Genomic DNA, 46,569 nt, shown 5'->3' on the forward strand with positions numbered 1-46,569 from the left:
GCACTGGAAAAGATGCTGTATCTTGCCAGCGAAAACGTAGTCAGGAAATGGACACAGAGATATCGGAACTGGGATCAGGTATTGAATCAGCTGATAGTCCTTTACGGAGAACGGCTCACTGCTTATCTGTAAGAGAAAAGAAAAGCAGGAATGGGGAAGCTCTTTTAAGCCCCTCATTCCTGCTCTCTGTCTATTCCTTCGGCATTTATATTATTGCCAGAAATTTCCGATCCTATTCCAGAGGTCGGGTGTGGGCAGAGCCCACAAAAGGCAATAATCATGATGCCTTACTTGTCATGCAAAAAAATCGAAAATGATGTATATAATTTTCCTACATGGCAATACTGTAAGTACAAAGATATATTCGACAGCCGCATAATCATTAATTCGACAGCAAAATTTTACATATCTATTTCTTATCATAAAGATTTACTTTCCATAGACACAAGAATTTTTACACCCTCTTTTTAAGTTTTGCTAAGTTTCACTAAGTTCTGCATTTGCAGATCGCCATTGTCTTTTCGGCTCATATTTCCCACACCCATCACAGGTCTGTGGCCAGTTAATTTTCCACTCAAAATACTCATCTCTGGTAATTTTACCGGATTTCAATTCTTCTTTTCTGAGAACCCATTCTTTCATAAAATCATTGAGAACTCCATAATTGAACCACATACCAACAGGTGGATGAGCCGGCCAGTTATCAGAATCATGATAACGGACAGCGGTATCCTCACTGGAATTGCATTTTTCACCCGGATAGGTTTCTAACTGAAAGAGATTAATAGCTGCTGGGTTAAATTCATCAATCCAGAATAGGATTTCTATAAGTTCAGATGCATCCATAGTAGTCGGTTCGTGTAGTGCCAGTGGATTTACATCCAGAATCTTAGCCATTTCAGTTACAAGATCTTTACGGGGAACCCTGTAATTTGTTTCGTATTGGGCTAGGCGGTTTGCACCTTTATCACCCCAACCGAGGGCAGCACCAAGTTCTGCCTGCGTCATATGCCGGAATGTCCGGATTTTTTTTATTTTATCACCGATTGTCATACCAAATTTCCAACTTTCTTTTTGATAAATCCATTTTACTACCAAAAACAAGGAATGTAAACAGAAAGATTCGCATTGAAGCGAATAAAGCACTTGACATTCGCATGAAAGCGAATTAAAATGGCAGTATAATAAAGGTTCGCATGAAAGCGAATGTGCAGATGAGGATAAATATATTTTGCAAATTATTGCAAAATTAGGTTGGTAAAATCATTCTGTCAGGCTTTATTAGTGAGAGGATTTTTTTGAAGAGAACAACATTTTGGTGTTTCTAGGCTGTAATAAGTGAAAGGATATTCAAAAAACTCTCTTTTGTACCTTGAAAATTACATGAGCTGTATAATCTGATTCCACAGATGCCATAACCCTGTAAAGGATTTTACGGGCGAGCGTCAAAGATACTCCGGAAACGGCTGGTAAGTTTGCGAAGAAGCTACCAGCATTCAGAAATATTCTGATAGAGGTTGGCAGTAACGCTGACAGCAGATTATACGAATGGAAGCCAACACGCCGAACGGAATATGCAATGCTATAACAATAGATAAACTGTGAGAACAAAATACGAAAAGGTAAGGTGATGCAATTGAGAAAATTGCAGGTATAGGACAACTGATACAAAGAATATGTTGGAAAAGAGGTGAGCATCATGGTGAATCAGTCAGTAATAGATTCCAGTGTTAATCTGGAGCAGTTAAAGGACATTGAAGATTTAATTCCTGATATGGATAAAGCTATTTCTGAAAAAGTGGAAACTTTTCTGGATAAATCTGGCGATCAGCCGTATGCTCACATGAATGAAGGGTATGTGGTAGTCGTGGAAATGACAGGAGAAATGGATGCTACAGATGCGATCAGTGATTATCTAAGAAAAAGAACGGAGTTGATGTATTAGATGCAAGTCTTGAAAAAATATCTTGCGAAGCTACAGATGTTATGTTAATGTGAAGTCAGGGAAAATGAACGTGATACATGGTTTCTGACTTCAAATTCAATGGAATAAGTAAGTTGGGAGCGATGTAAAATGGAACAAATGCAAATGAATATGCCAGATATGTACGATGCTGCATTGTATCTTCGGTTATCGAAAGATGATATGGAAGAGGGAGGTGCGAAGTCAGAGAGCAACAGCATTGCAAATCAGAGAGAGTTACTTCGGAGCTTTGTAAAAAGCCAGCCGGATATTCAGATCTTTGATATATATGTGGATGACGGATACTCAGGAGGAAATTTTGACCGACCTGAGTTTAAACGAATGACAACTGATATAGAAGCTGGAAAAGTAAACTGTGTGATTGTAAAAGACTTATCCAGATTCGGAAGAGAGTATATAGAAGCCGGGCGATGGATCGAAAAGACCTACCCGGCTTTAAATGTGCGTTTTATTTCAGTTACAGACCAGTTCGACAGTAAAACAGCAGATTTTTCAGAGAAGTCATTTGTAGTTCCAATCAAAAATTTTGTAAATGAAAGCTATTGCCGGGACATTTCCGGTAAAGTGCGAAGCCATCAGAAAATCAAACGTGAAAAAGGTGAATTTATTGGAGCATTTGCCCCGTATGGTTACTGCAAAGATCCGGAGAATAAGAACTGTCTGGTGATTGATTCTTATGCAGCAGATATTGTAAGAAAAATATTTTCATGGAAAATTGATGGGTTCAGTCTTGGAGCAATCGCAGAAAAACTGAATGTACGTCATGTGCAGTCGCCAAAAGAATATAAAAAGGCAAATGGCGAGAATTATAATTCTGGATTTCACAGCTCAGACACACCGAAATGGTCGGCAGTGCAGATCAAAAGGATTCTGACAAATGAAGTCTATATTGGAAACATGGTACAGGGCAAGCAGGAACGAATCAGCTACAAGGTAAAACAACGTTTGGATAAGCCAGAAGCAGAGTGGGTGAAAGTAGAAAATACGCATCCGGCAATTATCAGGCAAAATGATTTTGACGTAGTGCAGAAGCTGCTTCAATATGATGGCAGAGCATCAAAAACATCAGACAGTGCAAACTTTTTTTCGGGATTTGTGTTTTGTGGAGATTGCAAGACACCGATGATACGCAGGGTAAATCAGTATAAGGGGAAGAAAAAAGCTTTTTATATCTGCCAGACAAAGAATAAAGGTGGAGATTGTACCAGACACAGTATTCCGGAAGAGGTGCTGAAAAGAATTGTGTTGAAAGAGATTCAGGCATATACGGCACTTTTTATAGACTATCAGATGATTATGGAAGAACTTTGTGAGATGCAAGTCAGTTACGATCAGGTAATTGGTTATGATACACAGATTAGTAAGTTACAGGAAGAATATAACCGCTATTACAGTCTGAAAGCATCTTTGGGTGATGACTTGAAAGAGGGACTGATCAGTAAAGAGGAGTTTGATGATTTTCGGGAAAGTTACGGAAGAAAATGTGAAGAACTGGAGCAGATGATTGAAAATCAGAAAAAGCTGGTAAAGCAAATGTTTGAGGGTGGAGTGTCTGCAACTGTTCAGTTGGAGGACTGGAAGAAATCACTGGAAATCAAAGAACTGGATCGCACATTGCTGGCACTGACCGTAGATAAAATCTATATTTATGAAAATAAGCAAATTAAAATTCACATCCGTTATCAGGATATGATTGAGAAAATGAAAGTCATAAGACGGTTTTATGCGGAACACCGGACAGAGTGCAGGAAAGAGGTGGGATAAATGGCAAGGACAGCAAAAAGATATAAGAAAAACACAGAGAAGAAAGTTCTTGGGATTCCGGTATGTATGGCTGCAATTTATGCCAGATTATCCGTAGACAGTGATGAAAAAAAGTCGGAATCTATTGAAACACAGGTTACGCTGATAAAAGAATTCATTCAGAAGCACAATGAAAATCCAGACAGAGAGTATGAGATTGCTGTATATGACATTTATTCTGATCTGGGAAAAACTGGAACAAATTTTGACAGACCGGGATTTGAACGGATGATGAATGATGTCAGGGCAGGTAAAATAAACTGTATTCTGGTAAAGGATTTCTCACGATTTGGAAGAAATTACATCGAAACTGGTAACTATCTGGAAAAGATTCTTCCTTTTATGAAAGTACGGTTTATTTCTGTATGTGACAACTATGATTCATTTGCACCTGGTGCTAAGAATCAGGAATTATCCATGAATATCAAAAATCTTGTGAATGATGCTTATGCGAAAGACATTTCTGCAAAAGAACGGGCTGCGAAACGTATTGCACAGAAAAATGGTGAATATGTGGGATCTACAGCTCCATACGGATATCGTGTGGAAAAGGTAAATGGGATTTATAAGTTGATTGTGGAACCGGAATCTGCAAAGATTGTCCGTAGGATTTTTGAAGAATATGCTTCTGGAGATGGTATACAGAGTATTATTGACAGGCTGTTTGAGGATGGAGTACATCGTATTTCAGACTATAACCAATATCATCATGTGTACTGTAAGGACGGAGAAAAGCTTCATCAGTGGGGAAATTCTTCGATACGTGCGGTGTTGAACCGAAATAATTATTATGGTGATCTGGTTCAGAGAAAATATGAATCCAGATTTCAAAGAGGTGAAAAATGGTGTGATATACTGGATGAAAGCCAGTGGATTATTACGCCAAATGCCCATGAGCCGATTATCAGCCGAGAACTGTTTGACAAAGCACAAGTCAGGTTAAAAGCAGCACAACAGAAAACAACAAAAACTACGGCAGGATGGGAAGAGGATGAAAGAGCATTTTATAATGTATTCTATTGTGGAGACTGCAAGCGGAAAATGTGTACACGCAGATACAGAGGCAATGTGTATTATTTTTGCAACGCTGCTCAGTATCGGGATGAAAGGAAATGTAGTCATAAATCTATCTCTGAAGAAAAATTGCAGAAAATTGTCCGCTCGGAGCTGACCAGACAGTTTCAGTTATCTGGCTTACGGAAAAAGGATATGTCTGCTATAAGCAGTGTGGTATTTCTTTCCAAAATCAAAGAAGTTCAAACAGAAATCAGAAAACTGGATGTAGATATGGAAAAACGTTCAGAAAAACTGGCACAGGCATTTATGCAATATAAAGAGGGGGAACTTTCCAAAGAAGCCTATATAGAAATGAAAGATGACCGTAATAGCTGGAAAGAGTTCTGCGAAGAGAGAAAGAAGTCTTTAGAGCAGACCATACGAAAGCTGGAAAAACAGCAGAAAGAAGAAGCCAGATTTTTACGAAGCCTGCTGGAGCTGGATGGGACAACCAGAATCAATGCGGAATTTGCAGAAGGCTTGATTGAAAGTATGTATCTATATGGTGATGGCAAACTGGAAATCAACTTCGGGTTTAAGGGGGCGGTAGAACATGAGTGATCAGAAACTGATTATTGGATATTACCGCCTTTCCATGGAAGATGACTCAGAGGGAGAAAGTAACAGCATTATTAATCAGAGAAAACTGGTAAAAGATTATATTTCCAATATTCCTGAACTGGTGGCTATGCCCTTTCAGGAGTTCTACGACGATGGATATTCTGGTTCCAGTATGGAACGTCCGGCAATTAAGCAGGTTCTGGAACTTGCCAGGGAGAATAAAGTGCAGTGTATTGTAGTAAAAGATTTTTCACGTTTTGCCAGAAACTATATTGAGATGGGAACTTATCTGGAACAGATTTTTCCATTCCTGGGAGTACGATTCATTTCTATCTCAGACCGATATGATTCTAAAGATTATAAGGGAAAGAGTTCGGATATTGAAGTACAGTTTAAAGGACTGATAGCAGATTTTTATGTGAAAGACCAGTCCGTAAAGGTAAAAGCGGCAGTCAGTACCAGACGAGGAAAAGGTGAGTATTGCTGTGGCTCTGCACCGTATGGGTATCGAATCAATCCTGAAAATAAGAAAGAACTGGTGATTGTAGAGGACGAAGCGGAAGTGATTCGCAGAGTATTTGAACTGACCAATCAGCGATATTCCAAGATGGAGATTTGTAAGTTATTCAATGAAGAGGGTGTATTGACTCCCTTGCAGTCTATGAGCAGACGACAGAAATCAGACAGCAAGAAAGCTGCATCAAGAGGATTGCAGTGGACGAGTGATATGATACGGAAGATTGTGGATGATAAGACTTATATAGGCTGTATGGTCTATGGAAAGACAAAGATTCCAGATCCCGGAACAGGGAAAGAAGTACCAGTGCCGAGAAATCAGTGGAAAGTGATGGAAAACCATCACGAGCCGATCGTATCAAAAGAGGTCTTTGAGAAAGCACAGTCTCTGCAGATCAGATACACCAAGAAAAGCAAATTTGACAGGGAAACAACACTATTAGGTGGCTATGTAAAATGCGGGAATTGTCGCAGAAGTCTGACTTCAAGCAGTCCTGTTCATGGTCATATCCTTTATAGCTGTGCTTACAGTAAAGGAAAAGAAGATACAGCGTGTTTTGCCGGGAAAGCGGATAACAAAATGCTGGAGCATATCGTGCTGGCAGAAATAAAGGCTTACTTACGTCAGAATATCAGCCAAGAACAGATGCAGCAATCCATGAGAAAACAGCATGAGGACAGTATAGAAGCCTATAAGACGGAAAGTGCAGATTGTGAAAAGTGTCAAGAACAAATAAAAATCCAGAACCGCCAGAACTACGAGAAGTATCACGAGGGACAGATGAACCAGAACCAGTTTATGGAAGCCAAGAAGCAGTTGGAAGAAGAAAGAGAACGACTGCAGAAACGTGTACAGGAACTGGATGAGTTGATAAACGACGAGAAAGAAATCCTGATGAAAAAGAATATTCCGGTGGAGCAAATGTTGAAGTATTTAGGCTATGAGAAGCTGACACGAGAGATGCTGGAAGAATATGTGCAGGGAATATATGTGTATGATGACGGGAGAGTGGAGGTGGAGTGGAAATCACTGACTTGATTTGTAGCAATAATGTAACGTCCACTACTACTGAACTTGTAGCAATGACGTTACATCCTCCCTGCTGATTTTGTGACAACAATATAACGTCCTCTGTTCCCAAACAACGGTTTTATTGGAAAAATCGAGGAAAAAAGGTCAAAAAGTTTGTAGCAATGGCTTGACATCCTCGGGGGCATTGTGCGTAGCGGAGAGTATTTTATGATATCGTTATCAGTCTGAAAGAGGAAACGCTCGTAAGGATTTGTTGAAGCTATGGGATGGGTTGGAGATGTTTGGAGTATGGAACAGGTGGAAGAAGCAAAAGAACATCATACTCTTGTTTACATCACAAGAATGTGCTAAAATAAACCAGAATTATAGAAGATATGCAAAACAGAAACTGCTTCAGTATTTTTACCGGTACTGCTTATACAGCACGCATCCTAGAATGTGGTATTGTTCCGGGATACGGAGATTGCAGCCAATTTCCTGATTCTTGGATTTTCAGGTAAGTTAAAAATAGAATTACAGTAAATGATCAAAAGAAAAGATGGCATGAAAAATATGCTGTCTTTTCTTTTTTAGGATAGCAGGGGCAAAAGCCTGAAACCAAATTGTGGGAGTAAGAAACAATTTGCATGTTATCTTTTCGTTTTCATATTGACAAAACCAGAAAACTAGTGTACTATATAGCTATGACAGTGATACAAGAAAGAAGGAAGAGCTTATGGAATACAATTCATCGCTGCCAATCTATCTGCAGGTAGCTAATTTGATCAAACGTGATATTGTCACAGGGAAACGAGAACTTGGGGAAAAGCTTCCTTCCGTACGGGAACTGGCGGTGTCTTACACCATCAATCCGAATACGGTCAGCCGTGTATACAAAGAGCTTGAGACGGAAGGTGTCTGTTTTACCAGACGTGGCATGGGAACTTTTGTGACAGAAGATTCAGAGAAGGTGAAAAATATGAAAGAAGAGATGGCGGGGACGCTGATCCATGAATTTTTAGAAGGAATGCAGCAGCTTGGATTTACCAAAACGGATGTGATCCGGATTCTGAAAAAAAAGGAAGAAAGTGGTGAATGATATGGAAAATGTACTGGAAAGTATTGGAGTAACCAAAAACTATGCCGGTAAGGCAGCGGTTGAAAATGTATCGTTAAAACTGGAGACAGGGCTTGTCTATGCGATGCTCGGGCCGAACGGAAGCGGCAAGACTACCTGGATGAAGATGGTGGCAGGCCTTGTCAAACCTGGAAAAGGGGAGATTTTATATAAAGGCAAAGCCATCGGAAAAGAGAGCAAGAAAGAGATTGCCTATATGTCCACGGAGCCATATTTTTATAGCTGGATGACGGTTGCAGATGTCGGCAGATATTATCAGGACTTTTTTGAGGATTTTTCAATGGAAAAATATCATCAGATGCTCAAAAGAATGGAGCTGACAGAAGAGCTGAAAACCAAAAAACTTTCCACCGGTATGATGGCAAAGTTAAAGATCGCAGTCACAATGGCAAGAAATGCAAAACTGTATCTGCTGGATGAGCCATTAAACGGCATTGATCTTCTGGCAAGGGATGAGATCATGAAAAGTATTCTGGAAGTCATTGATCCGGATGTCACACTTGTGATCTCCAGCCATCTGGTAGATGAACTGGAGCGAGTGGCAGATGCGGCCATCTTTATGAAAGAAGGAAAAATGGTCAGACAGTGCATGGTTGAGGAACTGAGAAGCAGCGAAAAGAAATCCGTTGTTGATCTGTATCGTGAAATTTACGGACATGGGGGAGAGGAACTATGTTAAAATTAATGAAGTATGAATTTCGGAAGAGTGCATCTTCCAAGCTTATTCTGCTGGTGCTTACAGCAGTTTTTGAACTGGCATTTCTGGGGGGCGTATTTTTTAAAGGATATAATCTGATGGGGACAGGTATGATGTTCCTGATCTTGTGTGCATTTTTCGGTGTGTTTTACATTGGACTGGAAGGTATCATGACACTGTATCGGGATCTGAACAGCAAACAAAGTTATATGCTGTTTCTGACACCAAAGAGCAGTTATGAGATTTTAGGTGCCAAAATCCTGGAAAATGGCATTTCAATCCTTATGGCAGGAGCATTTTTTATCGTACTTGCCGTGTTTGACCTGACTGTGGCAACGCTCTGTATCGGCGGGGCAAAAGAACTTATGGATAGCATAAGACAGATTATGGATATAAGACTGAACATCAAGATAGTATCAGATGCAGTGATCCTGTCCGTCTTTGCATCCCTGGTCAGCTGGATCAGTATTGTTGTGATCGCCGATATGGCAGTGATTCTTTCGGCGAGCGTGCTTGCAGGCAAAAAGGGAAGCGGGATCGCGGCATTTGCACTGTTTCTGATCCTTTCCTGGCTGTTCAGTCAGATGCTGAACCTGGTGCCTGCATTTGACAATATGAACCTGACCATGATTCTGGAAATCGCAGTATCTCTGGTACTGAGTGTGATTTTCTACTTTATCAGCGGATGGATCATGGAAAAGAAACTGAGCGTCTGAAACAGAAAAATGATAGGTTGACCTTTATCTCCTGGCATCGTAGAATAGTGACAGAGCAAAAAGATTTCTATTGATATTGAGAATCTGACAGGAGAAAAAGATATGTTATCATTTGAAAATGATTATTCTGAAGGAGCACATGAAAAGATCCTTCAGAGATTTATGGAAACAAATCTGGAGAAAGTATCCGGATACGGATCTGATCCATACTGTGAAAGTGCAAAACAGAAAATCCGGGAGGCGTGCGAATGTCCACAGGCAGATGTTTATTTCCTGACGGGCGGTACGCAGACAAATGCCGTTGTGATCAGCTCCATGCTGGAATCTTATGAGGGCGTGGTCGCAGCACAGACCGGCCATGTAGCCTGCCATGAGGCGGGAGCCATTGAGTACAGCGGCCATAAAGTGATCACAGTTCCGCAGTACAAAGGCAAAATAAAAGCAGAAGATCTGAAGAACTGCCTGAAAACATTCTGGGATGATGAAAGCCACGAACATATGGTATTTCCGGGGATGGTTTATATTTCCCATCCTACGGAGTACGGTACTTTGTATACAAAGGCGGAGCTGGAAGAGATCAGCAGCGTGTGCCGCAGTTATAATATCCCACTGTTTCTCGACGGAGCAAGACTGGGCTATGGTCTGATGAGTGAAGAAACAGATGTAACTCTTCCGATGATTGCAAAATACTGCGATGTTTTCTATATCGGCGGGACAAAAGTCGGAGCACTGTGTGGAGAAGCCGTCGTATTTTCGGGCAACAGAACACCGAAACATTTCCTGACGCTGATCAAACAGCGGGGAGCACTGCTTGCAAAAGGCAGATTGCTCGGAATCCAGTTTGACACACTGTTCACAGATAACCTGTATTTTGAAATCAGCAGACATGCGATAGCAATGGCAGATTATTTAAAGAAAGGACTGGCAGAAAAAGGCTGCCGTTTCTATCTGGATTCACCGACCAATCAGCAGTTTGTCATTCTCGAAAACCGGAAAATGACAGAACTAAAAAAAGAAGTAAAGTTCAGTTTCTGGGAAAAATACGATGAAAACCACACCGTAGTACGCTTTGCGACAAGCTGGGCAACGAAAAAAGAAGAGATCGATCAGCTGCTGGATCTGTTCTGAGATTTTAGCAGCACACAAAGGCAGGGTAAGCGATTACCCTGCTTTTTCACAACTCTTTCACAAAATCGGCTGTTTTCTTTCAGCTTGTTTTAAACTTTACGGGATATACTTCTCTTAAATCAAAGAGAAAAGGAAGTGTATTCATATGAAGAAAAAATATATCGCAATCTTACTTGGCATAACTCTTGGAATGACAACACTGGTTGGATGTTCCGGAACAAATACATCAGAAAGCAGCACCATACAGGAATCGCAGAGTGTAACCGGTGCAACCGAAAACTCAGACAAAAGAGTCAGCGAAGCAGAAACAGCAGATGTATACGGTGAAGTTACAGCCGTAAGCGAAGATAGCATTACCATAAAAGTAGGAACCATGAAGCAGAGGGAGAAACCGGATGATGCAGGAGTACCGGGGGACTCTTCCAATGCACAGAGTTCCGATGACAAGACAGATTCTGACAGTACAGAAAAAGGATCTGAAAACACAGACAGCAGTGAAAATAAATCAGATAATAGTTCTGACAGTCGAAATGCACAGCTGCCGGAAAATATAGAAAAACCGGACGGAGACGGACAGGGTGCACCATCCATGCTGGATCTGACGGATGAAGAAAAAGAAATCAAGATCACAGATGACACCGTGATCGTCCGCAGCAGCAGGGGCGGCATGGCAGGCGGACCGCAGGGAAATGGCGGAGCACCGGATATGCAGCAGAAGACAGAGGAAAGCTCACTTTCTGATATTTCCGAAGGTGATACAGTAGCGATCACTTATGACGAGGATGGAAATGCAGCCAAAATCACCGTGATCAGCATGGAAATGGGAGGCGGCATGGGACAACCAGGCGGCGGTTCTGGAAGCAGCCAGGGCGTGGACAGCTACGATGCAGTCAATGCCTATACTTCCGATACCGAAGTAGATGGAGAGACGATTGCTTCCACCGGAACTGATGAAAATGCAGTCAATGTTTCAGAAGGCGCATCGGTTACACTGAAAGATGTGACCATAACCAGAGATTCTTCCGAAAGCACCGGCGGTGATAACTCCAGTTTCTATGGTGTCGGAGCAGCCGTTCTGGCAACAGACGGAAATGCTTATGTAAAAGGCGGAACCGTTACGACAGACACAGCCGGCGGAGCAGGACTTTTTGCATATAATAACGGTACTGTTTATGCGGCAGATACCAAAATCACGACCAAACAGGATACATCAGGCGGTATCCATGCAGCCGGCGGCGGAACGTTCTATGCATGGGATCTTGATGTTGAGACAAACGGTGAGTCTTCCGCAGCGATCCGAAGTGACCGCGGAGGCGGAAAAATGGTAGTAGACGGCGGAACCTATACTTCAAACGGAACCGGTTCCCCGGCAATCTACAGTACCGCAGATATCGCAGTAAACGAGGCAACTCTGGCAGCCAACGGCTCCGAAGCAATCTGCATCGAAGGTTTGAATTCCATTCATTTATATGACAGTGATCTGACCGGAAACATGAGCGATGACAGCCGCAATGACTGTACCTGGAATGTCATTCTCTACCAGAGCATGTCCGGAGATTCCGAAGTCGGAAACAGCATTTTTGAGATGGACGGTGGAAGCCTGACCGCAAAAAACGGCGGCATGTTCTATACCACAAACACAGAGTCTACGATCACACTGGATGATGTGGATATTACAAATGCAGAAGACAGTGAATTTTTCCTGAAATGTACCGGAAATGCGAACCAGAGAGGATGGGGAACAACAGGAGCAAATGGTGCGGACTGTCTGTTCACAGCCATTGATCAGACAATGGAAGGAAATGTGATCTGGGACAGCATCAGCGACCTTGATTTCTATATGACAGGCGAAAGCACACTGACTGGTGCAGTCGTGCAGGATGAGAGTAATGCCGGTGGCGGCGGAGACGGCTACTGCAATCTCTATATCGGAGAAGATGCAACCTGGATCGTGACAGGCGACAGCACCGTAAGTGCACTGCACTGTGCCGGAACGATCGAAGATAACGAAGGCAAAACCGTGACCGTCAAAGGAACAGACGGAACTGTATATGTCAAAGGAGATGGCAGCTACACGATTACTGTAACCTCCTACGAAGACAGTGCAGACCTCTCCGGAGCATCCACGACCACATCCTGGAGTGCTTATGAAACAGAGAAACCAGCTGAGTTAGAATAACATGATGCCAGGGTCAAAAGACTTTTTCCAAAAAAATAACAAAAGAATGAGCGGCTATGATCCTTTCGGGAAGGAGAATAGCCGCTTTGTGCGGAAGGAAAGTGCATGCCAAGTCTCACGTGCGTTTTATCTATATCTCACCCGGTATATCCACGACACTGTCTCTGACAGCCAGTGTCGGCGGCAGTACGATCTTATAAGGCAGATGCTGCGGATCATCCAGGCGGTCAAGCAGCATTTTCACTGCCATTTCTCCCATGACTTCCAGATGTGCGGTGACACTGGTCAGCGGTGGCTCGGTCAGGATAGACAGCGGTGTGTCATTGAAACTGATGACAGATACATCCTCCGGAACGCGGAGTCCGACTTCACGCAGGTTGCTGACAGCGGTGATCGCAGATTCTTCATTATAGGCAAGGAGAGCTGTCGGGATATGATCTTTTTGTTCCAGCCATTTGCGGATCTGAGCAGAACCGTCTTTGGCAGAAAGGCCGGTATCAATGATCAGATGCTCGTCGTAAAGACCGGCATTTTTCATATAATCAATAAAATACTGACGTCTTGCCTCCAGGGCAGGGCGTTTTTTCTGGTCTAATTTATAGGCAGGACCTAAGAAACCAATCTTGCGGTGTCCCTTGTAAAGCAGATAATCCAGTGCCTGCTCTACGCCGAGACGGAAGTTTAAGACAACCGAATCAAAGCGGCGTTCATCCGGGGAAGAATCCACAAATACGATGTTCGGGCTGATCTCCAGCAACTGTGCAATCTGCTGGTCTGAAAAAATGCCGATCGCCAGGATACCGTCAAGCGGGGTCTTTTCCAGTGTCTGATATTTGCCAGACTGCTCAAAAAGATAAGATACATTGCAGTCATGCTCCATACAGTTGCGTACCACATAATTCTTCAGATAAAGATAGTACGGATCAGCCAGCTGCTCTTTTAAGGACATCATCTCAACGATGGCGATATGGACGAGGCGGTTTTTATGGGAACGTCTTGTTTTCGGAAGCGTGTAGTGAAGTTCATCTGCCGCTTCAAGAATTGAGACTCTGGTGTTGTCGGTTACGTTCAAAGTCGGATCATTGTTCAGTACACGGGAAATCGTGGTTACTGAGAATCCGGTGTGTTTTGCTAAATCTCGGATAGTTGCCATGCTATTTTCTCCAATACATTTGTTGTTTGCACATAACTGCAGAAAAACGGACCAGAATCGCACACAGGGTCTTATGTGTGTCTGGATTGAATGTTACAGTTATGTTCACTCATTTGTTTATTTTAATACTTTGATTATAAACACACTTTTTTACTTTAGCAAGAAAAATTTAAAGAGACTTCCGGTATTTGCTTGGAGATATTCCCTGCGTTTTTTTGAAAACTTTTGTGAAATAAAAGTAATCGTGGTAGCCGACTGCGTTTGCAATCTCCTCGATGGAGCGGCTGTCGTCTTTTAAAAGTTCTTTCGCCTTCTGCATACGTCTTGCCGTGATATATTCTGAAAAAGACAGTCCCAGTTCTTTTTTGATCAGGGTGCTTAAGCGGCTGGAGCTGATATTGTACATTTCTGCCAGGGAAGTTAAAGAGAGTTCTTCCGTATAGTGTTCCTGGATATAAGCCAGAATTTTTTTGAACAGAGAGGTTCCGGCAGTCGAAAGGTCTGTGATCGTTGCATTTTCCATCGTGTCTTCAGAAGTTTCAGAAGCGGCAGGCTCAAGTTCATTTCGAAGGCGTGACAGGGTTTTGTTCAGAGTTTCCTGCTGAATCGGTTTCAGAAGATAATCAAAAGCACCGCACAGCATTGCCTGTCGTGCATACTCAAATTCGGCATAGCCGGAGATCAGCACGACTTTGGTTGCAAATTGATGTTCTGAAATATAGGACATGACTTCCAGACCGGAAAGCCCCGGCATACGGATATCGGTAAACAGGACATCCGGTTTTAAGGTTTTGATATCTTCAAGTGTAGTCACGCCGTTATGTGCTTCTCCGATCACCTCAAAAGGAAGTCCGGATTTCTGGATCAGTTTTTTCAGACCGATGGTGATCCAGACTTCATCATCTGCAATATAGACACTTATCATAAAATACTCCCTTCTGGTTCTGCTGTCGATTCTCTTGGAATCGAAATCGTAATGCAGGTTCCTTTTTTCAAACTGCTTTTTATATCAAAAGAAAACTTATCATCATAATAAAGTTTCAGACGTTGATAAATATTAAAGACGCCGATTTTTGTTGTATTTTTTTCAATTTCCAAAGATGCGAGGATCTGTTTTAAACGTTCCGGTTCAATGCCGCATCCGTCATCCTCCACAACAAAGCAAAGTGTTGCATGATCGGGGGAAAATACATGCACCCACACCGTACCGTTTTCAATTTTTTGTTCCAGTCCGTGAAAGACTGCATTTTCCACAAGCGGCTGGAGCAGAAGTTTAAATACTTTGCAGTTTAGTATAGCATTTTCTGCATCGATTTCGATGCGGATTTTGCCCATAAAACGGTAATTTATGATCTTTGCATATTCACGGATATGATCCAGCTCATTTTCTACGGTAACCATATCAGTTCCCTTGACGGCAAAACGAAAGACATTGGAGAGAGCCATCGTAAGTTCTGCGATGTCATCCACATCGTAGAACAGAGCCATATCCCGGATACACTCAAACGTATTATAAAGAAAGTGCGGATTGATCTGGCTTCGATAGGCAAGGATTTCTGCCTGCTTTTTGGAAAGTTCCGTTTCATAGGCAAGATATTTTACCTGCTCGATTTCCAGCTGCATTTTTTGCTTTTCATCAAGCATCTGATTCAGGCTTTTTGCAACCGTGCCGATCTCATCCGGGCGGTCGAGGGAAAGCCGGGAGTCTGGATTCTGATTGATCTTACGGATAAAAGCAGAAATTCCGGTGACCGGTTTTATGATGCTGTAATTGCAGTACAGAAGCAGAAAGAGTAAAAGACACAGGGAAATGCAATAAACCAGGATTTGTGTTTCTTTCAGGTTCTGGTCCGGTTTCCGAAGATCTGATTCCGGAAGGAAACCGGCAATTTTCCAGGCATTGCAGGAAAGTGTCTGAGTGAAAAAATATTTTTCGGAAGTGCTGTGCAGAATCTCGGATGCCAGCGTGCTTCCGCAGGATTGCACTGAACCGGCAGAAGCAAGAATGCAGTCCGAGGAATCCAGAAGAAAAACAACGGCATCTTCCGTTGACTGTGCATTTTGAAGGGTATCATCAAAACTTTCCGGTTCCAGGACAAAAACGCAGGTACCAAGCAGCTTCTGGTACTGGATGCTGTTCAGATCATAAACAGGGAAGATCAGCTCATAGTAAGGGCGTTTTTCGTTTGACTTCAGATGTGATGCCCGGATATCCATCACGGCATCGGTGTTCAGTACGGAAGTATCAATCGAAAAATTTTTTCCCATGGAAGCAATCTGCTTTGCATCTGCATTGTAGAGATAAACGCTTAAAATACGGTCATTCAGCAGGAGTGTGTTGGAAAAAACCGAGGCAAGCTCCTGTGTATCCGGAAGTCGGTTCAGAGAATTTACCGAAAAATACTGCTGCACGGTTGGAGAATAACAGAATGCAGTTGTGATATTGTAAAGCGAGTCCCAGTACGCTTCGATACGTGTGGCAGTCTGGGCTGTCAGACGTTCATTCAGGGCGAGCGTGTTTTTACGCACAGATCTTGCATAGTCCACCGACATAAAAAGATAGGCAGACGAAAGCACAGCAAGGATCAAGGCAGCAATCCCGGCCAGCTTAAAGATCAGGTGTCTGCGGTAAGTCTGTAAGAAGTTCATGGTTTTGTTTCTCCGTTTGATTTTGAGGTGTCTTGCATTTGTGGGTTGACTTTCTCTATTTTTTTACCGTAATAGGAAAAATTCTCCTGCATTTGCCGGTTGATCTTCTGATCCAGTTTTTTAGCTCCAAGTTCTTTTTGTGTGGTTACAAAAAGCTGATACTGTTCTTCAAACTCGGTATCCGAAGAAGCAGAGAGGATTTTTGGAATCTGCTCTTTGCGGTAAGCTTCCAGCGTGCTTTCAATCTGACCTTCCTCACTGTTCGGGGAAATGTAATTATCCGGCAGACGAAGAAGGGCAGAATCATAAACATATGTGTCCGGATATCTGGCAAAAGCAGTCTGGATCTGATTTAAACAATCGTCCATGCTTCCTTTTGCAGGTACCGGAAGTAGGCTGTGATCCCAGGCAACATTGTAAAAATTCCAGAACAGTCCGAGCATATCATTAGAATCATGAAAGCGCTGCTGTCCTCTGGCAGTCCGGTGGATATAGCCATCCGAGTCGAAAGTATAATCTTCGTTTTCCACGCCGTAGTTGCTGTAGAGCAATCCTTCGTCAGAAGTCATATAATCAAAAAAGCGGGCGACAAGTTCCGGGGTTTTGCAGCTTTTGGATACAAAAGTCTGCATCCAGCCGGTCGGTACACTCAGGTCGATACTCATCACCGGACGTTTTCCAAAATCGGAGAGGATCGGACCTGCGGAAACCCACCTGGTGGCATCCACACCTGTATTGGAAGTGTTTCCGATATAGCAGAATACACGGTCATCTGCTATCAGATCGCGCATCTGGAGATTATCAAGTGTCAGATCTTCACTGAAAGCATAACCTTTGCGGAAGGCTGTGTTCAGAAAGGCAAAAGCATCTTTGCATTCCGGCTGAAGGAAGCGTTCTGTATAATTTCCATTGTCGTCAATGACTTCAGCACCGAAAGAACCGATCAGGCAGGAAATCGAAGAGTCAAGATATTGATTGCCTTCCAGCAGCAATGGGATGGTGGACTGTCCGTCTTCAGCAGTCAGCTTTTTGACTTTTTCAAAAGCTTTTAAGACCTGAGAGGCAGTCTGTATATCCGAAACGGTCAGGTTAGCACGTGCCAGAAGTTTGCGGTTAAACATAATGCCATGATTGTAACTGTGGGTGAAAAGATCTCCATAATAAGAGGTCTTTTCTTTCCAGGTTTTGCGGGCATCATCGGTATTCAGGTGTGAAAGATAAGCATACCAGTCTCCGTACTGTCGGATATACTCCTGTTTCCGGTCTTTCGGGAAATCTTTCAGCAAATGGGAATCCGGGCAGTAAGTTTCAAAAAAATCCTGCAAAGACCAGACCTTTCCGGAACGGATCAGCTGATTGATCACATTCTTGTCCGTAGCGACGATCAGGTCAGGGAGTTCATCTTTTAAGATCATCAGACTCAGCTTTTTGGATGCGTCCTGTGGCGGAATCGTAAAATCCAGGTATGCTCCGGTTTTCTTTGAGATACCGGCACTGATGCTTCCTTCTTCAAAACTCCAGACTGGAGGATTCCAGAAAGAGACATCTGAAAAAAGAGTAAGCTCTGTATAATTGTTTTCAGCAGAATCCATGTTTTCCTGCGTGGCAGCTGTGCAGCCAGTCAGGAAAAGACAGAAAAATAAAAAGAGGAGAAGTAGTTTTTTTGTACGTTTCATACATACAACCTCCAAAAATTTTTGATTCAACATTATTAGTATAACACAGGAAAAAAGCGAAAGAAATGGAAAACGGTAAAAAAAGTACCAAAAAACAAAAAATAGTACATATGATTTTGGTGAAAAATTTTGTATATTACCAGTAAGCAAAGTGTATAAATTCACTAAACACGATGCGGATAGTGTGAAAAGCAGCAAAAAGGAGGAAAAAATGAACAAAAAAAGAAAAGGTGCGAGACGATGGACGGCGTTAGCCTTGAGTGTTGCCATGGTTTTCAGTGGAATCGGGATTCTTCCGGCTCCAGTGAAAGCAGAAGCGGCAGATGTCGCGGCAGCCGTTCAGAAAACAGGAGCGACAACAGAACGCAGTGAGCGTAAAATGAAATTTGGAGATGACTGGAAATTCAAACTGGTCAATAAGTACAACATTAACGATACTTCCGTTCAGGCGGATGGTGTGGACTACGATGATTCGAGCTGGGATAACGTTGATCTGCCGCATGACTGGGCAATCTATGGTACTTATGAGAACAGCAATGGTGTCAGAGCGGCACAGGGTTCTCTGGCAGGCGGTGTCGGCTGGTACCGCAAGAGCTTCACACTTTCCGATGACTTTAAAGACAAAACCGTTTCAATTGAATTCGACGGTGTGCAGATGATCAGCCAGGTATGGGTGAACGGACATACCGAGGACAACTGGAAGCAGTACCTTGGCTACAACACCTTTACGTATGATATCAGCAAATATCTGAAATACGATGGCAGCGAGAATGTGATCGCAGTCAAAGTACAAAGCAGCAACAGCAGTGCCAGATGGTATGCAGGAGCCGGTATCTACCGTAATGTATATCTGATTTCCACCGAGAAACTGAATGTTCCGGTGAATGGCGTGCAGATCACTACTCCGTTTGAAAAACTGGAAGCAGAAGGTGGCAAATACGAAGAAATCAAGAATGCCACAAAAGCAGGCGTTGACATCAAGACGGACGTAACAAACGATTCTGATACAGAAGCAACTGGTGTTTCAGTAAAATCGACCGTTTATAACAAGGAAAGCGATGTTATTTCCACACAGACCGATGACATTACCGTAGCAGCCGGTAAAACAGAGACGATTAGCCAGAGTGTGGATGTAGCAAACCCGAAACTTTGGTCCGTGGATTCACCGAACCTCTACTGGGTAAGAACGGAGATCATCCAGAATGGCAAAGTTGTGGATCGTACCGACAGCCGTTTTGGTATCCGTTATATTGCTACGAATCCGAACAGTGGATTTTATTTAAACGGTGTGCATACAAAACTGAATGGTGTCTGTGAACATTCTGACCTGGGATCTCTTGGTATGGAGACCTATCAGGCAGCTGTTGACAGAAGAATCCGTACACTGAAAAAATACGGTGTCAATGCGATCCGTACATCCCATAACCCGGTGTCACCGGAGTTTATCGAGGCGTGTGACCGTCTTGGAATGCTGGTATTTGAAGAAGCCTTTGATCAGTGGCTGTATTCAAAAAACAGTGACGATTATCATAACTACTTCAATAAAGCAGCAGATGGAAAAACTGTCGTTTTTGATAAAGCCGGAAATGATAATACCAACAATGACACTTCTTATATAGAAGTAAAACGTGAGGATCTGCAGTCCAATGCAGAACGTGATATCAAAGCGATGGTAGACCGTGACAAGAACGCACCTTGTATTTTTGCATGGAGTACCGGTAACGAAATCTACGATGCACGTTACAAACATGGTGAAAATACACTGGATATGCTGACCGGCTGGATCAAAGAAATCGACACGACAAGACCGGTCGCAGCATGCCCGCCGACCTGGGACAATTACTGGGCAAATAATGCACAGCAGGAAAAGCATCTGGCAAAAGCAGAAATGTCCGGATTTAACTATGCAACCGGACAGTATGACGGTGCCCACTCCAGATATCCGAATATGGTTATTTTTGGATCTGAGACAGTATCCGCTTATTATTACCGTGGTGTTTACTTCCTGGAAGGAGAAGGAAGCGGCGACAGATGTAATGAATATCCGACTTACTGGACATTTTCATCGGCAACCGCTTCTCTGGAAGCACACAGAGACAAAACTTACACAGCCGGTGAATTCGTATGGACCGGACATGACTACTTAGGTGAGCCGACCCCAAGAAGCTGGCCATCCAAGAGTTCCTACTTTGGTATGATCGACACCGCAGGTTTTGCAAAAGATGTTGTTTATATGTACAAGAGTATGTGGACGGATACACCGACCGTACATCTTCTGCCGCAAAAATGGAATTTCAAGGCAGGACAGAAGGTGCCGGTATACATTTACACAAATGCAAAGAGTGTGGAACTGTTCTTAAACGGAAAATCACTTGGCATTAAGAATTATGACAAACAGACTGCTTCCCCGGTATATATCTACTGGACAAAAGGAACCAGCGGACTGGATTACGAAGCAGGCGAACTCAAAGCAGTCGGCTATGACCAGCCGGACGGAAAAGGAAACGTGATCGCAACCGATGTGGTAAATACATCAGGTGATGCAGCACAGGTAGAACTTTCCGCAGACAGAACGTACATCAAAAACGATGGCGATGATATGGTATTTGTAGAAGCTACGATTGAGGACAATACAGGAATCATGGTTCCTGGAGCAGACAACCGTATCACTTTCGACGTAGAAGGCGGCGAAATCGTATCTGTGGACAACGGTGATCCGCGTGACCATGATCCATACAAAAACACAGACAACCGCAAAGCGTTCAGCGGAAAAGCACTGCTGATCGTAAAAGCAGAAGAAGGAAGCACTGATGACATTGTGATCACAGCGACAGCTGAGAGTGACAATGGTATCCTGAAATCCAATACCATTACCGTAGGTTCTAAAAACGAACTTCCGGGTGACGGAACGGATACACCGAAGCTTCAGGATGCATCCGTAGTGATGGGCAAAGGCATTTCTGCAGATTCTGTTCTGCCAAAAACCGTAAAAGTACAGTACAGCAACGGTGTGGTCGATGAGCACCAGGTAACCGGATGGAACCTGGATAACCTGAATGTAAACCAGGCAGGTACTTACAAAGTAACCGGAACGGCAGAAGGCATGGAAGGCACGTTTGAATGTACTGTAACAGTCAAAGATATCAAATCCGCAACGGTAGACAATGTAACAACACTGGTAAATGTAGAACCGTCCCTGCCACAGTTTGCAGCGATCGAGTATGCAGACGGCACAAAAGGTTCTGCCCCGGTAACCTGGGATGAAGTTCCGGCAGAAAATTATGCAAAAGCAGGAAAATTTGAAGTGACCGGAAAGATCGGACCAGAAGTTACTGTAAAAACAGAAGTAAGCGTAAAAGAGATCAAGTCTGTCGAGGAAGTACATGCATCTACCGTAATCGGAACACTTCCGGTTCTGCCGGCAGGTGTGGAAGTAACATTTACCGACGAAAGTAAAGAAATTGTAGGTACAGACTGGCAGATCAAAGCAGAAGATGTGGCAGCAGCAGGAACCTTAAAAGTAAAGAGCAAGATCCTTGGTTCTGATATGGAAGCTGTTGCGAATGTCGATGTGAAATATGCGGTGGCAACAGGTGATCTGGAATACACATCAACAGGAACAGTAAGCAAGGACAAGACCGTAAACGGTGCAGGTTTGAGCGTACGTATCGATCAGGGCGGAAAGCCGACCGAATATGCAGCAGGTTTAAGTATGCTTGGCGGATCAGAAGCCGTTTATAATGTAGAAGGAAAAGGATATGAAGCATTCCGTGCTTATGTCAGCTTGAGTTTTGATAACGGACAGGATGCAGAAGGAGCCGTTTCTTTCGAAGTTTATGTCGATGATGAAAAGACACCAAGATACCGTTCCGGTGTCATGACACATGCCACCAAGAACCTGGCACTTGATGTGGATATCAAAGGTGCAAAGACCGTAAAACTGGTGACAAAAACGGAAGATTCCAGTGTAGATAACAGCAAGAATATCGGTAACTGGTGTGACACGAAATTTGTTTCTTCCAATGTGGAGGTCAAGAGTGCAAAACTGAAAGAAAAAGATTTCTACTATGCAGAAAAAGGGGCACAGCCGTCCCTGCCGCAGACAGCAGAAGTACAGGTAGATGATACCCATACCGGAGCATTCCGTATTGCATGGTCTGAGATTGATACATCAAAAGCAGATGTGGTCGATGTAGAAGGAACAGTTCTTGGGATCGCTGATCCGGAAAATCATAAGGTAAAAGCAAAGGTAATCGTTGATTTTAACAATGTAGTTAAAGTGCCGGCACTGATGAATAAGATCGGTGAATGGGAAGTAAAAGAAGCCTTTGACTATGTTGAGACAACAGGAACAAAGACCAATATCAAAGATATTGAAGATATCACAGCCAAATCGTCCGTTATTTATAAATGGACAAACAATATGCTGATCGAGAATTGCCATAACTATGGTTTTGATTACGGGGTATATCCGGGAACAAACAGTGCAAATCCGGAATATCTGATCGTGCGTGCACCGGCGATCAAAGGTTTTGTCCTTCGAGGAACCGGCTCAACAGATGGAAATGCAAATCAAAACTTTACTTTCTATACTTCGGCAGACGGAGAAAACTGGAAAGAATTCAAAGATTACACAAAAACAACCGATACTTCCGTAAGCGGAAGCTGGCCGAGCAGACTTTATACAGCAACACAGCTGCCGGATGACACAAACTATATCAAGATTGCATATCCGACCGGAAATACATGGCAGTTCAATATGAACAAACTGCAGCTGACCGGTGGCGAAGTAATTCCTGAAGGAAAAGCAGTTGTCAGTCTGGATGCAAACGGCGGAAGCCTTCCGGAAGGAACAAGTACAAAACGTACTCTGAACAAAGGCGACCAAGCAGGAGAACTGCCGACACCGACCAGAAACAGACACAACTTTAAGGGCTGGTTTACACAGCCGGAAGGTGGAGAAAAAGTAACAGAAGAAACTGTGGTTTCAGATTCTATAATCCTCTATGCACAGTGGGAAAAATCAACCAAAGCAGAAGACGTACCTGTTTACTTTGTGGACTGTGGTGCAAATGCTTTCTCAGCAGAAGGAAAAGCTTATAGAAAGGATTACACAGATACGCTGAAAAACACAGTACCGGATCAGGCATACAGTGAAACAAGCGGATGGGGATTCACAAATCCGGCATCCGAAGTGGAAGCAAACGGAAGCGGAGATGCCTATACGACGATCCGCAACTTTAAAGCAGGAAACAATCAGAAGACCATGACCTACAAATTTGCACTGGATGCAGGAACGTATGAAGTGGTAACCGGATTCTGTGATCCATGGGCACAGTGGGCAGGCGATGACCGCCATACAAAGATTACTGTGGCAGATGAAGCAGGAACCGAACTGGCTGTACACGAAGACCACAAGATCAGCGGCAGCAAAGACAGTGTGACACTGGAAAATATCACACTTTCAGAAGCAAGCAATGTGACTGTGAACTTAAGTCCGCTGAAAAAAGTGGACAGCAACATCGACAGCTGTGATGTGCTGGTAAGCTTTATCGTGATCGTGAAAAAAGCAGCAGAGCAGCCGGATATTCCGAAGACAGATACAAAAGCAGGACTGAAGGCAGCCATTGACCTGGCAAAAACGCTGAAAGCAGATGACTATACAGCAGCATCTTACAAAGCACTTTCTGATACGATCGCAAGTGCGGAGAAAGTATATGCAGAAACAGAACCAAGTGCAGAAGCAGTCCAGACACAGATCAATGCTCTGGCAGAAGCAGTCAGAAATCTGAAATCTGCAGCAGCAGATACGAAAAAAGACCTGACACAGCAGATGAAAGAAAAAGATGCAGAATTAGCAGCAAAAGATACCGAACTGAAAACAGCACAGAAGAATGTGTCAGATCTGGATGATCAGCTTAAAAAAGCAGAAAAAGATCTGGCGGATCTGAAAAACGGAAGCGAAGCAGAAAAAGCAGAACTTCAGAAACAGATCAACAGCTTAAAAGAACAGCTCGATGAAGCAAACGCAAAAGTTACGGTTCTGAAAGCAGAAAAAGAGAGACTGACAGAAGAAAAAACATCCCTGCAGACAGAACTGAAAAAAGCTCAGGAAGATGCAGCGAAGAAAAAAGCAGAGGAAGCAGAAGCACTCAAAAAAGCTCAGGAAGAAGAGAAGAAAGCCAAAGAAGAACTGCAGAAACTGAAAGATGCCATGACACTGAAAACAGGTGATACCATTACTGTAAAGGGCGTAACATATCGTGTGACCAATGCAGAAGCAAAGACAGCGGAAGCTTATGGCGTGGTAAACAAAAACCAGAAACACATCGAAGTAGCCGCAACGGTTAAGATCAAAGGAAGTACCTGCAAAGTAACGGCAATCGCAGATCAGGCATTTGCCGGAATGAAAAAAGCAACAAAAGCTGTGATCGGCAAGAATGTGAGCAAGATCGGCAAAAAAGCATTCAACGGCGATGGAAAACTTAAGAGCATCACAGTAAAAAGCAGGAAACTGAAAACGGTCGGTAAACTGGCACTGAAAGGCATCAACAAAAAAGCAGTGATCCGTATACCGAAGTCAAAGAAAAAAGCTTACAGGAAACTTTTCAAAGGCAAAGGACAGAAAAAGAGTGTCATTGTAAAGTAGTAAGTTCATAAATCCAAAACGCATATCACCTTAAAAACAGCAGAAAAACCACAGACAGCGTAAAAACGGTTCTGTGGTTTTTTTGTATCGTACAGAAAAAATTACCAAAAAATAAAAAATATTCCATATGTTTTTGTGAAGAAATTTTGTATAGTTATGGTAAGCAAAATTTTGTTTTTACTAAACACAACAAAGGGAACAAAGAAAAATAAAGGAGGGCAATATGAACTACAAAAAGTATTTAAGTGGTGTTCTGGCAGCAGCGATGGTACTTAATACCGGAGCAGTGAGTGTCCTGGCAGCAGGGACTGATACGTCCGTGCAGGAAGCATCTCAGACACAGACATCATCAACACCGGAAACGGTATACGTCAATTCATATGATGGAAAGGAGCGTTCCGTTTCTTTTAACGATCACTGGAGATTTTATCTGGGAGAATTAAACGGCGCGGAAGCAGTTTCTTATAATGATTCTTCCTGGGATGATGTGACGCTTCCGCATGATTACAGCATCGACCAGGGATTTTCAACAGCAGCACCGGCAGAGCAGGAGAGCGGCTATGTGCTTGGAGGCACCGGATGGTACCGCAAAAGTTTTACACTGGATGAGAGCATGCAGGGAAAGACGGTCAGCATTGATTTTGACGGTGTTTACATGAATGCAACCGTTTATCTGAACGGTGAAAAGCTGGGAACACATCCATATGGTTATACCCCATTTTCTTTTGTGCTTCCGCAGGACAAACTGAAATTCGGATCGGAAGAAAACGTGATCACGGTCAAAGTAGATCATAAACAGCCGTCCAGCCGCTGGTATTCCGGTTCCGGTATTTACCGTGACGTAAAACTTACCGTTGCAGATCCGGTACATGTGGCAAATTACGGAACGACCGTGACAACCCCGGATATTGAAAGCGGAAAAGGAACCGTAAGCGTGGTAACGGAAGTACAGAATGACAGCAGCGAAGCAGCTGATGTTTCTGTAAAACAGACGGTTTATGAAAAAGGCAGTGACGTCCCGGCAGCAGAGGGCGAAAAGACAAAGGTACAGAGTGTTGCAGCGGGCAAAACAGCCAGGATCGAGGCCAGTGTCACCGTTGCAGACCCAAAGCTCTGGGATACGGAAAATCCAAACCTCTATACCGTAAAAACAGAAGTTTATGTTGGAGATACCTTAAAAGACAGCTACCATTCTGACTTTGGCTTCCGCTGGGTAAACTTTACTACAGAGAAAGGTTTCTATTTAAATGGAAAGAACATCAAACTGCACGGAGTGTCCATGCATCATGACCAGGGTTCTCTTGGATCCGAAGCCTGGGAGCGTTCTGTGGAACGTCAGGTACAGGAGTTAAAACAGATGGGAGTCAATGCCATCCGTGTAACACATAACCCGGCATCCCAGGTACTGATCGATGTGTGCAACCGTGAAGGCATCATGCTGGTGGAAGAAGCCTTTGACTGCTGGCTTTCCGGAAAAGCAGGAAATACCGAGGATTATGGTAAATGGTTCTACCAGACCATTGAGAGCGGCAACCAGATCGTAAATGGCAGAGAGGGCGAAAAATGGGCAGAATTTGACCTCAAAGCCATGGTAAGACGAGGAAGAAACAATCCTTCCATTATCATGTGGAGCCTTGGAAATGAAATCTTTCAGCAGCTGATTGACGGGAATGTAACCGGTCAGTATCCGGAAGTGGCAAAAAAACTGATTACCTGGACCGGAGAAGAAGATGCGACCAGATATGTAACCTTTGGTGACAATCAGGTAAAGAGCAATGTCTGGGCAGACAATAATCAGGTAAACACAGCACTTGTTTTTGCAGAAGCAGCAAAATATGGCGTGCCGGGAGGTCTGGTAGGATTTAACTACGGAAGCTCCGGACAGATCAGCAACGGACACAGCAGAGGATGGCTGGTCTATGGTTCTGAGACAGCCTCTTCCGTAAACAGCCGTGGCGTTTACGACAGGAAGAACAGCAACAGTGACAATGGAAGCGGAGACCGCCGACTGACTTCTTATGATAAAAGTGCAGTAGGCTGGGGACATCTGGCAAGTGCAGGGCTGTGGATCACGATGCAGCAAGAATTTAATGCAGGCGAATTTGTCTGGACAGGTTTTGATTATATCGGTGAACCGACCCCATATAACTGGCAGGGAACCGGTGCAAACGGAACCTGGCCGAACATTGCAAAGAACTCTTACTTTGGTATCATTGACACGGCAGGTATCCCAAAAGATTCCTATTATCTGTATCAGAGCCAGTGGAATGACAACGAAAATACCCTTCATGTTCTCCCGGTATGGAATGAAGATGAGATCATGCTCGATAACAGCGGCAAGGCAGAGGTTGTAGTTTACAGTGATGCTCCTGTTGTGAAACTTTATCTGAACGGCAAAGAAATCGGAAGTGCGACAGCGACACACACCGATACACCGACCGGTGGTTATCAGAATTATACAAGCGGAACAGGATGCTTTGACAGCAGCAAGGCGAACGGACATACTTCCCTGTATGCAACATTCCAAGTACCTTATGAGGCGGGAACACTGGAGGCAAAAGCATTTGAAGCAGACGGTGTGACCGAGATCAAAGACACGGACGGACGTAATGTGGCAGAGACGACCGGAAAGGGATCCAAACTTACCGCAAAAGCAGACCGCAGCGAGATCACGGCAGACGGCAAAGATTTAAGCTTTGTTGAGATCAATGTAACGGACAGAGACGGCAGAGAAGTAAACGGTGCAGAGCCGCAGATCCATGTTGCCGTAGAAGGTGACGGCAAGCTCCTTTCACTTGATAACGGTGTTCAGAACGATACCACTTCTTACAGTGAACCGACCAGAAAAGCCGGTAAAGGAAAACTGATTGCGATCGTTCAGTCCACAAAAGATGCCGGAAGCTTTACCGTAAAGGCAACTTCAGACGGATACACTGCAGCACAGACTGTCGTTACCACAGTTGCAGACGGCAGCGGAGTAACCGGAGAAAAGACCGTTGTAAGCTATGAGATCGCAAAGAATTATTATGTAAAACAGGGAACGAAACCAGTTCTCCCATCCGAAGTAAAGATCCATTATTCTGACGATACTTCCGAGACAAAGAAAGTAACCTGGGATGCATTTACCGGAGAAGAAGAAACGTATTCGGTATCCGGTACGGTAGCAGATCTGAATATGCGTATCACGGTCAATGTCAGTACGATCGGCCAGACAGCAGGTGTCCTGAATTATTCTGCAGCAGTCGGAAAAGATGCAGAAGTCAGCCTTCCTGCAGCAAGACCGGCAGTTCTTGCAGACGGAACAATCCTGGCAGCAGAATTTCCGGTAAAGTGGGATATTCCAAAAGATCTGACAGCGACAATCGGAACAAAGAATGTAAAAGGAACGGCAACCGTATTTGACCAGAACTTTGAAGTGACTGCAGCAGTAAGAGTTACCAATGGAGAATACAAAGACGGTGCAGAAGCCCTTGGCAACGTGCCGGAAATGTATTACAACGGTACATCCAGCAAAGAAGATGCATCTGTTGCAGATGTCCTAGCGAAACTGCAGGATGATAAGACAAGTGCCGATGATGTGGCATGGAGCGGAAAAGGAACCCTCGATTTCCGTCTGGATACAGCGATTGAATTGAAAGGATTCACAATGTATCTGAAAGATACCGCACCGACTTCCGGAACGATCAAAATCTATGCATCCGGCGACAACGGAGTCAACTGGACGCCGGTAGACTGCACGGTAACAAATAAAAAAGAAAAAGGTGTGACGGTTCGTACTTACAATGTAAAAGAAACCGTTTCCGAAACCTATTTCCGTGTAGAATTTACCAAAGATGCCACCCTGGCGGAATTGGAAATGAATACAAGGATCCCGAGCTTTACGGTAGGGTCAGAAGCAGCACTTTCCAGTCTGAAAGTGGGCGGTCACATTGCGGATGAAGCAAGCCTGAAAAAAGGCTGGTTTGGCGTAAATGAAACAGAATTTGATGCGGCAGACCTTACAGCAGAAGGGAAAGACAATGCAAGCGTGACCATTCTTGACAAAGATGCAGACGGTGTGATCCGTATCCTTATTGAATCTGAAGATCATCTGATGCGTGCCATCTATCCGGTTATGCTCGGAAAAGACAATACAGCAAGCGACAGTGCTTCCGATGCATCTATGGATTATGATTATAGGAACATGACACTGCGTGCACCAAGTGAAGAAGGCAGCGGTTCTGTTGCAAAAGCGGCAGATGGAAATACCGGTACCATCTGGCATACAAACTGGGGAAGCGGAAGTGGACCGACAGACCTTCGAAATGATCCGGATAACCGTTACTTGCAGATTGAACTGAAAGAAACAGAAAAGATCAATGCACTGCGTTATCTGCCGAGAAGCAGCGACACAAACGGTATCGTTACAGAGTACAGCATCAAAGTAAGTACAGATGGCGAAAACTGGACGGAAGTTGCAAAATCAGATGCAGACAGCACATGGAGCAAATCCGTAGAATGGAAACTGGCACAGTTTGCACCGGTCGATGCGAAATATATCCGTCTCTATGGTGTGTCAACCGTAGGACAGTCTGCAGCAGAAGTAAATAAATATATGTCTGCAGCAGAAGTAAGGGTACGCTACGCTGCACAGGAAATTTACCGTGACAATACAACCGTAACACTGGAAGATCGCAGCTTTGATTACACCGGAAGTGCACTCACACCGAAACCGGTTGTTACTTACAAAGCATCCGAAGATGCACAGGCAGTGACCCTGACAGAAGGTACAGACTATGAAGTAAGTTATAAAAATAACACAGAACCTGGAACAGCAACGATTGTTGTGACAGGAAAAGGTGCTTACCAGGGTGTTGTAGAAGAAAACTTCGTGATTAATGCAGTAGATATAACTGTAGCGGATTATGAAGCGATCGCAGTTACAACAGCAAAAGGAGTCTGCCCGGCTCTTCCGGGAACCGTCATTGCACATACCAACGTCGGTGATCAGGTACTGGATGTACAATGGGATGAAATCAGTGCAGAACAGTTAAAACAGATCGGAACCTTTAGCACGGGCGGAACCGTGGTTGACACCAATGCACGCATCACAGCAGAAATAACTGTAACTGCCGTAATAGGTGTGCAGCAGGTATCCGTGGCAACAGCAAAAGGGACAACACCTTCCATGCCGGAAACAGTAACTGTATACTACAGCAACGGTGAAAAACAGCAGCAGGAAGTTGTATGGGATCTTGCAGATGCAGATTTCAGGAATCCTGGAATCGTAGAAGTTTACGGAACAGTTGGAAAAGCAGTTACTAGGGAAACTGTACTTCAGGCAAAAGCGTCGGTCCGTGTGGCAGATGTGACAGCAGATGCAAACAATACACCGACCGATACAAACCTGGCACTGAATGCAGACGGTTCCTCTAAAACAAGAGAATGGCCAAGGACTTTCGCATATTTTTCATCTTCCAACGATCTTGTATATAATGCAGTTGATGGAAATAAAAATTTTGACAGCACATCCGGCAAGAAAATCTGGTGTGACTGGGAAAGCGGCAAATATCATACCAACGCAGATGCAGCCGTAGGAGACTCCGATCATCTGCCGTTTGTGATCAGTGCCTTCGGAAAAGAAGATTCCACCGCAGATTCAGATCAGAAGAAATATACCGTAAATAAAGTTTCCATTGGATTTATGGAAGAAGATGGAAGTGCAGCAAACAAAGTCAGACTTCCAAAAGATTACAAGATCGAGTATTACAGTGCGAACGACGGTGTGATCCCGGCAAACAGACTGGGCAACGATTCTGCAAACAGCTGCAGCAATATCAAAGGCTGGGGAGCAGACAACCCTCTGAAAGCACACACCGGCTGGACAGAAGTAGCATATGTCGGCGGCAAACCATCCGTACCGTCTCTTGCAAATTTCAAAGAGATGGTCAATGTAGAATTTGAAGCAGTTGAAACCACAGCGATCCGTATCACCCTGACGCCGCAGGACAACAACTGGACCGGACTGGAAGAATATGAAGTATACTATACCCCGATCGAGAAATATGGAGATTACGAAGTAACTTCTATTAAAGTGGACGGACAGGAAGTACTGGCACAGTTTGATGCAGATACAAAGACCCTAAATCTGGATGCCAGATCAGGTGTGATCACAGCACAGGCAACAAACAATGCATCCGTAACGATTCTGGATGCCGTAAACGGAACTGCAAAAGTGCTCTTCCGGCCGGAGAACGGCGATGAAAACAAAGCACAGGAATACACCGTAAACTTTAAACAGAGTGAAACACCGGAAGAGGATCACAGCAAAGATGGATTAAAAGCAGTGATTGATCTGGCAGAAAAACTGAATGCAGAAAATTATACGGCAGAAAGCTATGCAAAACTGACCGCAGCACTGGCAGCAGCAAAAGAAGTCTGCGATGCAGAAAATGCAACCGTGGAAGAAATAAGTGCACAGATCAGTGCAATCTCGGATGCAATCAAAGGACTGGAAAGTGCAGACAAGGCGGCAAATGAAGATCTGAAAAAACAGCTGGAAGAAAAGACAAAGCAGCTGGAAGATAAAGAGAGAGAACTGGCAGCAGCAACAGAAAATGTGACAACACTTCAAGATAAAATCAAAGATGCACAGGATCAGCTGGCTGCACTGGAAGGTACGTCAGCCGAAGAAAAAACAGCTCTTGAAAAACAGATCGAAGCACTTCAGGGGAAATTGAATACAGCAAGGGCAGAAGTCCTGACACTGAGCGGCGAAAAAGCTTCTCTGGAAGAAGAAAAAGCAGCTCTGCAGGCAGAACTGAAGAAAGTTCAGGATCAGGCAGCAAAAGACAGTGCAGAAGCTGAGGCAGCAATCAAAAAGGCTCAGGAAGAAGCCCGGAAAGCAAGAGAAGAGATTGAAAAACTGAAAGATTCTCTGACACTGAAAAACGGTGATACCGTTACCGCAGGTGGCGTACAGTACCGTGTAACCGATGCGGCAGCCAAGACAGCAGAAGCATATGGCACTGCAAAGAAGAACATCAAGACCATCAACGTGACAGCAACGGTAACCATCAAAGATGTGACATGCAAAGTGACTGCAATTGCAGATCAGGCATTTGCCGGCCAGAAGAAAGCCACCAAAGCCGTGATCGGTGCAAACGTAACGAAGATCGGCAAGAAAGCATTCTATGGTGACAGCAGACTTAAGAGCATCACTGTGAAGGGCAAAAAGCTGAAAATGGTCGGTAAGCAGGCACTGAAAGGCATCAACAAACATGCAGTGGTTCGCGTACCGAAAGCAAAGAAAAAGGCATACAAAGCACTGTTCAAAGGAAAAGGACAGAAAAAAAGCGTAAAAGTAAAGTAGTAAAGTAATAAAAATGAAATCAGCCATTTGATGTATGCGACAGAAAATGCAGGGTTATCAAAGAAATAAAAGGTGTTGCCGATGATGACCGCCAGATTCTGTCTGGTTAAAATGACCGCCGGACTTTTTAAGAGTCCCGGCGGTCATTTTTTTCGATTTTATTGCTGTCAGAGCCAATCGAACAGCCAGAAGCAAATGCACTCCGGCAGGGACAGAATAAAAAATAAAATAAAAAAACAAAAAAATAAAAAAAACACTTGCATTTTGAAAAGAAAGATGATATATTAATGGAGCTGACGAAAACAGCAGAAAATAAAACAGAAAACGATGCGTGGCTCAGCTTGGTAGAGCGCTACGTTCGGGACGTAGAGGTCGCAGGTTCAAATCCTGTCGCATCGATTCCTTGGCAGGGGCGAGTCGAAAAATCTGGAAAGATTTTCGGCTTCTTTTTTATTCTATAAATGAAAAAACAGCAGTTGCATTTGTTTGAGATAAAATGATGTGAGTGTCAAAAGTCCTCAACTATGATGCCTACGGATTGTTCCGTGCATCGCACTCCCACAATCCTCTCCGGTATTCGCATATCGTGGGATTATCATCCCACTTTTATGCTCATATCGGGGCGGGTCCCAAGGTCTTTCATCCACCTATGAGCAAGCTCATGTGGATTTAGACCTTTTGACCCTGGCATCATAAAATTCAAACAGATGCAACTTTTTTCTGTTTTTCGAAGTCTAATAAAAGCAGACGGTCATTCTGAGCATTTGCAGGCTACGGTAATTTTGTATCCATCAATGAGCGGGAAAAGTTATTTTTTGACACTCATGTATAGTGATTACTTGTTGAAATAAGCAGATATAACGTGATATAATAGGAAGGCTTCGGAAAAAGTTAAGAAACAGAAGCAAAAATTAAGAAATAAAATGGCTATACGAGGAGAAAAAAAGATGAAAAGAAACATGGCTGAAAAGCTGACAGCATCTATTCTTGCAGCGGTCCTGACCTTTGGTATGATGGCACCGCAGACGGCAATGACCGCAGAGGCAGCAGCAAAGAGCACGCTTGAAAAAGATGTTCAGAAACTTGTAAAGAAGAGCAAAGCAAAGAAAGAAAAGACACAGAAAAAGAAGCTGAAAAAACTGTTCCAGTATGTGGAGAAAAATTACGGCTATGCAAGGGCGATCGGCTTTAAAAACAGCAGAGGCTGGGAGAAAACATTTACGGCAGAGATGATCAAAAACAAAAAGGGCAGCTGCTATCATTTTGCAGCCCTGTATGCATTTCTGGCAAAAGAATCCGGTGTGGAGGCAAGGATCTGCCTTGGCAGGACCAACGGCTTTAATAAAGCAAGATGGCAGGATCATGCATGGTGTGAAGTAAAAGTCGGAAAGAAATGGTATATCTGTGATCCGAACATGGATAAATTTGCAGCAAACAGCAAAGGCAAATATTTTATGAAGACGGTTTCCTCCATGAAATCAACGTTCAAAAAATCAAAAACGATCAAAGTAAATTTTTAAGAAAAGGAAGAGCAAATGAAGAAAATCAAAACACTGATTGCAGCAGCAGCAGTTCTGGGACTTGGCGTTACCGTAAGCAGCATTTCACCGGCAGCAGTTTCCATGCAGACGGCAGAAGCAGCCACGGTAAAACAGGGACTTGTAAAAGTGAAAAACAAGTATTATTACTATAATGCAAAAGGGAAAAAAGTAAAGAACAAATGGGTTACAGTGAAAGTAAAGGGCAAAAAGCAGAAATATTATTTCAATAAAAAGGGAGCTGCCCTGACCGGGACTGCGGCAGTGAAGAATCGTCTTTACGGTTTCGACAAAAAAGGCAGACTGAATCAGAAGAAGAGCAAAAAACTGGCAGCTTACCGGCAGAATTCCGATTTTGCAGGGCTGAAAGCACTGATCGGCGAGCCGAAAAAGGCAGAATATTTTGACAGCTGTATGGGAGCCGGCATGGACGGCATCTTAAAATATCAGGGATTTATCGTGTATACCTACAAAGAGAACGGCAAAGAGATCATTCAGGGCTTTGAATGATCCGGCGGAGGTAGAAAATGGTATTCAGTTCCCTTGTATTTTTATGTATCTTTTTGCCGATTGTATTTTTAGGACATACGATTCTTCCGGGGATCCGTGCGAAAAACGCCATGCTTCTGCTGGCAAGTCTGGTGTTTTATGCATACGGGGAACCGGTCTATGTAGTGCTGATGATCGCATCTGCACTGTGTAATTATTTATTTGCACTTTGGATCGAACGGTTTCAAGATCAGAAGAAATGGATCGTCAGTGTGGCGGTGATCCTGAATCTCGCACTTCTGGTGATCTTTAAATATGCAGGCTTTCTTACGGAGAGCGTGAATACGATGTTCGGGACGGGATTTCCGGTTCCGGACATCCGTCTGCCGATCGGTATTTCCTTTTTCACGTTTCAGGCGATGTCCTACGTGATCGATGTGTACCGTGGGGCAAACAAAGCTCAGAAAAATTTTGGAAAAGTGCTTTTGTACATATCCTTTTTCCCACAGCTGATCGCCGGTCCGATCGTCAAATATCACGATGTTGAGCAGGAAATCGAACACCGGACGCAGAGTGCCGATGGCGTAGCAAGAGGTATCCGCCGTTTTATTGCTGGTCTGTCAAAAAAAGTCCTGATCTCAAATGTGATGGGCATGACAGCAGATGCACTTTTCGGAGCAGCGGCCGGGACGCTCGGGGCAGCGACTGCATGGGTGGGAGCACTTTCCTATTTATTCCAGATTTATTTTGATTTCAGCGGCTACAGCGATATGGCGATCGGACTTGGATGGATGTTCGGATTTCATTTCAAGGAGAATTTCAACTATCCTTACAGTTCGACCAGCATCCGGGAATTCTGGAGAAGATGGCATATTTCCCTGTCCAGCTGGTTTCTGGAATATCTCTATATTCCGCTTGGCGGCAACCGAAAAGGCAAAGTGCGTACCTGCATCAATAAATTTATCGTATTTTTATGTACCGGTATCTGGCATGGAGCCAACGTAACCTTCCTGTTCTGGGGCATTTATCATGGATGTTTCCTGATGCTGGAAGAATTTGTGCCGTTTTTCCGAAAAGAAGGAGGAAAGATCAAAACCGCAGTGATGCGTATTTATACGTTACTTGTCGTTTGCATCGGTTTTGTCTTTTTCCGGGCAGATACGATGACACAGGGCGTGCAGTGGGTAAAAGCCATGTTTACCGGATTTTCAACGGGAGCGGCATCGACAAGCCTGGCACTGCAGCAGCTCACACCACTTTATCTTGTAACCTTTATAGTGGCATGCATTGCCTCCTTTCCGGTTTTTGAAAAGTGGAAAAGCAATGGCAGATATCAGGCATTCTATAACAATATGGCTTTTGTATGCAGTATCGTCGGACTTGTTTTATGCATGTTAAGTCTTGCGGGCGGCACGTACAATCCGTTCATTTATTTCAGATTTTAGGAGGAACTTATGAAGAAAAAAGGAAACATGATCTATGTCGGATTTTTCTTTGTTCTGTGTCTGATCCCAAGTGTCGGTATGCTGCTTCCGCAGACCCAGGGCAGTGCCACGGAGAACCGCAAACTTGCCCTCTGGCCGCAGCTTCGCACGGAAGAAGGATGGAATACCGATTTCCTCTCCGAGGCAGGAGAATATTTCCAGGATCACTTTGGATTCCGTCAGCAGCTTGTCACGGCAAATGCACTGATAAATGGAAAAATATTTGGTGTATCCACAGCCGACGGCGTGATCCAGGGCAAGAACGGCTGGCTGTATTATAAAGATTCCTTAAGCGATTACCTTGGCACAGAGCCGATGAGCGAACGGGCACTTTTCAATGTAGCACATACGCTCAGTATGATGCAGGATTATACAGAAAAAAGCGGAGCGAAATTCCTTTTTACGATCGCTCCGAATAAAAATACGCTGTACGGTGAAAATATGCCGTACTACGACAGCATGATCGTTTCAGAAGATAAAAACATGGACCGGATCGAAGCGTATCTGGAAAAAGAAAATGTGAATTATGTCAATCTGAAAGAAATCTTGGAAAGTTCGGATGAAGTGCTTTATCACGAACGCGACTCGCACTGGAACAACAAAGGTGCGGCACTGGCAGGGGATGCACTGATGACAGCTCTTGACAAAGAGCATACGGATTATACGCAGGAAAGCTATGAAGAGTGCGTGGACTTTACCGGGGATCTCGATGAGATGCTCTACCCGCTGGCACTGACCGAAGAAAAAGAGATTTATTACGACAAGGCAGATGTCTTTGCCTATGTCGGGGAAGTGGAGAGCAATTTTGATCCGAAGATCACAACGGTAAATCCAGGCAGCACGGGAAGTCTGGTGATGTACCGCGATTCCTTTGGAAATGCGATCCTTCCGTTTTTTGCAAACAGCTATGCAAACGCCTACTTTTCCAGAGGTATCCCTTATCAGATGACCGATCTTGCGGAGCATCAGGCCGATACTGTGATCGTGGAGCGTGCAGAGCGATTTCTGCCGGAAATGGCAGAAAATCCGCCGCAGATGGAGGCACCGCAGCTGACGGTCGGAGCAGTTATGGAGCCGGAAATGGAAGAAAATGCACGGGGCACAGTCACCGCAGAAGTGCAGGGAGATCTGGTTAAAGTCAGCGGTCTTGTGGATGAGGCAATTCTGGATACGGATTCCAGGATCGCGATTCGCAGAAATGGGGGCGATACCTTTGAAGCATTTCCGTTGACACTTGGGCAGGAAGACGGAAGCAGCTCAGATTATGGATTCCTTGCTTATTTTGCAGCAGATAGCTGGATGCAGGATCAGGAACAGATCGAGGTTCTGATCGAAAAAGACGGAACTTGGATCTTGGTCGGAACACAGAGTTTATAAAAGGTAAATGTGAGATGAGTCCCGCTTTTGCAGGCGGAAAGTAAGAATGCCCGAGACATTCTTGAACAGATGTAAAACAGAAGAAAAGGAGAAACACAATGAGAAGAAAATGGATAGCAGCACTTTGCGTAGCATCTCTGTCAATGGCTATGATGACAGGATGTGGAAATGGCAGCACACAGGAAACAGCAAAAGAAACACAGACAGAGACGCAGACACAGGCAGAAACACAGAGCGAAACACAGACAGAGACGGCATCCGAGACGGAAAAAGCCACTGAAACGGAGAGCGAAACAGCCAAAGCAGAAAAAGCAGCCGAGACAGAAGCAAAAGAAAAGACCATGTATGTATCCGGCGATGTGTATATGCGTGAAGCTGCAGACAAGGATGCAAAAGCAGTGACCGTTCTGGCAACCGGAAAAGAAATTACCGTTCTCGGAGAAGAAGGCGACTGGTATCAGGTCAAAGTCGATGACAAAGAAGGTTATGTAGTTAAGAAATATATCACCGATTCAAAAGAAGAGGCAGAAGCAGCTGCCAAAGCAAAACAGGATGCAGAAGAAGCTGCGGCAGCTCAGCAGGCAGCAGAAGCAGCAGCCCAGCAGGCGGCAGAACAGGCAGCCCAGCAGGCAGCTCAGCAGCCTTCACAGTCCGCAGGCGGCAAGACGGAAGTGAGCCGTCAGGCTTATGATGACTGCGACGGAAGCGGTCATGGTTACTACGAGATCACGTATTCTGACGGAAGTACGGCGATCGAAGAGTACTAAAGTGTCTGACGGAAAGCACAGAGCATGATCAGGAAAGGAAAGATAAAGATGAAAAGCGAAAGAAGAAAAGCAGGTTTTATAAAGATGCTGCTTCTGGTGCTGACACTGGCAGTATTTATGCCGGTAAGTGCAAATGCGGCACCAAAAATAAATCAGTGGGTAAACAAAGGCAGATATCGCTATTACTACAATCAGAAGGGCAAAAAAGTAAAGAATAAAGTAAAGCAGATCGGAAATTTCAGGTATTCGTTTGATAAGAAGGGAAGAATGCAGACCGGATGGCAGATTTTCGGCAGCAAAAAAGCATATTTTTCCAAGAAGAGCGGAAGAATGCAGGTCAATAAAAAAGTAGACGGTGTCAAGATCGGAAAAAGTGGCTATGTAAAACGGAGCAAGACGGAGCTGAAGGAACAGAAAGCCCTGGAGAAAGCCAAGCAGATTCTTGCTAAGATCACAACTTCTAAAATGAGTAAGAGCCAGAAGCTTTATGCAGCTTTTCAGTATATGACAAGCCGTGCGAATTTCAGTTACCGTACCTGGAGAGGATTCTCTGTGTATGACGGATGGGAATACGACTATGCCCTGGAAATGTACGAAAAGAGAGCCGGGAACTGCTACAATTTCGCATGTGGATTTGCCATGCTCGCCAAAGCAATCGGCTATCAGCCACAGGTCATTGCCGGCCGTGTCCCGGGCGGTGTAGATGGTGCACCGGATGGGTTTACCAGACATTCCCTGGTCAAGATCAACGGACTTTACTATGATCCGGAGGCACAGTTTGACGGTTGGGCAAGGGGCGTTTACGGACTTGGCTACTATCCGATGTATCTGCAGATTCTTTCTATCCGAACTATCTAAAATAAAAAGTATTTTACACAGACAGACCGAAAAACAGAAAAATAAAAACGACTTTCCAAATGGAAAAACCATAGCGGAAAGTCGTTTTTGTTTTCTTCCTTTTGTTTAAAGAGTTTACGCAAGAAAAGCTTTTACTTTCTTGTAGATGCTCTCTGCATCCAGACCGTATTTTTTCACCAGCTGTACTGCAGGACCGGACTCGCCGTATACATCGTTGACACCGATTTTCAATACTGGAGTCGGATAGTTTGCACAGAGTGTGTCGCATACCGCACTGCCGAGTCCGCCGATGATGGAGTGTTCTTCAACGGTAACCACTTTTTTGCATTCTTTTGCGGAAGCGACTACCAGCTCTTCGTCGAGCGGTTTGATCGTGTGGATGTTGATGACTTTGGCGTTGATGCCGTCTGCTGCGAGCATTTCTGCGGCCTGCATGCTTTCATAAACTTCCAGACCGGTTGCAAAGATCGCAACATCGCTGCCTTCACGAAGGACAACACCTTTGCCGAGCTCAAATTTATAGGTACTCTCATCATTGAATACCGGGATTGCCAGACGTCCGAAACGCATGTAAACCGGTCCGACATATTCATAAGCAGCTTTTACGGCAGCTCTTGCTTCCACATCATCGGCAGGGTTGATAATCACCATGCCAGGGATCATACGCATCAGAGCGATATCTTCGTTGCACTGATGTGTGGCACCGTCTTCACCGACAGAAATACCGGCATGCGTAGCACCGATTTTGACATTCAGGTGCGGATAACCGATGGAGTTGCGGATCTGTTCAAAAGCACGGCCTGCTGCGAACATGGCAAAAGAGCTTGCAAACGGAACTTTTCCGGTAGTGGCAAGACCGGCTGCAACGCCCATCATATTGCCCTCTGCGATACCGCAGTCGATGTGTCTTTCCGGGAATACTTTCTGGAAAATAGCGGTTTTGGTAGCTCCGGCAAGGTCGGCATCCAGTACAACCAGATCTTCATGTTCTTTTCCGATTTCAACAAGAGCATTTCCGTAGCTCTCTCTTGTAGCGATTTTCTTTACTTCTGACATAATGCTTCACCTGCTTTCTCAAGTTCTTCCATAGCGAGTTTGTACTGTTCATCGTTTGGAGCAACACCATGCCAGGAAGCCTGATCTTCCATGAAGGAGACTCCTTTTCCTTTGATGGTCTTTGCGATGATGGCAGTCGGCTGTCCTTTTACGGTGCGAGCCTCATCAAAAGCCTGTTTCAGTGCATCAAAGTCGTGCCCGTCTACGTTGATCACATGGAAACGGAACGCTTCGAATTTTTTGTCGATCGGGTAAGGAGAGTTTACATCGTCGATCTTACCGTCAATCTGCAGACCGTTGTTGTCTACGATCACAACCAGGTTGTCCAGTTTTCTGTGGGCTGCAAGCATGGCTGCCTCCCATACCTGTCCTTCCTGGATCTCGCCGTCACCAAGCAGTGTATATACACGGTAATCATCGCCGGAGAGTTTGGCAGAGATTGCCATACCAACGGCAGCGGAAACACCCTGTCCAAGAGAACCGGTTGACATATCAACACCAGGGATATGTTTCATATCCGGATGACCCTGAAGATAAGAACCAATGTGACGCAGTGTCTTTAAATCTTCCACCGGGAAATATCCACGGTTTGCAAGAGCTGCGTAATAACCAGGTGCAGCATGTCCTTTGGAAAGGACGAAACGATCGCGATCCGGTTTTTTCGGATTTTTCGGATCTATATTTAATTCTTCAAAAAAAAGATAACTGTAAATGTCTGCTGCGGATAAAGAACCGCCCGGATGACCGGATTTTGCAGAATAAACGCCGGTGATTGCACCTTTGCGGATTTCATTTGCAGTTTTCATAAGCTCTGACTTGTTCATGGTGTCCTCCTAATTCAGTATTTTGTACCAAAAACGCCCTGCGGGCGTAACAATAACCGGAGTTCATTATAAACAAGGAAACAGGGTTCGTCAACAATTCTTCACAAGAATGTACACACTTTCCTGCTGTTTTGTTTAGAATGTTTGGAAATGATTTAGAATTTCATAACAATACTTTCACCGTTCGAACACACTTTATTCACAGAATGCCGTTATGATAGTACTTGTACAAAGGTTCATTCCTTTTTTACATATATTTCATTTTTTCTCTTTCCTAATGCCAGACTTGTAACAAGTCTGGCTTCCTTTTTATTTCACAAAAAATAGGGTTTTGCACAGGGCTTTCTTGTGTTATAATAAAAAAAGCGTAAAACAACGATACCGGGAGCACAAAGCACAGAATGATTCACAGGTATCATAACATCAAAAAGCAGGAGGAACAAATATGCAGGTATTATATAAAGATGAAGAAGGATTTCTGGCAGTTATGGAAGTGACCAAAGCTGCCTATATTGAAGACGAAGAACTCATGGAGATCTGCGGCCCGGAGGAAGACATCGCAGTTGCCATCGATGCAAAATCAGCAGAAAAAGCGATCCGTGAGCTGTATGCTAACGGCAAGGCAGATTTAAGTGCCTATGAATATCAGGACAGAGACTTTGATGACGACGATTTTGATGATGATGACGAAGACGATGAGGATGACCTGTTTGATCGCATGATCGATATGGATTTCCGTACCCTTGGCAAAGATGGCGTGATCTTCAGAGACGACGAATAATCCGGGGTGATCATTTTGGATAAGAAAAAAAGAGTTCAGGATTCTATGACAGAGCAGACGTATCTTCTGATGCACCGCCATATCAATGGATATGGAAGGCTTTTCGGCGGACAGCTGATGCAGTGGATCGATGAACTGGCAGGGATCGTTTCCATGCGGCATGCGGGAGGACGGATCACGACGGCCAGCATTGACAACCTCAACTTCAAAGCCGGAGCTTATTTAAATGATACGATCGTTCTGATCGGACGTATCACTTATGTGGGACGCACTTCGATGGAGGTACGTGTCGATACTTATGTCGAGGATCTTGAAGGAATGCGTCGCGTGATCAACCGTGCCTATGTGGTGATGGTGGCGATCGACGAGGAGGGACATGCAGTGGAAGTCCCGGGACTGATCGTTGAGAGCGAGAGTGAAAAGGCAGAGTGGGAAGCAGGACAGAAACGCTATGCACTCCGCAAACAGAGACGCAGAGAAGGTTTTTAGAAGAAAAAGGACGGAAGCAGGATTATGAAGACAATCACAGCGAACATAAAAGAAGGGATCGATCAGGAGATCATTACAGAAGCCGGCGGCATCTTAAAAGACGGCGGTCTTGTGGCGTTTCCGACGGAGACGGTATACGGACTTGGCGGCAATGCACTGGATGAACAGGCGGCGGAGAAAATTTACGCTGCGAAGGGAAGACCTTCCGACAATCCTCTTATCGTACATATTGCAGAATTTGAAGCATTAAACAAAATTGCGGCAGAAATTCCAGAAGAAGCAAAAATGCTGGCGGATGCCTTCTGGCCGGGACCGCTTACGATGATTTTTCAAAAGACGGATCTGGTTCCGATGGGGACGACAGGCGGATTGAATACGGTCGCAGTGCGTATGCCGGATCATCCGGTGGCACTGGCATTGATACGGGCAGCGGGCGGTTATATCGCAGCACCGAGTGCCAACACTTCCGGAAGGCCAAGTCCGACCTGTGCGGCACATGTGCAGGAGGATCTGGACGGCAGGATCGAGATGATCCTTGACGGAGGTCCGGTAGGGATCGGGCTGGAGTCTACGATCGTAGATTTGAGCGAGGGCGTTCCGACGATCCTGCGTCCGGGCTATATCAATCAGCAGATGTTAGAAGAAGTGATCGGAAAGACGGAGATCGACCGTGCGATCCTCTCGGATGACAGCGGCATCAAACCAAAGGCACCGGGCATGAAGTACCGTCACTATGCACCGAAGGCAAGTCTGACGATCGTTGAGGGAGAGCAGGAAAAGGTTACGGCAAAGATCAACGAACTGTTAAAAGAAGGAGAAGCGGCAGGCGAGAAGATCGGCGTGATCGCTTCAACGGAGACAGCAGCAGACTACCTGGGCGGAATTGTCCGCACGATCGGCAGCCGCAGCGATGAGCTCAGCATTTCACGCCATCTGTTTGGCATATTAAGAGATTTTGACACGCTTCAGGTGGATCGCATCTATTCAGAGAGTTTTGAGACACCGCAGATGGGGCAGGCGATCATGAACCGTCTGATGAAAGCAGCAGGCCATCAGGTGATGGAGGTATAGCCTATGAAGAAATACGACAGACTGATCTTTGTCAGCAACAGCGATACCTGCAGAGGACCGATGGCGGAAGCGATTCTGAAAAGCAAATTTCTGCTCTCAGAGCTGGAGGTGGAGTCCAGAGGACTTGTCGTGCTCTTTCCGGAGCCGGTCAATCAGAAAGCAGAAGCAATCCTGGCAAGCCACGGGCTGACCATGAAAGATCATACGGCGAAGATGCTGGAACAGGAAGATTTTGATGAGCGGACGCTGATCCTTGTGATGGAAGACGCTCTCAAACAGAGGATTTTCCAGGAGCATGAGAATGTTCAGAACACTTGGCAGCTTTCCGAATATATAAAAGAAGAAACTGATGTTACAGAACCGGTGGGCGGAAGTCTTGCGGACTACGGAGCCTGCTATGAGCTGCTTGACAGCATGATCAGCAGCCTGGTTGTTGTGTTGAATGAGGAGGAACTACTATGTTAGCACTTGGATGTGACCACGGCGGTTACGAACTGATGCAGGAAGTAAAGAAGCATCTGGAAAACAGAGGAATTGCATACCACGATTTCGGCTGCAGCAGCACAGAGTCGGTAGATTACCCGATCTACGGCAAAAAAGTGGCAGAGGCTGTTGCAAGAGGAGAATTTGAGAAAGGAATCCTGATCTGCGGAACCGGAATCGGTATTTCCATCGCAGCCAACAAGGTAAAAGGCATCCGTGCTGCACTTTGCACCGACTGCTTCTGTGCAGAGGCAACGAGACTGCACAACGATGCCAACATTCTGGCAATGGGCGGCCGCGTGGTAGGTCCGGGACTTGCCCTGAAGATCGTAGATACGTTCCTTGATACCCCATTTTCCGGGGATGAGCGTCACATCAGACGTATCGAAATGATCGAAGACAAATAAGAGAAAAGACAGGAAGTAAGAATGAGGAGAACGTTATGTCAAAAGTAAAAGTTATGGATCATCCGCTGATCCAGCATAAAATCGGGGTGATCAGAAGAAAAGACACCTGTAGCAAAGATTTCCGTACGATCATCAGTGAGATCGCAATGCTGATGTGCTATGAGGCAACCAGAGAACTGAAACTGACGGACGTAGAGATCGAAACACCGATCTGCACGGCAACCGTAAAAGAATTACAGGGTAAAAAACTGGCTGTTGTGCCGATCCTGAGAGCAGGTCTTGGCATGGTTGACGGTATGCTTTCCATCATTCCGTCTGCAAAGATCGGTCATATCGGTCTGTACCGTGATCCCAAAACACTGGAGCCGGTGGAATATTACTGCAAACTGCCGGCAGATTCTGAAGAGCGTGAAGTTTTTGTCGTAGACCCGATGCTGGCTACCGGCGGATCTGCAACTGCGGCGATCCAGATGCTCAAGGACAAAGGCGTAAAGCACATCCATTTCATGTGCATCATCGCAGCACCGGAAGGTGTAAAGAAGATGCAGGAATGTCATCCGGATGTGGATATGTACATCGGTGCATTGGATGAACAGCTCAATTCCCACGGCTATATCGTACCGGGACTTGGCGATGCAGGAGACCGTATCTTCGGCACAAAATAGACGTTGCCTGAGTCTGACGGAGAACGTCATTTGGAGGAAAGTATGGACAAAAGAACCGACTATATTTCCTGGGACGAGTATTTTATGGGGGTTGCACATCTTGCGGCACTCAGATCCAAAGATCCAAATACACAGGTTGGCTGCTGTATTGTGAGCGAGGATAATAAAATCCTGTCCATTGGATATAATGGATTTCCAAAGGGATGTTCCGATGATGAATTCCCGTGGAGAAGAGAAGGAGATCCGTACGATACCAAGTATTTTTATACAACGCACAGCGAACTCAATGCAATCCTCAATTACCGGGGAGGCAGCCTGGAGGGAGCAAAGCTTTATGTTTCGCTCTTTCCGTGCAACGAGTGTGCCAAAGCGATCATTCAGTGCGGGATCCGAACCGTAGTATACGACTGCGATAAATACGATGGTACGCCGAGCGTGCGTGCATCCAAACGTATGATGAATGCGGCAGGCGTGCGGTATTATAAATATCAGAAAACCGGAAGAAATATTGAAATTTCAGTATAATGTGACAAAAATGCCGCAGGACAATCTCATAGAGAAGAGAGGGTTCTGTGGCATTTTTCAGGAGGAAACTATGTATCTGGTAAATGCATTAAATGTAATTGACGAAGTCAAAAAAGCAGTCATTGGAAAAGATTCCTGCGTGGAAATGGTGATGATGGCCATTCTTGCGAGGGGACACATTCTGATCGAGGATATCCCGGGTGTGGGAAAGACCACGATGGCACTGGCATTTTCAAGGGCATGTGCCATGAGCCAGAACCGTGTGCAGTTCACACCGGATGTGCTGCCGGCAGATATCACAGGATTTTCCATTTACCGCAAGGACACCGGCAAATTCGAGTACCAGCCGGGGGCGGTGATGTGCAACCTGCTTCTGGCAGACGAGATCAACCGTACATCCCCGAAAACACAGTCCGCACTGCTAGAAGTGATGGAAGAAGGAAATGTGACGGTGGATGGCATCACAAGAGAAGTGCCGAAGCCGTTCATCGTCATGGCGACACAGAACCCGATCGGCTCATCAGGAACACAGATGCTGCCGGAATCCCAGCTGGACCGCTTTATGATCTGTATTTCCATGGGCTACCCGGATATCCGAAACGAAATTGCCATTTTAAAAGACCACAGAAGCGGCAGTCCGGTAGATCGCATTTCACCGGTGATCCAGATGAACGATCTGCTGACAATGCAGGAAGAAGTCGACAAAATCTTTATCCATGATGTGATCTACAATTATATTGCAGAGCTGATCGCAAAGACCAGACAGCATCCGATGCTGGAGCTTGGTGTAAGCCCACGAGGAACGATCGCCTTGGCGGGGATGATCAAGGCGGCTGCTTATCTGGCGGGAAGAAATTATGTCGTGCCAAACGATGTGGAGAAGGTATTTCTGGCAGTCAACCATCACCGAATCCGTTTAAACTCCAAGGCAAGAGCCAACCATGTGACAGCAGAAGGAGTTCTGGAAGAGATTTTCGCCGGCTTGGCAAAACCATCACCGAAAAAGAATTAGCGGAGGTTTTTAACAGTTAAATATAAATTATAAAATCATACAAGTCGGTGTTGAGTTTTATAAGATATTAGAGTGGAATATTATTGAAAGGAGTTGATACTTTGAGTAAATATTATTCTATACATGAATTTTCAAAAATTATAGGCGTATCTGCTCAGACATTACGAAATTGGGATGCCAATGGAAAACTTCATCCGCATCATACTACAGTAAGTGGCTATAGATATGGATATTGTCGCGTTTCCAGCCATAAACAAAAAGATGATTTGGAACGACAGATGGATAATGTCAAGACATATCTTCTGGCAAAAGGGCAGCCGTTTGAGATAATAAGTGATATCGGTTCTGGGATTGATTATAAGAAAAAAGGGCTTCAGGAATTGATCAGACGAATCTCTCAAAATCAGGTTGAAAAGGTTGTTGTTTTATATAAAGATAGGTTATTGCGATTTGGTTTTGAGTTGATAGAATATAT

33 protein-coding genes, 1 tRNA gene and 1 pseudogene are annotated in these 46,569 nt (G+C 44.5%); 28 read left to right on the forward strand and 7 right to left on the reverse strand.

Going from position 1 to position 46,569, the window contains the following annotated elements:
• Positions 1 to 132, forward strand: a pseudogene (locus GPK60_RS14535) (IS256 family transposase); the annotation flags it as partial.
• 345 nt (positions 133 to 477) lie between these two features.
• Here GPK60_RS14535 and GPK60_RS14540 read toward each other — a convergent pair.
• Entirely contained in the window at positions 478 to 1,098 is a 621-nt protein-coding gene (locus GPK60_RS14540; RefSeq protein ID WP_330581224.1) for a helix-turn-helix transcriptional regulator, read from the reverse strand.
• 601 nt (positions 1,099 to 1,699) lie between these two features.
• Here GPK60_RS14540 and GPK60_RS14545 point away from each other — a divergent pair.
• The 9 genes from GPK60_RS14545 (at position 1,700) to GPK60_RS14585 (ending at position 12,790) form a co-directional block, all read left to right on the forward strand.
• Positions 1,700 to 1,945 (forward strand): DUF6870 family protein, encoded by a 246-nt coding sequence (locus GPK60_RS14545; protein WP_016286640.1) that lies wholly within the window; start codon positions 1,700 to 1,702, stop codon positions 1,943 to 1,945.
• Between the two features lie 129 nt (positions 1,946 to 2,074).
• Positions 2,075 to 3,748, forward strand: a complete 1,674-nt coding sequence (locus tag GPK60_RS14550) for a recombinase family protein (protein ID WP_195488409.1) — start codon at positions 2,075 to 2,077, stop codon at positions 3,746 to 3,748.
• Positions 3,749 to 5,404: a recombinase family protein gene (locus GPK60_RS14555; RefSeq protein ID WP_215660908.1), complete on the forward strand. Its 1,656-nt coding sequence runs from the start codon at positions 3,749 to 3,751 to the stop codon at positions 5,402 to 5,404. It abuts the gene before it with no gap.
• Positions 5,397 to 6,959 carry a recombinase family protein gene (locus GPK60_RS14560; protein WP_195488411.1) on the forward strand — a complete coding sequence of 521 codons (1,563 nt, stop codon included), beginning with the start codon at positions 5,397 to 5,399 and terminating at the stop codon, positions 6,957 to 6,959. Before GPK60_RS14555 ends, GPK60_RS14560 begins: the two co-directional genes overlap by 8 nt.
• 709 nt (positions 6,960 to 7,668) lie before the next feature.
• A complete protein-coding gene (locus tag GPK60_RS14565) occupies positions 7,669 to 8,031 on the forward strand; it encodes a GntR family transcriptional regulator (RefSeq protein ID WP_022118455.1) in 363 nt (120 codons plus the stop codon).
• A gap of 1 nt (position 8,032) precedes the next feature.
• Entirely contained in the window at positions 8,033 to 8,749 is a 717-nt protein-coding gene (locus GPK60_RS14570; protein WP_215660941.1) for an ABC transporter ATP-binding protein, read from the forward strand.
• On the forward strand, positions 8,743 to 9,483 hold the full coding sequence (locus tag GPK60_RS14575) for a hypothetical protein (protein WP_022118453.1): 741 nt from the start codon (positions 8,743 to 8,745) through the stop codon (positions 9,481 to 9,483). The genes GPK60_RS14570 and GPK60_RS14575 overlap by 7 nt, the downstream gene beginning before the upstream one ends.
• A 102-nt stretch (positions 9,484 to 9,585) precedes the next feature.
• Positions 9,586 to 10,611 carry a low specificity L-threonine aldolase gene (locus GPK60_RS14580; protein WP_173895214.1) on the forward strand — a complete coding sequence of 342 codons (1,026 nt, stop codon included), beginning with the start codon at positions 9,586 to 9,588 and terminating at the stop codon, positions 10,609 to 10,611.
• A 145-nt stretch (positions 10,612 to 10,756) separates the two neighbouring features.
• Positions 10,757 to 12,790, forward strand: coding sequence for a hypothetical protein (locus tag GPK60_RS14585; protein WP_215660911.1), 2,034 nt, complete (start codon positions 10,757 to 10,759; stop codon positions 12,788 to 12,790).
• Between the two features lie 130 nt (positions 12,791 to 12,920).
• On the opposite strand, the gene GPK60_RS14590 is transcribed toward GPK60_RS14585, so the two are convergent.
• The 4 genes from GPK60_RS14590 to GPK60_RS14605 form a co-directional block, all read right to left on the reverse strand.
• On the reverse strand, positions 12,921 to 13,943 hold the full coding sequence (locus tag GPK60_RS14590; protein WP_215660914.1) for a LacI family DNA-binding transcriptional regulator: 1,023 nt from the start codon (positions 13,941 to 13,943) through the stop codon (positions 12,921 to 12,923).
• A 169-nt stretch (positions 13,944 to 14,112) separates the two neighbouring features.
• A complete protein-coding gene (locus tag GPK60_RS14595) occupies positions 14,113 to 14,868 on the reverse strand; it encodes a response regulator (protein WP_173865947.1) in 756 nt (251 codons plus the stop codon).
• On the reverse strand, positions 14,865 to 16,592 hold the full coding sequence (locus GPK60_RS14600) for a histidine kinase (RefSeq protein WP_215660918.1): 1,728 nt from the start codon (positions 16,590 to 16,592) through the stop codon (positions 14,865 to 14,867). The genes GPK60_RS14595 and GPK60_RS14600 overlap by 4 nt, the downstream gene beginning before the upstream one ends.
• Positions 16,589 to 18,268, reverse strand: coding sequence for an extracellular solute-binding protein (locus tag GPK60_RS14605; protein ID WP_022118447.1), 1,680 nt, complete (start codon positions 18,266 to 18,268; stop codon positions 16,589 to 16,591). The genes GPK60_RS14600 and GPK60_RS14605 overlap by 4 nt, the downstream gene beginning before the upstream one ends.
• 211 nt (positions 18,269 to 18,479) lie before the next feature.
• Between GPK60_RS14605 and GPK60_RS14610 the strand changes: the two genes are divergently transcribed.
• The 9 genes from GPK60_RS14610 (at position 18,480) to GPK60_RS14650 (ending at position 38,781) form a co-directional block, all read left to right on the forward strand.
• Positions 18,480 to 24,917, forward strand: a complete 6,438-nt coding sequence (locus GPK60_RS14610) for an Ig-like domain-containing protein (protein WP_215660921.1) — start codon at positions 18,480 to 18,482, stop codon at positions 24,915 to 24,917.
• A 223-nt stretch (positions 24,918 to 25,140) separates the two neighbouring features.
• Positions 25,141 to 32,268, forward strand: coding sequence for an Ig-like domain-containing protein (locus GPK60_RS14615; protein WP_215660924.1), 7,128 nt, complete (start codon positions 25,141 to 25,143; stop codon positions 32,266 to 32,268).
• 325 nt (positions 32,269 to 32,593) lie between these two features.
• A tRNA-Pro gene (locus GPK60_RS14620) sits at positions 32,594 to 32,667 on the forward strand.
• A gap of 548 nt (positions 32,668 to 33,215) precedes the next feature.
• Complete coding sequence (locus GPK60_RS14625; protein WP_022119475.1) at positions 33,216 to 33,788, forward strand: transglutaminase-like domain-containing protein; 573 nt, start codon at positions 33,216 to 33,218, stop codon at positions 33,786 to 33,788.
• A 15-nt stretch (positions 33,789 to 33,803) separates the two neighbouring features.
• Positions 33,804 to 34,316, forward strand: a complete 513-nt coding sequence (locus GPK60_RS14630) for a hypothetical protein (RefSeq protein ID WP_215660926.1) — start codon at positions 33,804 to 33,806, stop codon at positions 34,314 to 34,316.
• 17 nt (positions 34,317 to 34,333) lie between these two features.
• Complete coding sequence (locus GPK60_RS14635; RefSeq protein WP_215660930.1) at positions 34,334 to 35,740, forward strand: MBOAT family O-acyltransferase; 1,407 nt, start codon at positions 34,334 to 34,336, stop codon at positions 35,738 to 35,740.
• A gap of 9 nt (positions 35,741 to 35,749) precedes the next feature.
• Complete coding sequence (locus tag GPK60_RS14640) at positions 35,750 to 37,156, forward strand: hypothetical protein (RefSeq protein WP_022119478.1); 1,407 nt, start codon at positions 35,750 to 35,752, stop codon at positions 37,154 to 37,156.
• 98 nt (positions 37,157 to 37,254) lie between these two features.
• Complete coding sequence (locus GPK60_RS14645) at positions 37,255 to 37,923, forward strand: SH3 domain-containing protein (RefSeq protein ID WP_215660932.1); 669 nt, start codon at positions 37,255 to 37,257, stop codon at positions 37,921 to 37,923.
• A gap of 48 nt (positions 37,924 to 37,971) precedes the next feature.
• Positions 37,972 to 38,781, forward strand: coding sequence for a transglutaminase domain-containing protein (locus GPK60_RS14650; protein ID WP_173865937.1), 810 nt, complete (start codon positions 37,972 to 37,974; stop codon positions 38,779 to 38,781).
• A 114-nt stretch (positions 38,782 to 38,895) separates the two neighbouring features.
• Here the strand turns inward: GPK60_RS14650 and GPK60_RS14655 are convergent, their stop codons facing one another.
• Together GPK60_RS14655 and GPK60_RS14660 are read right to left on the reverse strand one after the other, a co-directional pair.
• Complete coding sequence (locus tag GPK60_RS14655; protein WP_173865936.1) at positions 38,896 to 39,837, reverse strand: transketolase family protein; 942 nt, start codon at positions 39,835 to 39,837, stop codon at positions 38,896 to 38,898.
• Entirely contained in the window at positions 39,825 to 40,661 is an 837-nt protein-coding gene (locus tag GPK60_RS14660) for a transketolase (protein ID WP_022119482.1), read from the reverse strand. The genes GPK60_RS14655 and GPK60_RS14660 overlap by 13 nt, the downstream gene beginning before the upstream one ends.
• Before the next feature lie 445 nt (positions 40,662 to 41,106).
• On the opposite strand from GPK60_RS14660, the gene GPK60_RS14665 reads away from it, so the two are divergent.
• The 9 genes from GPK60_RS14665 to GPK60_RS14705 form a co-directional block, all read left to right on the forward strand.
• Positions 41,107 to 41,442: a hypothetical protein gene (locus GPK60_RS14665; protein WP_022119483.1), complete on the forward strand. Its 336-nt coding sequence runs from the start codon at positions 41,107 to 41,109 to the stop codon at positions 41,440 to 41,442.
• 15 nt (positions 41,443 to 41,457) lie between these two features.
• Complete coding sequence (locus GPK60_RS14670; protein WP_226911813.1) at positions 41,458 to 41,931, forward strand: acyl-CoA thioesterase; 474 nt, start codon at positions 41,458 to 41,460, stop codon at positions 41,929 to 41,931.
• A 24-nt stretch (positions 41,932 to 41,955) separates the two neighbouring features.
• Positions 41,956 to 43,002, forward strand: a complete 1,047-nt coding sequence (locus tag GPK60_RS14675) for an L-threonylcarbamoyladenylate synthase (RefSeq protein WP_215660935.1) — start codon at positions 41,956 to 41,958, stop codon at positions 43,000 to 43,002.
• 3 nt (positions 43,003 to 43,005) lie between these two features.
• Positions 43,006 to 43,467, forward strand: a complete 462-nt coding sequence (locus tag GPK60_RS14680) for a phosphotyrosine protein phosphatase (protein WP_147631887.1) — start codon at positions 43,006 to 43,008, stop codon at positions 43,465 to 43,467.
• Complete coding sequence (gene rpiB, locus GPK60_RS14685; RefSeq protein ID WP_147631888.1) at positions 43,461 to 43,892, forward strand: ribose 5-phosphate isomerase B; 432 nt, start codon at positions 43,461 to 43,463, stop codon at positions 43,890 to 43,892. Before GPK60_RS14680 ends, rpiB begins: the two co-directional genes overlap by 7 nt.
• 35 nt (positions 43,893 to 43,927) lie before the next feature.
• Positions 43,928 to 44,557, forward strand: a complete 630-nt coding sequence (gene upp / locus GPK60_RS14690) for a uracil phosphoribosyltransferase (RefSeq protein ID WP_147631889.1) — start codon at positions 43,928 to 43,930, stop codon at positions 44,555 to 44,557.
• A gap of 42 nt (positions 44,558 to 44,599) precedes the next feature.
• Positions 44,600 to 45,082: a dCMP deaminase family protein gene (locus GPK60_RS14695; RefSeq protein WP_147631890.1), complete on the forward strand. Its 483-nt coding sequence runs from the start codon at positions 44,600 to 44,602 to the stop codon at positions 45,080 to 45,082.
• Between the two features lie 10 nt (positions 45,083 to 45,092).
• A complete protein-coding gene (locus GPK60_RS14700) occupies positions 45,093 to 46,094 on the forward strand; it encodes a MoxR family ATPase (protein WP_346727801.1) in 1,002 nt (333 codons plus the stop codon).
• A gap of 101 nt (positions 46,095 to 46,195) precedes the next feature.
• Positions 46,196 to 46,569: IS607 family transposase (locus GPK60_RS14705; RefSeq protein ID WP_215660938.1), on the forward strand; the 374-nt coding region annotated here is incomplete at its 3' end.

The sequence above is a fragment of the Ruminococcus sp. MCC718 genome (assembly GCF_018783905.1).
In the GTDB taxonomy this organism is placed as follows: domain Bacteria; phylum Bacillota; class Clostridia; order Lachnospirales; family Lachnospiraceae; genus Hominisplanchenecus; species Hominisplanchenecus faecis.

Coding starts and splice junctions, on each gene's coding strand:
- GPK60_RS14545 (WP_016286640.1), top strand. CDS start 1,700: ATGGTGAATCAGTCAGTAATAGATTCCAGTGTTAATCTGGAGCAGTTA.
- GPK60_RS14550 (WP_195488409.1), top strand. CDS start 2,075: ATGGAACAAATGCAAATGAATATGCCAGATATGTACGATGCTGCATTG.
- GPK60_RS14555 (WP_215660908.1), top strand. CDS start 3,749: ATGGCAAGGACAGCAAAAAGATATAAGAAAAACACAGAGAAGAAAGTT.
- GPK60_RS14560 (WP_195488411.1), top strand. CDS start 5,397: ATGAGTGATCAGAAACTGATTATTGGATATTACCGCCTTTCCATGGAA.
- GPK60_RS14565 (WP_022118455.1), top strand. CDS start 7,669: ATGGAATACAATTCATCGCTGCCAATCTATCTGCAGGTAGCTAATTTG.
- GPK60_RS14570 (WP_215660941.1), top strand. CDS start 8,033: ATGGAAAATGTACTGGAAAGTATTGGAGTAACCAAAAACTATGCCGGT.
- GPK60_RS14575 (WP_022118453.1), top strand. CDS start 8,743: ATGTTAAAATTAATGAAGTATGAATTTCGGAAGAGTGCATCTTCCAAG.
- GPK60_RS14580 (WP_173895214.1), top strand. CDS start 9,586: ATGTTATCATTTGAAAATGATTATTCTGAAGGAGCACATGAAAAGATC.
- GPK60_RS14585 (WP_215660911.1), top strand. CDS start 10,757: ATGAAGAAAAAATATATCGCAATCTTACTTGGCATAACTCTTGGAATG.
- GPK60_RS14590 (WP_215660914.1), bottom strand. CDS start 13,943: ATGGCAACTATCCGAGATTTAGCAAAACACACCGGATTCTCAGTAACC.
- GPK60_RS14595 (WP_173865947.1), bottom strand. CDS start 14,868: ATGATAAGTGTCTATATTGCAGATGATGAAGTCTGGATCACCATCGGT.
- GPK60_RS14600 (WP_215660918.1), bottom strand. CDS start 16,592: ATGAACTTCTTACAGACTTACCGCAGACACCTGATCTTTAAGCTGGCC.
- GPK60_RS14605 (WP_022118447.1), bottom strand. CDS start 18,268: ATGAAACGTACAAAAAAACTACTTCTCCTCTTTTTATTTTTCTGTCTT.
- GPK60_RS14610 (WP_215660921.1), top strand. CDS start 18,480: ATGAACAAAAAAAGAAAAGGTGCGAGACGATGGACGGCGTTAGCCTTG.
- GPK60_RS14615 (WP_215660924.1), top strand. CDS start 25,141: ATGAACTACAAAAAGTATTTAAGTGGTGTTCTGGCAGCAGCGATGGTA.
- GPK60_RS14625 (WP_022119475.1), top strand. CDS start 33,216: ATGAAAAGAAACATGGCTGAAAAGCTGACAGCATCTATTCTTGCAGCG.
- GPK60_RS14630 (WP_215660926.1), top strand. CDS start 33,804: ATGAAGAAAATCAAAACACTGATTGCAGCAGCAGCAGTTCTGGGACTT.
- GPK60_RS14635 (WP_215660930.1), top strand. CDS start 34,334: ATGGTATTCAGTTCCCTTGTATTTTTATGTATCTTTTTGCCGATTGTA.
- GPK60_RS14640 (WP_022119478.1), top strand. CDS start 35,750: ATGAAGAAAAAAGGAAACATGATCTATGTCGGATTTTTCTTTGTTCTG.
- GPK60_RS14645 (WP_215660932.1), top strand. CDS start 37,255: ATGAGAAGAAAATGGATAGCAGCACTTTGCGTAGCATCTCTGTCAATG.
- GPK60_RS14650 (WP_173865937.1), top strand. CDS start 37,972: ATGAAAAGCGAAAGAAGAAAAGCAGGTTTTATAAAGATGCTGCTTCTG.
- GPK60_RS14655 (WP_173865936.1), bottom strand. CDS start 39,837: ATGTCAGAAGTAAAGAAAATCGCTACAAGAGAGAGCTACGGAAATGCT.
- GPK60_RS14660 (WP_022119482.1), bottom strand. CDS start 40,661: ATGAACAAGTCAGAGCTTATGAAAACTGCAAATGAAATCCGCAAAGGT.
- GPK60_RS14665 (WP_022119483.1), top strand. CDS start 41,107: ATGCAGGTATTATATAAAGATGAAGAAGGATTTCTGGCAGTTATGGAA.
- GPK60_RS14675 (WP_215660935.1), top strand. CDS start 41,956: ATGAAGACAATCACAGCGAACATAAAAGAAGGGATCGATCAGGAGATC.
- GPK60_RS14680 (WP_147631887.1), top strand. CDS start 43,006: ATGAAGAAATACGACAGACTGATCTTTGTCAGCAACAGCGATACCTGC.
- rpiB (WP_147631888.1), top strand. CDS start 43,461: ATGTTAGCACTTGGATGTGACCACGGCGGTTACGAACTGATGCAGGAA.
- upp (WP_147631889.1), top strand. CDS start 43,928: ATGTCAAAAGTAAAAGTTATGGATCATCCGCTGATCCAGCATAAAATC.
- GPK60_RS14695 (WP_147631890.1), top strand. CDS start 44,600: ATGGACAAAAGAACCGACTATATTTCCTGGGACGAGTATTTTATGGGG.
- GPK60_RS14700 (WP_346727801.1), top strand. CDS start 45,093: ATGCCGCAGGACAATCTCATAGAGAAGAGAGGGTTCTGTGGCATTTTT.